General features: G+C 38.0%; 56 protein-coding genes (1 of these 56 running past the window's edge). 44 read left to right on the forward strand and 12 right to left on the reverse strand.

Features of this window, described 5'->3' with window-relative positions; genetic code table 11:
- The 7 genes from L656_RS0115525 to L656_RS0115555 form a co-directional block, all read left to right on the forward strand.
- Positions 1-785, forward strand: a 785-nt coding sequence (locus tag L656_RS0115525; protein ID WP_024599886.1) for a hypothetical protein, incomplete at its 5' end; no start/stop codon positions are given.
- Between the two features lie 222 nt (positions 786-1,007).
- Positions 1,008-1,964: an oxidoreductase family protein gene (locus L656_RS0115530; protein WP_024599887.1), complete on the forward strand. Its 957-nt coding sequence runs from the start codon at positions 1,008-1,010 to the stop codon at positions 1,962-1,964.
- Positions 1,965-2,110: 146 nt separating this feature from the next.
- Positions 2,111-2,740 carry a uracil phosphoribosyltransferase gene (upp, locus tag L656_RS0115535; RefSeq protein WP_002958676.1) on the forward strand — a complete coding sequence of 210 codons (630 nt, stop codon included), beginning with the start codon at positions 2,111-2,113 and terminating at the stop codon, positions 2,738-2,740.
- A gap of 9 nt (positions 2,741-2,749) precedes the next feature.
- Complete coding sequence (locus tag L656_RS0115540; protein WP_007580880.1) at positions 2,750-3,988, forward strand: uracil-xanthine permease family protein; 1,239 nt, start codon at positions 2,750-2,752, stop codon at positions 3,986-3,988.
- 144 nt (positions 3,989-4,132) lie between these two features.
- Positions 4,133-5,878, forward strand: a complete 1,746-nt coding sequence (locus L656_RS0115545) for an HAD-IIB family hydrolase (protein ID WP_024599888.1) — start codon at positions 4,133-4,135, stop codon at positions 5,876-5,878.
- Positions 5,871-7,091 carry a glycosyl transferase gene (locus L656_RS0115550; protein WP_002958673.1) on the forward strand — a complete coding sequence of 407 codons (1,221 nt, stop codon included), beginning with the start codon at positions 5,871-5,873 and terminating at the stop codon, positions 7,089-7,091. The genes L656_RS0115545 and L656_RS0115550 overlap by 8 nt, the downstream gene beginning before the upstream one ends.
- A 55-nt stretch (positions 7,092-7,146) precedes the next feature.
- Positions 7,147-8,925 (forward strand): sugar phosphorylase, encoded by a 1,779-nt coding sequence (locus L656_RS0115555; protein WP_024599889.1) that lies wholly within the window; start codon positions 7,147-7,149, stop codon positions 8,923-8,925.
- Between the two features lie 104 nt (positions 8,926-9,029).
- Here L656_RS0115555 and L656_RS0115560 read toward each other — a convergent pair whose 3' ends face one another.
- The gene (locus L656_RS0115560) at positions 9,030-11,870 is read right to left on the reverse strand and encodes a TonB-dependent receptor domain-containing protein (protein WP_024599890.1); all 2,841 of its coding nucleotides are present in this window, start codon (positions 11,868-11,870) and stop codon (positions 9,030-9,032) included.
- Positions 11,871-12,416: 546 nt separating this feature from the next.
- Positions 12,417-15,257: a TonB-dependent receptor plug domain-containing protein gene (locus L656_RS0115565; protein ID WP_024599891.1), complete on the reverse strand. Its 2,841-nt coding sequence runs from the start codon at positions 15,255-15,257 to the stop codon at positions 12,417-12,419.
- Positions 15,258-15,798: 541 nt separating this feature from the next.
- Between L656_RS0115565 and L656_RS0115570 the strand changes: the two genes are divergently transcribed.
- Both L656_RS0115570 and L656_RS0115580 read left to right on the forward strand, forming a co-directional pair.
- Positions 15,799-16,188 (forward strand): cytochrome b562, encoded by a 390-nt coding sequence (locus L656_RS0115570; RefSeq protein WP_024599892.1) that lies wholly within the window; start codon positions 15,799-15,801, stop codon positions 16,186-16,188.
- Positions 16,189-16,271: 83 nt separating this feature from the next.
- Positions 16,272-16,658 (forward strand): OsmC family protein, encoded by a 387-nt coding sequence (locus L656_RS0115580; RefSeq protein ID WP_024599893.1) that lies wholly within the window; start codon positions 16,272-16,274, stop codon positions 16,656-16,658.
- A 62-nt stretch (positions 16,659-16,720) separates the two neighbouring features.
- On the opposite strand, the gene ykgO is transcribed toward L656_RS0115580, so the two are convergent.
- Entirely contained in the window at positions 16,721-16,855 is a 135-nt protein-coding gene (gene ykgO / locus L656_RS0115585; protein ID WP_002958669.1) for a type B 50S ribosomal protein L36, read from the reverse strand.
- A complete protein-coding gene (locus L656_RS0115590; RefSeq protein ID WP_024599894.1) occupies positions 16,852-17,118 on the reverse strand; it encodes a type B 50S ribosomal protein L31 in 267 nt (88 codons plus the stop codon). The genes ykgO and L656_RS0115590 overlap by 4 nt, the downstream gene beginning before the upstream one ends.
- A gap of 241 nt (positions 17,119-17,359) precedes the next feature.
- Here L656_RS0115590 and L656_RS0115595 point away from each other — a divergent pair, with 241 nt between their 5' ends.
- Both L656_RS0115595 and L656_RS0115600 read left to right on the forward strand, forming a co-directional pair.
- Positions 17,360-17,629, forward strand: coding sequence for a hypothetical protein (locus L656_RS0115595; RefSeq protein WP_007580861.1), 270 nt, complete (start codon positions 17,360-17,362; stop codon positions 17,627-17,629).
- Positions 17,630-17,953: 324 nt separating this feature from the next.
- Positions 17,954-18,916, forward strand: a complete 963-nt coding sequence (locus L656_RS0115600; protein ID WP_024599895.1) for a sensor domain-containing diguanylate cyclase — start codon at positions 17,954-17,956, stop codon at positions 18,914-18,916.
- 73 nt (positions 18,917-18,989) lie between these two features.
- Here L656_RS0115600 and L656_RS0115605 read toward each other — a convergent pair whose 3' ends face one another.
- Both L656_RS0115605 and L656_RS0115610 read right to left on the reverse strand, forming a co-directional pair.
- Positions 18,990-20,030 carry a metal-dependent hydrolase gene (locus tag L656_RS0115605; RefSeq protein WP_024599896.1) on the reverse strand — a complete coding sequence of 347 codons (1,041 nt, stop codon included), beginning with the start codon at positions 20,028-20,030 and terminating at the stop codon, positions 18,990-18,992.
- Between the two features lie 107 nt (positions 20,031-20,137).
- A complete protein-coding gene (locus L656_RS0115610; protein ID WP_024599897.1) occupies positions 20,138-21,025 on the reverse strand; it encodes a LysR family transcriptional regulator in 888 nt (295 codons plus the stop codon).
- Positions 21,026-21,141: 116 nt separating this feature from the next.
- Between L656_RS0115610 and L656_RS0115615 the strand changes: the two genes are divergently transcribed.
- The 9 genes from L656_RS0115615 to L656_RS0115655 all read left to right on the forward strand — a co-directional run bounded on the left by L656_RS0115615 (position 21,142) and on the right by L656_RS0115655 (position 27,315).
- Positions 21,142-22,314 carry an MFS transporter gene (locus tag L656_RS0115615; RefSeq protein ID WP_024599898.1) on the forward strand — a complete coding sequence of 391 codons (1,173 nt, stop codon included), beginning with the start codon at positions 21,142-21,144 and terminating at the stop codon, positions 22,312-22,314.
- Positions 22,315-22,471: 157 nt separating this feature from the next.
- Positions 22,472-23,287, forward strand: a complete 816-nt coding sequence (gene dkgB / locus L656_RS0115620; RefSeq protein ID WP_024599899.1) for a 2,5-didehydrogluconate reductase DkgB — start codon at positions 22,472-22,474, stop codon at positions 23,285-23,287.
- A 79-nt stretch (positions 23,288-23,366) separates the two neighbouring features.
- Positions 23,367-23,654, forward strand: coding sequence for a putative quinol monooxygenase (locus L656_RS0115625; RefSeq protein WP_002958660.1), 288 nt, complete (start codon positions 23,367-23,369; stop codon positions 23,652-23,654).
- Between the two features lie 335 nt (positions 23,655-23,989).
- A complete protein-coding gene (locus L656_RS0115630) occupies positions 23,990-24,400 on the forward strand; it encodes a hypothetical protein (protein ID WP_024599900.1) in 411 nt (136 codons plus the stop codon).
- Between the two features lie 107 nt (positions 24,401-24,507).
- Positions 24,508-24,798, forward strand: a complete 291-nt coding sequence (locus L656_RS0115635; RefSeq protein WP_024599901.1) for a hypothetical protein — start codon at positions 24,508-24,510, stop codon at positions 24,796-24,798.
- Between the two features lie 98 nt (positions 24,799-24,896).
- A complete protein-coding gene (locus L656_RS0115640) occupies positions 24,897-25,118 on the forward strand; it encodes a hypothetical protein (RefSeq protein ID WP_029750890.1) in 222 nt (73 codons plus the stop codon).
- Positions 25,119-25,214: 96 nt separating this feature from the next.
- A complete protein-coding gene (locus tag L656_RS0115645) occupies positions 25,215-25,559 on the forward strand; it encodes a hypothetical protein (protein ID WP_024599903.1) in 345 nt (114 codons plus the stop codon).
- A 456-nt stretch (positions 25,560-26,015) separates the two neighbouring features.
- Positions 26,016-26,420, forward strand: coding sequence for a hypothetical protein (locus L656_RS0115650; RefSeq protein ID WP_002958658.1), 405 nt, complete (start codon positions 26,016-26,018; stop codon positions 26,418-26,420).
- Positions 26,421-26,550: 130 nt separating this feature from the next.
- The gene (locus tag L656_RS0115655) at positions 26,551-27,315 is read left to right on the forward strand and encodes a 2-keto-4-pentenoate hydratase (protein WP_024599904.1); all 765 of its coding nucleotides are present in this window, start codon (positions 26,551-26,553) and stop codon (positions 27,313-27,315) included.
- A 9-nt stretch (positions 27,316-27,324) separates the two neighbouring features.
- Here L656_RS0115655 and L656_RS0115660 read toward each other — a convergent pair whose 3' ends face one another.
- Positions 27,325-27,978: a DUF6058 family natural product biosynthesis protein gene (locus tag L656_RS0115660; protein ID WP_024599905.1), complete on the reverse strand. Its 654-nt coding sequence runs from the start codon at positions 27,976-27,978 to the stop codon at positions 27,325-27,327.
- A gap of 171 nt (positions 27,979-28,149) precedes the next feature.
- Here L656_RS0115660 and dapA point away from each other — a divergent pair, with 171 nt between their 5' ends.
- The 21 genes from dapA (at position 28,150) to L656_RS0115765 (ending at position 46,699) form a co-directional block, all read left to right on the forward strand.
- A complete protein-coding gene (gene dapA, locus L656_RS0115665; protein WP_024599906.1) occupies positions 28,150-29,067 on the forward strand; it encodes a 4-hydroxy-tetrahydrodipicolinate synthase in 918 nt (305 codons plus the stop codon).
- A 118-nt stretch (positions 29,068-29,185) separates the two neighbouring features.
- The gene (locus L656_RS0115670) at positions 29,186-29,899 is read left to right on the forward strand and encodes a beta-ketoacyl synthase chain length factor (protein ID WP_198923575.1); all 714 of its coding nucleotides are present in this window, start codon (positions 29,186-29,188) and stop codon (positions 29,897-29,899) included.
- Positions 29,892-30,674 (forward strand): lysophospholipid acyltransferase family protein, encoded by a 783-nt coding sequence (locus L656_RS0115675; RefSeq protein ID WP_024599908.1) that lies wholly within the window; start codon positions 29,892-29,894, stop codon positions 30,672-30,674. The genes L656_RS0115670 and L656_RS0115675 overlap by 8 nt, the downstream gene beginning before the upstream one ends.
- Entirely contained in the window at positions 30,671-30,928 is a 258-nt protein-coding gene (locus L656_RS0115680) for a phosphopantetheine-binding protein (protein ID WP_002958649.1), read from the forward strand. Before L656_RS0115675 ends, L656_RS0115680 begins: the two co-directional genes overlap by 4 nt.
- Before the next feature lie 21 nt (positions 30,929-30,949).
- On the forward strand, positions 30,950-31,195 hold the full coding sequence (locus L656_RS0115685; protein ID WP_002958648.1) for an acyl carrier protein: 246 nt from the start codon (positions 30,950-30,952) through the stop codon (positions 31,193-31,195).
- Positions 31,196-31,199: 4 nt separating this feature from the next.
- Positions 31,200-31,766 carry a COG4648 family protein gene (locus L656_RS0115690; protein WP_024599909.1) on the forward strand — a complete coding sequence of 189 codons (567 nt, stop codon included), beginning with the start codon at positions 31,200-31,202 and terminating at the stop codon, positions 31,764-31,766.
- On the forward strand, positions 31,759-33,123 hold the full coding sequence (locus L656_RS0115695; RefSeq protein ID WP_024599910.1) for an AMP-binding protein: 1,365 nt from the start codon (positions 31,759-31,761) through the stop codon (positions 33,121-33,123). Before L656_RS0115690 ends, L656_RS0115695 begins: the two co-directional genes overlap by 8 nt.
- On the forward strand, positions 33,107-33,472 hold the full coding sequence (locus L656_RS0115700; RefSeq protein ID WP_024599933.1) for an ApeI family dehydratase: 366 nt from the start codon (positions 33,107-33,109) through the stop codon (positions 33,470-33,472). Before L656_RS0115695 ends, L656_RS0115700 begins: the two co-directional genes overlap by 17 nt.
- Entirely contained in the window at positions 33,465-34,214 is a 750-nt protein-coding gene (locus L656_RS0115705) for a glycosyltransferase family 2 protein (protein WP_024599911.1), read from the forward strand. Before L656_RS0115700 ends, L656_RS0115705 begins: the two co-directional genes overlap by 8 nt.
- Complete coding sequence (locus tag L656_RS0115710) at positions 34,204-35,172, forward strand: LpxL/LpxP family acyltransferase (RefSeq protein ID WP_024599912.1); 969 nt, start codon at positions 34,204-34,206, stop codon at positions 35,170-35,172. The genes L656_RS0115705 and L656_RS0115710 overlap by 11 nt, the downstream gene beginning before the upstream one ends.
- Positions 35,165-36,709 carry an HAL/PAL/TAL family ammonia-lyase gene (locus tag L656_RS0115715; protein WP_024599913.1) on the forward strand — a complete coding sequence of 515 codons (1,545 nt, stop codon included), beginning with the start codon at positions 35,165-35,167 and terminating at the stop codon, positions 36,707-36,709. Before L656_RS0115710 ends, L656_RS0115715 begins: the two co-directional genes overlap by 8 nt.
- The gene (locus L656_RS0115720) at positions 36,702-37,130 is read left to right on the forward strand and encodes an acyl-CoA thioesterase (RefSeq protein ID WP_024599914.1); all 429 of its coding nucleotides are present in this window, start codon (positions 36,702-36,704) and stop codon (positions 37,128-37,130) included. Before L656_RS0115715 ends, L656_RS0115720 begins: the two co-directional genes overlap by 8 nt.
- Before the next feature lie 24 nt (positions 37,131-37,154).
- A complete protein-coding gene (locus L656_RS0115725; RefSeq protein WP_024599915.1) occupies positions 37,155-37,664 on the forward strand; it encodes an outer membrane lipoprotein carrier protein LolA in 510 nt (169 codons plus the stop codon).
- 46 nt (positions 37,665-37,710) lie between these two features.
- Entirely contained in the window at positions 37,711-39,951 is a 2,241-nt protein-coding gene (locus tag L656_RS0115730; protein WP_024599916.1) for an MMPL family transporter, read from the forward strand.
- A 1-nt stretch (position 39,952) separates the two neighbouring features.
- Entirely contained in the window at positions 39,953-41,191 is a 1,239-nt protein-coding gene (locus L656_RS0115735; protein ID WP_024599917.1) for an NAD(P)/FAD-dependent oxidoreductase, read from the forward strand.
- Positions 41,179-41,739: a DUF3261 domain-containing protein gene (locus L656_RS0115740; protein ID WP_024599918.1), complete on the forward strand. Its 561-nt coding sequence runs from the start codon at positions 41,179-41,181 to the stop codon at positions 41,737-41,739. The genes L656_RS0115735 and L656_RS0115740 overlap by 13 nt, the downstream gene beginning before the upstream one ends.
- Entirely contained in the window at positions 41,736-42,905 is a 1,170-nt protein-coding gene (locus L656_RS0115745) for a beta-ketoacyl-ACP synthase (protein ID WP_024599919.1), read from the forward strand. The genes L656_RS0115740 and L656_RS0115745 overlap by 4 nt, the downstream gene beginning before the upstream one ends.
- Complete coding sequence (locus L656_RS0115750) at positions 42,898-43,353, forward strand: ApeP family dehydratase (RefSeq protein WP_024599920.1); 456 nt, start codon at positions 42,898-42,900, stop codon at positions 43,351-43,353. Before L656_RS0115745 ends, L656_RS0115750 begins: the two co-directional genes overlap by 8 nt.
- A complete protein-coding gene (gene fabG, locus L656_RS0115755) occupies positions 43,350-44,075 on the forward strand; it encodes a 3-oxoacyl-ACP reductase FabG (RefSeq protein WP_007580797.1) in 726 nt (241 codons plus the stop codon). Before L656_RS0115750 ends, fabG begins: the two co-directional genes overlap by 4 nt.
- Positions 44,075-45,304: a beta-ketoacyl-ACP synthase gene (locus L656_RS0115760; RefSeq protein ID WP_024599921.1), complete on the forward strand. Its 1,230-nt coding sequence runs from the start codon at positions 44,075-44,077 to the stop codon at positions 45,302-45,304. The genes fabG and L656_RS0115760 overlap by 1 nt, the downstream gene beginning before the upstream one ends.
- A gap of 90 nt (positions 45,305-45,394) precedes the next feature.
- Complete coding sequence (locus L656_RS0115765; protein WP_002958629.1) at positions 45,395-46,699, forward strand: DEAD/DEAH box helicase; 1,305 nt, start codon at positions 45,395-45,397, stop codon at positions 46,697-46,699.
- Between the two features lie 31 nt (positions 46,700-46,730).
- Here L656_RS0115765 and L656_RS0115770 read toward each other — a convergent pair whose 3' ends face one another.
- Together L656_RS0115770 and L656_RS0115775 are read right to left on the reverse strand one after the other, a co-directional pair.
- A complete protein-coding gene (locus L656_RS0115770) occupies positions 46,731-48,230 on the reverse strand; it encodes an amidase family protein (RefSeq protein ID WP_024599922.1) in 1,500 nt (499 codons plus the stop codon).
- 95 nt (positions 48,231-48,325) lie between these two features.
- On the reverse strand, positions 48,326-49,933 hold the full coding sequence (locus tag L656_RS0115775) for an NAD(P)/FAD-dependent oxidoreductase (RefSeq protein ID WP_024599923.1): 1,608 nt from the start codon (positions 49,931-49,933) through the stop codon (positions 48,326-48,328).
- Between the two features lie 194 nt (positions 49,934-50,127).
- Here L656_RS0115775 and fdxA point away from each other — a divergent pair, with 194 nt between their 5' ends.
- The 3 genes from fdxA to L656_RS0115790 all read left to right on the forward strand — a co-directional run bounded on the left by fdxA (position 50,128) and on the right by L656_RS0115790 (position 55,161).
- Complete coding sequence (fdxA, locus tag L656_RS0115780; RefSeq protein WP_024599924.1) at positions 50,128-50,451, forward strand: ferredoxin FdxA; 324 nt, start codon at positions 50,128-50,130, stop codon at positions 50,449-50,451.
- 135 nt (positions 50,452-50,586) lie between these two features.
- Positions 50,587-52,830: a carbohydrate binding family 9 domain-containing protein gene (locus L656_RS0115785; protein WP_024599925.1), complete on the forward strand. Its 2,244-nt coding sequence runs from the start codon at positions 50,587-50,589 to the stop codon at positions 52,828-52,830.
- Between the two features lie 576 nt (positions 52,831-53,406).
- Positions 53,407-55,161, forward strand: a complete 1,755-nt coding sequence (locus L656_RS0115790) for a putative bifunctional diguanylate cyclase/phosphodiesterase (protein ID WP_414704784.1) — start codon at positions 53,407-53,409, stop codon at positions 55,159-55,161.
- A 70-nt stretch (positions 55,162-55,231) separates the two neighbouring features.
- Here the strand turns inward: L656_RS0115790 and L656_RS0115795 are convergent, their stop codons facing one another.
- The 3 genes from L656_RS0115795 to betA form a co-directional block, all read right to left on the reverse strand.
- Positions 55,232-55,936: a TorF family putative porin gene (locus L656_RS0115795; RefSeq protein WP_024599927.1), complete on the reverse strand. Its 705-nt coding sequence runs from the start codon at positions 55,934-55,936 to the stop codon at positions 55,232-55,234.
- A 9-nt stretch (positions 55,937-55,945) separates the two neighbouring features.
- Positions 55,946-57,163, reverse strand: a complete 1,218-nt coding sequence (locus L656_RS0115800; protein WP_024599928.1) for a BCCT family transporter — start codon at positions 57,161-57,163, stop codon at positions 55,946-55,948.
- A gap of 158 nt (positions 57,164-57,321) precedes the next feature.
- A protein-coding gene (gene betA / locus L656_RS0115805) for a choline dehydrogenase (protein WP_024599929.1) crosses the window boundary here: on the reverse strand, positions 57,322-57,671 show its 3' portion. It continues 1,318 nt past the right edge of the window; only the last 350 of its 1,668 coding nucleotides appear in the window; its start codon lies off the right edge, out of view — the gene reads right to left on this strand; it ends in the stop codon at positions 57,322-57,324.

Raw genomic sequence — 57,671 nt, forward strand, 5'->3', positions numbered from 1 at the left:
CTTATGCCGTCATGAGTAATCATACGCATTTAGTATTGTATGTTGATGATAAGAAAGCGAATAGGCTAAATGATAAAGCGCTTATTATTCGCTGGCATAAACTCTGTAAAGGCACATTGCTAACGCAAAAATATGTACAAGGTGAAAAGCTAAGTAAAGTTGAACTCATCTTTTTCAATCAAACGGTTAAACAATACCGCGAACGCCTAGCAAGTATCAGCTGGTTTATGCGATTACTAAATGAAGACATTGCCCGCAGAGCGAACAAAGAAGATAACTGCACAGGGAGGTTCTGGGAGGGCAGATTCAAATCGCAAGCATTACTAGATGAAGCAGCACTTGCAGCTTGTATGGCCTATGTCGATTTAAATCCCATTAGAGCTAAAATGGCTAACACACCAGAAGAATCAGACCGTACCAGTGTACAAAAGCGCTTAACATGCGCCGCAGAAGGTAAACAGCCTCAACAGTTATTACGTTTTGCAGGTATGCCACGTCAGATTATGCCAAAAGGACTCCCGTTTGAGCTTAAATCGTACCTCGAACTTGTTGAATTAACAGGACGTTGTATACGAGAAGACAAGCGAGGATATATTGAAAGTACATACTTGCCTCTTCTAGAAAGAGTGAATATATCTCCAGAAAACTGGTTAAAGCTTACAACCCAATTTACGCACGTATTTCATGGCGCAGTGGGTAGGCCAGCCTCACAAGAAGGTTATTGTGAAAACTTAAACCGAAAGCGGCGAGCGAATATCAGTAACTGCAAAAAGCTACTGGCATAAAGTTTCAACTAATCAGTAAAACTATTCATTAATAAATCATAACTGCATCATGCAGGCATTTTCATACGTGTAATTTAGATTAAAAGCGTAGTGGCATAGTGATTTTGGCCACTATTTACATACAAACTTATATAAAACCAAGTGGGGGTTTTTTATGCCTTAGTTTTATCAAAAACGTCCACTAATGTTAAACTACAAAAAACTTAATTACTTAATATAGCTATGGCATTTTACATTCAGTTATTACAACCTCATTTTAAGCACATTGAAATTGGCGATACGCTTACATCACTTTGGAGTGGATGTGGCAGTATTGTGCAGTGCCAGCTTGATGATAAAGCCTGTGTTATTAAAGCTATTAAAATACCCAGTTATATACACCATCCTAAAATTAAACAAAGCGAATTTGCACTTAAAAGAAAGCAGCACTCATATAGTGTTGAATACACATTTTATAAGCTTTATAGCCAGCATTTACCAGTACATGCGCAAAGTATTGAATGTATAGGTGCAGTTAATAAAGATGATGAATACGCGCTGGTGTTTAAAAACTTTATCAAACATGGGTTTACTCAAGCAGGGCCACAACATGTTAAAGCTATATTAAGGTGGCTTGCACACTTTCATGCGTTTAACTTAAGTAAACCCGCTGATGGGTTGTGGCAGCAAGGCAATTACTGGCATTTAAGCACGCGCCCAGATGAGTTTAATAAACTAAAAGATAACCTTGATAAAAAGTCCGATATTAAAAATGTTGCACATAAAATAGATGAGCAACTACAAAGTTGTGCGTACAAAACGCTGATTCATGGCGATGCAAAACTTGCTAACTTTGCAGCAAATGAGCGCGATCAAATACTCGGTTATGATTTTCAGTATATAGGTGCAGGTTGCGGGATAATTGATGTAATGTGTTTTATGACCAGTTGCTTGAGTGATGCACAATTACACGAGTGCGCTGATGAGTACCTTGTGTATTATTTTGACAATTTAAAGGCTGCTATTACAGCTTATCACCCTTGGGCACCAGCAAGTAAAATAGCTAACGATTGGCTCGCTTTATGGCCTGCTGCATGGGCTGACTTTTATCGATTTTTAGCTGGGTGGAGCCCCGAGCATAAAAAAATAAATAGTTATATGCAACAGCAAGTAAACAGCTGGTTAGCGGGTAACATTTAATAAACAGGTTTTGCTAATCTCTTGCATAAATATCAAGCAAAACAATACATTTTGGCACGATGTATGAAAATCTCTTTAAAACTACAGGTCAAATGACCTTTTTTAATATAAAATACTGCAAATTCTTGTATCAGTAGGTTTATATCATGGCAATTCACGTTATTTCTCACCCTCTTGTTCAACATAAACTAGGCCTAATGCGAGCGCATGGTATTAGTACTAAAAGCTTTCGTGAATTATGTTCTGAAGTTGGAACCTTATTAACTTACGAAGCAACTAAAAACCTACAGTTAGAAGATAACGAAATTACAGGCTGGGATGGCAATAAATTAAAAGTAGAGCACATTAAAGGTAAAAAAATTACCGTAGTGCCTATTTTGCGTGCTGGTCTTGGCATGATGGACGGTGTTATGCAGTTATTACCAGCCGCGAAAGTAAGTGTTGTTGGTCTTGAACGTAACGAAGAAACACTAGAGCCAGTACCATATTTTGAAAAGTTAGTAGGTAATATTGATGAGCGCTTAAGCTTAGTTATTGACCCTATGCTTGCAACGGGTGGCTCAATGATTGCCACAATCGATATGCTTAAAAAAGCAGGCTGTAAAGAAATCAAAGTAATTGTACTCGTTGCAGCACCAGAAGGTGTTGAAAAAACACTTACAGCTCATCCAGATGTAGAAATATTTACAGCCTCAGTAGATAGTCACTTAAACGAAAAGGGCTATATTATCCCTGGTTTAGGCGATGCGGGCGACAAAATATTCGGTACTGTTTAGGAGTCTTAAGTGCAAAATAATGACACCTTTTCAATAAAAACTATTTTAACGGGCGCGCAAATGCTGTTTGTAGCATTTGGTGCGCTGGTATTAGTGCCACTTTTAACTGGCCTTGATCCTAATGTTGCGCTTTTTACCGCAGGCATAGGTACTTTGCTGTTTCAGGTAGTGACTAAAGGCCAAGTGCCTATATTTTTAGCTTCATCGTTTGCTTTTATTGCACCTATTATTGCCGCTGTGCAAATGTGGGGCGTGCCGGCCACCATGGGCGGCTTAATGGTTGCGGGTTTTGCTTATATGCTTTTAAGCTTATTAGTAAAATTTAAAGGCGTTGCAACGCTTCATAAAATTTTACCGCCTGTGGTTGTAGGCCCAGTAATTATGGTTATTGGTTTAGCGCTTGCACCTGTTGCTGTAAATATGGCGATGGGTAAAAGTGGCGACGGCAGTATTCAAATTATTGATTACACCAGCGCTATTTATATTTCGTTGTTCTCGTTAGTGGTTACGCTTATTTTTGCAGTGTGGGGAAAAGGCGTATTTAAGCTTATACCTATATTAGCAGGGGTTGTAGCGGGTTATTGTTTATCGCTCGGTATGGGCGTTGTGCAATTTGACGCAGTGACTAACGCACAGTGGTTTGCTGTACCAAACTTCACATGGCCTGAGTTTAAATGGCAGGCTATTTTGTTTATGGTGCCTGTAGCAATAGCACCTGCAATTGAGCATATTGGCGATATGATGGCTATTAGCCAAGTAACCAATAAAGACTTTTTGAAAAAGCCTGGGCTTCACCGTACTTTGTTTGGTGATGGACTTGCTACTTCTGCAGCATCGTTATTTGGTGGCCCGCCTAACACTACTTACTCAGAAGTAACGGGAGCAGTTATGCTTACCAAAAACTTCAATCCTAAAGTAATGATGTGGACAGCTGTTATTGCCATTATTTTAGCGTTTGTAGCTAAAATGGGATCTGGTTTGCAAACTATTCCTGTGCCAGTAATGGGCGGCATTATGATTCTACTTTTTGGCTCTATTGCTGTAGTGGGTTTAAATACACTGGTTAAGTCGGGCGATGATTTAACCGCACCACGTAATTTAAGTATTGTTGCACTAATTTTGGTGTGCGGTATTGGTGGTATGCATATTGGTGGCAGCCAATTTAGTTTAGAGGGCGTAAGCCTTTGCGCTATTTTAGGAATAGTACTTAACTTAGTATTACCAAAAGCAGAGCCTGAAAAAGTTTAATTTTGCACATTAGCTAAATAGATTGCACCATAATAGCGCATTTTGAATGCGCTATTTTTTTAACCTATTAATAAATATATAAAAATAATAATGGTCTAGTATCTGCATTTAACTCCCAGACGCATTGTATGCAAAGGAGTAACTATGTCAGAGGCCAATATTGTGGATATCACCCCGTTTTTAGCAAAACACCAACTGCCTTTAAAGTATCAATATTTGAGTGAGCAATATTTTGTTCCACTTGCGCATGACATCCTCGAATCTAAAAAAACAAATACTCCTATTTTTGTTGCCATAAATGGATGCCAAGGCTCAGGAAAAACAACGCTCGCCGACTTTTTAGTTACGTGGTTTTCTAAAAACACACCGCTTAACAGTGTTGCATTGTCGATTGATGACTTTTATCTAGCAAAACAAGTACGTACTGAGCTTGCCAAAGATGTACATCCTCTTTTTACTACTCGCGGAGTACCGGGTACTCACGACGTAGCATTAATGAATAGCACAATAACTAACTTACTGGCAGGAGAGGTAAACGTACCGCTTCCACGGTTTAATAAACACGAAGACGACTGCGTACCAGCAAGTGATTGGCTAACAAATGAAAAGCCGGTTGATATTGTTATTTTAGAAGGGTGGTGCGTGGGCAGTGAGCCACAACCGCTGTTTTCATTGAGTGAGCCGCTTAACGAGTTAGAGCAACAGTTTGATAAAGAAGGCGTTTGGCGCCGCTGTGTAAATAGCTGTTTAGCAAACGAATACAAAGCCGTTTTTAACCTAATTGATTATACCGTTATGCTAAAAGCACCGAGTTTTAGTGATGTTTTTACATGGCGACAAGAGCAAGAGCAAAAGCTAATAACCAAAAAAGGTGAAGGCTCAGGCACCATGACTAACGAGCAATTGGTGTATTTTATTTCTCACTTTGAGCGCATTACGCGTGAGAACTTAAACACACTGAGCGCTAAAGCAAATGCGTTAATTGAACTTGATAGCAACCGCGATATTAGCGGTATGCACCTAACAAGTGACGACACCCTCCAGCCAATTATTTTTACAGATTTGGATGGCACATTACTCGATCACGCTGATTATAATACAAATAATATCAGTGAGTTATTACAGCAGCTGCAAAATGCGCATATTCCGGTGGTGTTTAATACCAGTAAAACTTTTTGCGAAGTCATTGAGCTTAAAAATGATTTAAATATTCAACAGCCTTTTATTGTAGAGAACGGCGCAGCAGTATTTATTCCAGAAGACTATTTTGAATTAAAGCCTATCGGTTGTAAAAAAGTAGGCGCTTACTGGTGTTATGCGATGGCAAAGCCATTATCGAGTTTATTACAGGATTTAAATACCTTAAATGCCGATTACAAAGCGCATTACAAATTGTTTAGCGACTTATCGAGTGAGCAAATATCAGAGCTTACCGGGCTAGACGATGCACAAGCAAGACGTGCACAAACACGCGATTATTCAGACCCTCTTTATTGGTATGGCAACGACGAATTACTCACCGCCTTTGTAAATGATGTAGAAGCACTCGGTTACGATATAAAAATTGGTGGGCGCTTCATTCATATTGCTAAAAATACCGATAAAAGCGCTGCACAGCAGTGGTTAGTTAAACAATTTACCCATCATTTTAGAAAGCCTCTCACGGTCATTGCACTTGGTGATAGCGATAACGATAAGCAAATGTTAGAGCATGCAAATATCGCCATTATTATCGCCAACCCGGCGAGTAAAAAGCCGGTTAAATTGTCGCACAACAAAGCACGATACTCTCAATCGCCAGCACCGCTGGGCTGGATTGAAGAAATAACATCGTTGCCGTGCATTAGCAGTATTTTAAGTATTTCTGAGGAGCAAAAGTCTCATGGCTGATTTTTATCAAAATGGCATTATTACTACATTACATAACATTGCCGACAGACCAATTGAAGATCTAGAAAAAGAGCTACTTACTTTTAGTAAGCAGCGCCCAATGGGATTAATACTTCCTTCGTTATTTAGTGAGCTTGAAGGCCCTGCGCTGCAAAATATAGTTAGTGAGTTGCGTGAAGTACCTTATTTATCGCAAATCACTATAGGCTTAGATAGAGCCGACGAAGCACAGTACCGCCATGCACTTGGCTTTTTTAAAGAGCTAAACCAAAACCACAAAGTGTTATGGAACGACGGCCCACGCTTACAAGCACTCGATAAAGAATTACAAGAGCTAGGGGTTGCACCTCGCGAGCTTGGTAAAGGCCGTAATGTTTGGTATTGCATGGGCTATAAATTAGCAACAGCAGAAGTAGAGTCTATCGCGCTGCATGATTGCGATATTTTAACCTACGACAGAAGCTTACTTGCGCGTTTAATTTACCCTGTTGCGCATCCGCGTTTTAACTATGAATTTTGTAAAGGATTTTACCCGCGTACTGCTAATGGCAAAATTAATGGGCGTGTATCGCGCTTATTAGTAACGCCGTTACTTCGCTCGTTTAAAACAATTTTAGGCAATACAGACTACCTTGAATATATGGATTCGTTTAGATACCCATTAGCAGGGGAGTTTTCGTTTAGACGCGATGTATTAAATGATATTCGCATTCCAAGTGACTGGGGCCTTGAAATTGGCGTGCTGAGCGAAATGTATCGTAACTACTCCCATAACCGCTTGTGCCAAGTAGATATTGCCGATAACTATGATCATAAGCACCAAGAGCTTTCACTTGATGACCAAAGCGCAGGCTTGTCTAAAATGTCGATTGATATTACCAAGGCATTATTTAGAAAGCTGGCTACACAAGGCGTTACTTTTACCAGCGAAACGATTCGTTCATTAAAAGCGACTTACTACCGTATCGGTCTAGATTTTATTGAAACCTATCACAACGATGCGTTAATGAACGGGCTAACGCTTGATGTACACCAAGAAGAAAAAGCAGTAGAAATGTTTGCGCAAAATATTATGGAAGCAGGGCAACACTTTTTAGAAAACCCAATGGAAGCGCCATTTGTGCCAAGTTGGAACCGTGTTGTATCAGCAATGCCAGACGTACTTGAGCGCTTAAAAGAAGCCGTAGAGCTAGATAACGAAGAATATAGTTAACCTGCGCGCAGGTTAACTAGCCTATAAGTCTAAACAATAAATATTAGGGGCGCATGTGATTTCAGTTAGCGAATTATTTTTACAACGAGTAGAGCAACATCTTCATATTATTTATGAGGGTGTTGAGCTGCCTTTATCGGTTACTGAGCTTGCTCAGCAACTTATTAAAATTATATTAGGTAGCAATGCACTGCGCGACCCTACACCCCATACAAATCGATGGGATGAACAAGATATAGTATTGATTGCCTATGGTGACTCAATTATTAAACACGATGATAGTGAATTTGCAGTATCAAGCCCAATAGAAGCGCCGCTTAAAACGCTACACCGGTTTATAAAAGAGCAATGTGATATGCAGCTTAATGCCCTACATATATTGCCATTTTACCCGTACAGTTCAGACGAAGGCTTTGCCGTAATGAACTACGTGCAAGTAAATGAGTCATTAGGTGATTGGAATGATATTCAAAACATCGCTAAAGACGTAAAGCTAATGGCAGATTTAGTTATTAACCATTGCTCAAGCAGAAGCGTATGGTTTGAGAACTTTTTAAACGATTTACACCCGGGTAAAGACTACTTTAAAACGGCGAGCTTAACGGATGATTTAAGCCAAGTTGTACGCCCGCGAACCTCATCGTTATTAAATACTGTAACAACGCCAAGCGGCGAAAAGCACGTGTGGTGTACGTTTAGTCACGATCAGGTCGATTTTGATTTTGGTAATCCCGATGTGCTTAAAGAGTTTGTGGGAATAATTCGTCATTATTTAGACAATGGCGTACGTCTGTTTAGACTCGATGCGGTTGCATTTTTGTGGAAACAGCTTAATACAAGCTGCATTAACTTACCGCAAACACATGAAGCCGTAAGGCTAATGCGAACACTTATTGAGCACGCAGAGCCTAGTGTAGTTATTATTACCGAAACTAATATTCCAAACCAAGAGAACTTATCGTACTTTGGTAACGCCAATGAAGCGCACAGTATTTATAACTTTGCCTTGCCGCCATTGTTGCTACATACATTATTAAGTGGTGATAGTGCAGCGCTCAAACATTGGATGATGAGTATGCCGCCTGCGCAAAATGGTACGGCATACTTTAACTTTATAGCCTCGCACGATGGAATAGGGCTCAGGCCAATTGAAGGTTTATTACAACCTAGCGAAGTGGCGTCATTAGTAAGTACCACTATGCAGTTTGGTGGTCGTGTATCTATGCGTACCAGTCACGATGGTACACATACACCGTACGAGCTAAATATTGCTTTATTTGATGCAATGCAAGGGACGCACAATGGCCCCGATAAGTTTGGCCTTGAACGGTTTATGTGTGCTCATGCAATTATGTTTGCACTTGAAGGTATCCCAGGGCTTTATATTCATAGTTTGTTGGGTACAACTAACGATTACGACCGATTTGAAAATTCACAGCATAATCGCGCTATAAACCGCCATCGTTGGCAAGAGTCAAAGCTATTAGCTGCAATTAGTGAAAAGTATAGTCATCATCATAAAGTGTTTAACGGCATAAAAAGCTTATTGGCAGTACGGAAAAAGCAGGGTGCTTTTCATCCTAACGCAACACAATTTACTTTGCATTTAGCGGGTGGGTTGTTTGGTTTTTGGAGACAAAGTATAGACCGTCGCCAAAGCATATTTTGTGTTTATAACATTAGTGATAAACCACAAACGCTCACATTGGCCGACTTAAACTTAATTAACACCCAAAAGTGGTTTGATTTAGTTGCCGATAAAACGATTGAAGAAAGCCAATTAACAATAGAGCTTGAGCCGTATCAAAGTGTATGGCTGAGTAATATTAAATAAGGCGCAATAATACCAATCCTAAAAATAGATCACTTAATTAAGCGGATTGATATAAAAAGGCTCGCACTGCGAGCCTTTAATTTAATTAATAACGTTGTTACTAATTATAAGCTGTAGCTTAAGTTAATGTAGCCAAAACGGCCAATGTTATCGTAACTTGCGCTACCCGCGCTTGTACCACGTGAACCGTACGGAAGTTTACGGTTAAATACGTTATCAACACCTACTTTAACGCCTAAACCGCTATCGAAGTTATAACCGACTGTCATATCGGTAATAAAGTATTTACCGTAAGACATTTGATTACTTGGGTTCGGGTTATTTTCAAGCTCAACATTTGTATATAAATCTACTTCACTTAAAAAGCGTGTTTCAACTGTTGAGAAAAAGTTATCCATAACATAACTTACAGATAAGTTAGTTTGCCACTTAGCTTCACCTGTAGTACCTGCGTATTCAATGTAATTACTAGGGTCGTCTTGGAACGGGTAATCTTTACGTTCAATTAAGTAAGTACCAATTAAGCGTGTTTTAAAGCTACCTTCAAGCGCGTCAAAATCGTAACCTAGTTCAAAATCTATTCCTGATGCTTTTTGGCCAGCAACATTTAATACAGAGTTTTGAATTAAAGTAATTTCACCACTAGCATTACGTGTAATTAAGTTACAGTACTGATTGTTTATACCTGTTGCGCTATCCACACAGCGATCAAGAATGTCTTGCGCGTTAATTGTGTCAATTGCATCTTCAAGTTCAATTTCCCAGTAATCAATAGTAAGTAGCGCGTTTTCTAAAAACTCTGGTTGGTAAACAATGCCTACAGTTGTACTTGTTGACTCTTCGCCTTTTACATCGCGGTTACCACTGCTTAAACCATCTAAAGAGGCTGAATCGTAATCTGAATTAAAGTCACTCGCTACGCCTAATGCGGCACAGTTTGCAGTACGTGTTGCAGCGTTTGATAAGTCACCTAAGTTTTCAGCGCGACACGGGTCGTCTACATTGTAGAAAGTTTGACTCGGGGCACCAAATACTTCACTAATGTTAGGTGCACGAAGTGCTGCAGACTGAGTTACACGTACACGTAGCTCATCATTTACAGTCCAATCAAGGCCAAGTTTCCAGCTAGTTGCTTCGCCAATCGTACTGTAATCAGCATGACGTACTGCAGTATCAAACACTAAATCTTGAATAAGCGGTAAATCAGTTAAAATTGGCATTGTCGCTTCAAAAAATACTTCGCGAACATTAAACGAACCTTTATCTTCGCCCAGCGCGTTAAAGAAAGTACCTTCTGCGTTATCTGGCTCTTTTGTTTCGCTTTCTTCTTTACGGTACTCAGCACCAAATGCAACACCAACATAGCCCGCTGGTAATTCAAAAATAGCGCCATTAGCAAGTGAACCAGAAACAACCGTTTGCTTAATAGTTGATGTGCCAACAGATACCGTATTAATGTAATCAATGGCTTGTTGAGATGGTGCGCCAAAACCCATAATATTTACAGGAACACAGCCGTCAGCTTGTGCTGCAGCGCTACGACATACTACGTTACCATTTGTATCTTCAACGGCATCAAGTGCATTAAAGTAATTTGCTACAATCATGTTAGCGCCATTTTCGCGCTCTAGATCAGTTTGGCCGTATACTATTGAGGTATCTAATTCCCAATCATCAAATACTGTGCCTTTTAAGCCAGTAACAAAGCGCGTTGTTTCACGGGTATTGTTTTCAATGCGGCGGCCTAGATCGGTCATCATGCGGTTAACCATGATCGAATCAACACCTTCCTCTTCCATACGTGTTTTAATGGCTGGGTCTAGGTAAGGGTTGTCGATTTTGATGCTGTTTTCATCGTCAAAGAAGAAAAACGCAGGTTGACCTATGCTTTCGCCTTGGCTGTTTACATATTTAGCATCAAAGTAAACGTTTAAGTCGTCGGTAACATCGTAGTTAACTTTAAAGTTTACGTTGTAACGCTCAAACTCAGGTTGAATTTCTTCAAATTGGCCTAAGTTAAAAGAGTCACAGTTAGCACACGACAAGCCATCTACGTTATTACCTATGTATAAATCACGGGCGCTGCTATCAAGGTTAAAGCTATTAGTAAACCCATCTTCAAGCGCATAAACACCGGCGTTATTAATAGCGTAATAACCAGCATTAGGTGTTAAGATTTTATCAGGGAAAGCTGCGCTATCTTTGTTTGCTTCTGTTTGGGCTTGATTACGTAAACTACTAAACGAAGTGCTAGTCCATGGGTGGTCAAGTGCGTTTAATGAATCTTGGGCCGAGTACTCAATAGCAAAAGCTGCATTACCACGATCGTTATCAAAGTTAGAGCCATATGAAAAAGTTGCTTTTTCGTTGTTGTAGCTGCTTAAATCGGCAAAACCACGTGTAACACTAAAGTCCATGCCTTCAATGTTGTCTTTTAATATAAAGTTTACAACACCTGTTACCGCATCAGCACCGTATACAGCCGATGCACCACCAGTAATGATTTCTACACGTTCAACCCATACACTTGGAATAGTGTTGGTATCTACAGATTGAGAACCTGCAGAGCTTGATACATGACGCTTACCATTTACAAGTACCAAAGTACGATCTGTACCCATGTTACGTAAATCAAGAATATTTAAACCCGCAGTACCAATAAAACGGCCTGAGTTAGCCATAGAATATGTATTGCCAAGTGCAGGTAAGTTATTTAGCGCTTCACCAATGTTTACTGCGCCAGTGTTCATTAGCTGCTCGCCACTGATAACTGTAACAGGTGCAGGCGCAATAGCACCTTCACGTAAAATACGTGAACCTGTTACTTCAACACGTTCAATTTTTGTTGCTTGCTCATCTTGTGCAAGCACAGAATTACTTGCTGTTGCAGCAGCAGTAATTAATGCACATTTAATGCTTGTAGAAAGTAAATTATGGCGTTTCATTTGATTCCCAGAGAATGTTTCATAGTAATTAAATACAATGTAGTTTTATCCAAATACAGTGTGTGTTTGGATAAATCCCTATAACTTTTTTATGAGGGCGGCGATTATTGCACGGTAAAACTAGTAATAGAAGGGAGGTATCTAGATGGATTTTAATAAGTTAATCCTGTATCAATTTTTATAAAGTACATTTTATTGCATTTTTAACACTAATGTTTTTTGATTATTTGCTACAAATTTGTAATTAAGAAGGGTTGTTATTTTTTATATATACTTCTCATTATCATTTGGTGTTTTTTGTTTTCATTAGCGTGTTAATAATGAACTTTTTAGGGGGGTTATCATTACTTTTTAGGTAAGTGCTATTTAGTTAAAAAACTTTAAAAGAACACTTATTAATCTTTAATGTTTTATTTGTGTGATTTTTTGTTTTTATAAAGTAATTTTAAATACGTATCTTTTGTTACTAATAAATCTAAAATGAGTAAATTTCATCTTTAAAAAGTAAAAAGGCCCAATTAAGGGCCTTTATATTAACAATTAAACTTACATGCTATATGAAAAAGTAATGTAGCCAAAACGTCCAATATTGTCGTAGCTAGCGCTTCCGCTTCCATCACCGCGCGTGCCATAAGGTAGTTCACGATTGAATAGGTTATCAACGCCCATTTTTAAGCCAACACCATTGTCAAAGTTATAACCAACTGTCATATCAGTAATTATGTATGTACCAAAAGTAGTTAAACTATTTGGGTTAGGGTTATCGCTTAAATCTTGATCTGTGTATAAGCTTACTTCTTCGATATAACGAGTGCTTAAAGATGTGTATAAGTTCTCGTAGCTGTACTCGATATTTAAGTTAGCTTGCCATTGCGCTTCACCTGTAACGCCTGCATATTCAATGTAGTCGCTTGGCTCATCTTGGAATGGAAACTCTTTACGCTCAATCAAATATGTACCAATAAAGCGGGTTTTAAAGCTACCTTCAAGTGCATCAAAGTCGTAACCTAACTCAAAGTCAACACCAGATGCTTCTTGACCTGACACATTAAGTACTGAGTTTTGAATTAACGAAATCTCACTGTTTGCATCACGTGTAATAAGGCTACAATATTGATTCGAAATACCTGAGCCGCTATCAACACAACGATCTAGGATATCTTGTGCGCTGATAGTTGAGATTGCATCTTCAAGCTCAATCTTCCAGTAATCGATAGTTAGTGTTGCGTTTTCAATAAACTCTGGTTGGTACACTAGACCAATAGTCGTACTTGTAGACTCTTCACCTTTTACATCACGGTTACCACTTTGTAAACCTTCAAGTGTTTGTGAATCATAGTCAGAATCAAAACCTTCTGGCACACCTAATGCAGCACAGTTGGCACGGCGTGTACTACTGTTTTGTAAATCATTTAAGTTATCAGCTTGACAAGGATCGTCGACACTGTAGAAAGTTTGGCTCGGTGCACCAAAAATCTCACCAATATTTGGCGCTCTTAGCGCTTCTGATTGTGTTAAACGAAAACGAAGTTCATCGTTTAGAGTCCAATCAAGCCCTAATTTCCAGCTAGTTGCATCGCCAATTGTGCTGTAATCAGCGTAACGTACAGCAGCATCTAAGACTAAGTCTTGAACAAATGGCATATCAGAAAGTAGTGGAATTGATACTTCTGTAAAAATTTCACTTACATCAAAGTCGCCTTTGTCTTCACCAAGTGCATTAAAGAATGTGCCTTCAGCATTATTTGGTTCTTTTGTTTCACTTTCTTCTTTACGGTACTCAACACCAAAAGCCACACCTACATAACCTGCAGGTAATTCAAATAATCCACCATTGGCCAAAGAAGCAGATACTACAGTTTGAGTGATTTCAGATGTACCTGTAGAAACTGTATTAATGTAGTCAATTGCTTCATCACTTGGCGCACCAAAGCCCATAATATTTACAGGAACACAGCCTTCTGCTTGAGCTGCTTCACTTCTACACACAATGTTACCATTGCCATCATCTACCGCATCAAGTGCGTTAGAGTAATTTTCAAGAATCATATTAGCGCCATTAACGCGCTCTAATTCTGTTTTACCACGTACAATGGATGCATCTAAATCCCAATCATTAAATACCGTACCTTTAAGGCCAGCTACAAATCGAGTAGTTTCGCGCGTATTGTTTTCAATGCGGCGACCTAAATCAGTCATCATACGAAGTACATTTATTGATTCAACACCAGCTTCTTCCATAAGCGTCTTAACGCTAGAATCCAAGAATGCGTTGTCTATTTGTATTGTATTACGAGGGTCGCCAAAGAAAAACGCAGGTTGCCCAATGCTTTCGCCTTCGCTGTTAACATATTTAGCTTCAAAATATGCATTAATATCTTCAGTTACATCATAGTTAACTTTAAAGTTTACGTTGTAACGCTCAAATTTTGGTTGTATCTCGTCAAACTGGGCTAGGTTAAACGAATCACAATCTGCACATAGAAGACCGTCAACATTATCACCGGTATAAATATCACGTTGAGAGCCATCAGCATTAAATGTATTTACATAACCACTACCTAAGTTAAATACACCTGCGTTATTAATTGCGTAGTAACCAGCATTTGATGTATAAATTTTATCTGGGAAATTTGGGTCGTCTTTATTAGAATCGTTTTGGGCTTGGTTACGTAGACTTGAGTATGAACCGTCAGTCCAAGGGTGATTTAACGCATTTAAAGAGTCTTGAGCTGAGTATTCAACTGCAAATGCAGCATTACCACGGCCATCATCAAAGTTCTTACCATATGAAAAGGTTGCCTTTTCATTGTTGTAATCACTTAAATCTGAAACGCCTTTAGTTACAGTAAAGTCTAAACCTTCAATATTATCTTTTAAAATAAAGTTAACAACACCTGTTACAGCATCAGCACCATAAACAGCAGAAGCACCACCGGTTACAATTTCTACACGTTCAACCCATACACTTGGAATAGTATTAGTATCTACAGATTGAGAGCCCGCTGAGCTAGATACATGGCGTTTACCATTTACAAGTACAAGCGTACGGTCAGTACCCATGTTACGCAAATCAAGAATATTTAAACCTGCAGTACCGATAAAGCGGCCCGAGTTTGCTAAAGAGTAGGTATTACCTAATGCAGGCAGTTTATTTAGAGCTTCACCAATATTTACTGCACCGGTATTAAGTAATTGCTCGCCTGTAATTACAGTTACAGGTGCTGGAGCAATTGCACCTACTCGGCTGATTTTTGAACCAGTTACTTCAACTCGTTCTATTTTGGTATCCTTAGCATCTGCTGCAATAGCAGTATGTGACAAACCAATTGCACTTAAACAAAGAGCTGTTTTTATGCCGCGTGAGAGTTGGTTATAAGATTTCATGTTATCCCCTAGATAAATTATTTATTTTTTTAGTACTTAAGCGCAATATAAAGTTCATTTTAGCAATTATTTATATACAAAATTTACATTACGTACCCAGATTTAACACTTGCAGGGTTTTAGGCAATTAATTTTCGTTGAACCCACAAAAAAAGAGGGTGGGCTGCTTGTTAAAATATAATTAAAACAATGGTTTAAAGTGTTTCTATTAACTTTTGTTTTGTGTAATTAGCAATGTTATTTTATTGCTTTGTTTTTTAGTTGTTTATATTCAATGGTATATATACTTGTCGGTTTTAATTGCATTTTCATTATTGTGATTTGTGAAATAGAATTCTTTTCTGTTAACTTGTGAAGTCTGTTTGTCACCTAAGTGTTGTCAGGTAATTTATCTTTATATATTCAAAGATTAAGTTCTGTATTTCACTACTATTGAATAGTGTAAAGGGGCTTTACACTTAGTTCGCAAGACTTTGAGTAGCAAGTTACTTTTTCTATTTTAATTGATACAATTATCACTCTTTTATTTATAGGGTCTTGTATGAAGAGTTTCTTTTTAATTATGGCGTTACTATTTAGCTCATTGGTTATAGCTGAGGAATCTGTCGATCTTGAAGTAAATATGAAAAATACAGGCCTTGCATATAAACAAGCGGTGCAGGCAACTCAACTTAGTGAATTTAATACTGCGATTGATGAATTTATAAAGCTGGTTAAAGTGAGTAAAACAGGTAAGTTTTACAAAAAACCAGAACAGTCATTGCAGGGCCTTGATAAAGTGATTGCTCAAGCTGAACTTGCAAAAAAAGCAGCAAACGAGCAGGGACTAAGTGCGGCAAAAGAACCACTGAAAAATATAGATAATTTGCGTAAAAAATATCATGAGTTACACGAGCCTCCAGGGTTCTTTGAATTACTGTTCGGTTCATAAACCTAAACTATATGTATCTTTAGTAGCTACTTTTAAGCTAATTTCGTTAAAGGTATCTGCAGCAATAAATATAAGGAAACACAATGGAAATTTCAGTTTCAATGTTAGAAGGCCAAAAGCAAAGCGCTAAATTTGGCGACCTAGAAGTAATAAGCGATCAAAGTATAAACGCAGGTGGCAATGCAGAGCATCCAGAACCGTTTGATTATTTTTTAGTAAGTATGGTTTTATGTGCAGGTTTTTATGCGCGTAAGTTTTGCGAGCAGCGTGATATTTCAACGCAAGGTATGACGCTTACTCAAAATAACGAAAATGTAGATGACAACGGTAAAAAGCTATTTTCAATTGAGATTAACTTACCAGAAGGCTTCCCTGATAAATATAAAAAGGCGCTTATTGCAGCCGTTAATACCTGTACGGTAAAAAAAGTAATTCAGGCAGTGCCGGAGTTTTCAGTAGTGGTAAAATAGTCCCCCTAAATTAGGTAGCTTAAGCAAGCTACCTAATTATAAGTTGAGCATCCCCGTTTAACTTATTTCTTTTTCATTCCTTGTACTGCTTTAAAGCGTGGGTTGTTTTTACAAATTACGAATACGCGACCTTTGCGTTTTACAATTTGACACCCCGGACGTTGCTTAGCACTTTTAAGAGAGCTTAATACTTTCATAACTTTTCCTTTTTAACAGTCGATAAACTTTTAAAACGACGATTAAACTGCGCAACGCGGCCATCTGTAGCGGTTGTTTTTTGCTTGCCTGTATAAAATGGGTGCGAGTCACTTGATACATCAATAGGTACGTATGGATATGTATTACCGTCTATTTCTATTGTGCGGCTCGTTTTTATGGTTGAGCCAATAATAAAGTAAGAATCGGCAGCGGTATCGTGAAAAGCAACCACGTGGTAATCAGGATGAATATTTGGTTTCATAATACGCCTCAATAAATGATATGTGATAATGTATCATTCGAATTTAACGTATTTATTTTCCCAATGCAAATTATTTAAATGTTCCTCAAAAAGGCCGTAATTGCTGGCTATTTGCGCAAACAAATCAAAAAATAAGCACTTGAATCAAAAATGCTGGCTATTGGCGTTTAGGCTGTTATAACTATATTTAAGAGTTAAAACGTTAACAAATACGGTTATAAAGTTATTACAGAGGTTATGTATGAGTGACGCAACACAACAACAAGAACAAATTGATCAAGGGGTGATGGAAACCCTAAGAGAGCGCGACCACAGTACCTTGGCGCAACAAGTAAATCCTTTAACCTGCAACCACAATGATATTGTAGAGTTACTAGCAAGGTATATGGCACTAAGCGAGCAAGAAGATGATGAGCTGTTTGATGATTGGTTTGATAACCTAACTAAAGAGCAACATACTGTTTTAAAAGTATTTGAAGTTTACCGTGGACAATATGAGCACCAAAATTAAAGTGTTTATTTTTGTAAGTATGCCAAATCCAGTGGTTATTTAAATAAAACTAAATAGCCACTACTACTTTTTCATTAAAGAGTAGCTATGTTGTATCAACTACTAATCCCACCTGTTTAAATCATAATTTTTTGCGGATTGAATCTTATCTTTATTTAGGCACGACTTACTGATATTTATAAATATTTATTGCTATTTTTAGGTAATGTTCTAATTTGAATAGACAGACTGTTTATAGTTTAGATAAGTTTATTGGATTATATAGTCGAAAATATTCGCTCCAGTTTCGTAATTTATAAAACATTTAAAATTAATAGAGCTTTAATGATTAAACCTGAGATTCCAAATAACGAAGCTGAGCGATTACACGCGCTTAGAGCATTAAAAATTCTAGATACGTCGCATGAAGAGCGATTTGATCGTGTTACTCGTATTGCCAAGCGTATGTTTAATGTTTCTATTTCATTGGTTACTTTGATTGACGAAGACCGCCAGTGGTTTAAATCAAGGCAGGGGCTTGATGCGCCTGAGCTTCCTCGCGAAACCTCATTTTGTGGCCACACCATAAATCAAGACGAGTTATTAATAATCCCAGATACAGCTCAAGACGAAAGGTTTTTTGATAACCCCTTTGTTACAGGCGATCCTAAAGTACGCTTTTATGCAGGCTTTCCTTTAAAATTAAGGGAAGGAGTCATTATAGGCACTTTGTGCCTTGCCGATAATAAACCTAGACAACTAAATGATGAAGAAAAACAATTGCTAAGAGATTTAGGCACGTTAGTCGAGCGAGAAATTCAATCAATTCAACTAGCCACAATTGATGAGTTAACAAGAATCTCTAATCGACGTGGCTTTTTAAACCTTGCCGAACATACGCTAAATGTATGTAGGCGAAACAAAGTATCAATGTCGTTTATATTGTTTGATCTCAATAAGTTTAAACAAATTAATGATATTTATGGACACCACGAAGGCGATTTTGTATTAAATAAATTTGCACAAATCATGCTTAGTTCATTTCGTGATTGTGAAGTAATAGGTCGACTTGGCGGAGATGAATTTGTAGCGATGTTAAGCGACTCAGACGAAACAAAAGCAGAGTTTGTTTTACAAAGGTTTGCGCAAGCAATAGAGCATGCTAATAATACCTTAAACAAGCCATACAAAATTGATTACAGTGTAGGAGTAACACACTTTAAACACGATACAGGTAAATCGGTTGAGGATATGATTCAAGATGCTGATGTTGCAATGTATCAGCAAAAAAAGCAGCAATCACTTTAGTAAGCTATTTAGTTTAATTGCTGCTGAACTTCACTTAACTTCCTCATGCTAGTACAAATCTTATAATATGCCGTTATTCACTATTGCAGTCATTTTTTGCAGCGGGTAATGCTAAAGACACATTTGGTTGCCAAATCCTGTTCCATATTTTATGAAGATTGTTTAAGTTTGGTCTTTGACTTATTTTTTTAAAGTTACCAATGCTCACTTCTGAATCATTTTTTTGACCCACTACAAAATTAAACACATAGTTGCACTCCATACCCATACGTAAATCAGAAAGAACAATATTGCTTTGCTGTTGGCGCACCGAATAAAACCCTTTAGTAAACCACTGCAAACGTTTTATAGCCCATTCATCGCTAATATTATTTAACAGTGAAGGCGTTGTTTGATAAGCCGTTAATGTAACATCGCTGGGCGCGTCAAATACTGATGCATAACCTTCGTAGTATTGTCCGTCAGACATTACAACAATACGCCACAGCAAAGTGGTTAGCGGCGCGGGCGTACTAACATAGGCATTTACTGATATTTGCCTGTTGTTGAGTGCAGTATTTACTTTGTCATCAATATTTACTTTTAAAATTAAAGCGCAGAATAAATACAGGCTACTTAAAACTAAGGCGGCTGCATTTATACGATAAGCCGTTGTTGCTTTTATTTTGGGTATTAGTGTACATATTACGCCAATTAATAAAGGAAGCGTGTAAGCGGGGTCAATAATAAACACACTAGAAACCGCAAAGGGGTACTCAGTAAAAGGCCAGAGTAGTTGTGTACCGTATACAGTTAGGCTGTCTAATAGGGCATGTGTAGATAAGCTTAAAAATACTAGCCAAAACCAGCGCACTTTATAAGTTTGCATTCCCGCGTGTACTTTTAATATTAGCCATACAATGAGCGGGCTAATTAATAAATGTATTAATAACGAATGGCTAAAGCCACGGTGGTAAGTAAATGCTTCTACAGAGCCGCCATAAGGCAAAAATACATCTAAATCAGGGAGAGTGCCTAAAATTGCTCCCCATAAAACGGCTTTTCGACCTATTTTATTGCCTAAAACCGCATAACCTACAGCACTGCCTAATGCTACCTGCGTTAAAGAATCCATTTTAATTAATACCTTTAATTACTACTTTTGTTATTTATACTTTTTGATTATTAAAAAGCGTCAAAAAATCATTTGAAATATTTAATAAGCATATTAATACACAGAATTTATAAACTAAGCCTAGGCTTTATAAAATCTAAAAACGCCGTAATGCGAGACGATACCGCACTGTTTTTATAATACACGGCTTGTATAATTTCTCGGTTATTAGGTGAGCTAATTGCAGTGGGTAACACTTCAACTAATTTACCTGTTTTTAGGTCATTGCCAATCATAAAGTGAGAAAGTAGCGCAATGCCTTGGTTTGCAATGCACAGCTGGCGCACTGTTTCACCGCTGCTTGCGCTAAGCGAAAACGTAAATAAAGCGGGTTTTACTAGCGGCCAGGTGTTTAATTTAGGGGAGTCACTAAAACCAATTAACTTATGATTTTGTAAGTCATCAATTTGCGCAATTGCTTTATTATTATTTATATATTTTGGGCTGGCTACAATACGCAACTGGCTGCTGCCAAGTCTACGAGCATGTAAGTTTGAGTCTTTTAAATCACCAATGCGTATGGCTAAATCGGTTTTATGTTCAAGTAAATCAATAATGCTGTCGTGCGAGGTTATATCAAGCGTTATATGTGGGTATTGCTTAGCAAATTCACCAATTAAAGGCGTAAGTTGGTGCAATACAAAAGGGCTTGCCGCATCTATTCTCAGCTTGCCACTTGGCGCTTGTTTTAAAAGCTTTATGGCTTCTTCACCAGTATAAAGCGTATTTAACCCTTCGCGCGCATATTTTATAAAAGTATGGCCTTCTTCGGTAAGCTCTAATCGGCGTGTTGTTCTGTTTAGCAAAGTACATTGCAGTGTATTTTCTAGGCGTGATACCGCTCGCGACACTTTAGCCACCTGTTGATCGAGCAAATTAGCCGCTCCCGAAAAGCTTCCGCAATCTACTACCGTTATAAACGTTTCTAAATCTTCAGTTTTTGAATGAACAGCCATAAGTATACCAACACCATCTTTGCATTATTAACAAAAGTATTTTGTCACTAATGCTATTTTTTGCAAACGATATTTTAGCCAAACTACATTCTTCAAATATTAATGAGGATATAACTATGCCATTGGCTTTGTGGGCGCTTACCTTAAGCGCATTTGCAATAGGAACAACTGAGTTTGTAATAGTGGGATTAGTACCCACCATTGTAAACGACTTAGGCGTAAGCCTACCTTCAGCGGGTTTGCTTGTAAGTTTATATGCGGTTGGCGTTGCTATTGGTGCACCGGTGCTAACAGCTTTAACGGGTCGTTGGAATCGTAAAGTGGTATTAATAAGCTTAATGGGCTTGTTTGTTTTGGGTAACTTACTTGCTTGGCAAGCGCCAAGCTACGAAACATTAACACTTGCGCGCATTTTAACGGGGCTTGCCCATGGTGTGTTTTTCTCAATCGGATCGATGATTGCCACAAGCTTAGTAAGCAAAGATAAAGAAGCCAGTGCAATAGCCATTATGTTTACCGGGCTTACTGTAGCACTAGTAACTGGTGTGCCATTAGGTACATGGATTGGCCAACACTTTGGTTGGCGTGCAACGTTTTTAGTTGTGTCGGTATTAGGTTTAATTGCATTAATCGGCAGCTCTATTTTAGTGCCAAAAAACTTAAAACAATCAATACCTGCAACGTTTAAAGAGCAACTACAAGTAATCGTAAAACCGCGTTTATTACTCGTATATCTAATGACGATATTGGGCTATGGCGGCACGTTTACAGCGTTTACTTATTTAGCACCTATTTTAGAGCAACAAACAGGTTTTGCGCCTTCGGCTATTGCCTTAATAATGCTTGTTTACGGTGTATCGGTAGCAATAGGTAATATTTGGGGTGGAAAGTTGGCCGACAAACGCGGCCCAATTAGCGCACTGAGTATTATATTCAGCGCTTTGAGTATAATTTTACTGATATTTACCTTTACGATGGAATCAAAAATTGCCGCTGTACTTACTATTTTAGTCTGGGGCGCATTTGCTTTTGGCAATGTGCCAGGCTTGCAACTTTATGTAGTAAAGCAAGCACAAAAGCACACGCCCAATGCAGTAGATGTTGCATCAGGCTTAAACATAGCCGCATTTAATATTGGTATTGCACTTGGATCAATTATTGGTGGTAGCGTAGTAGAAAATATGACCCTACAAGATACAGCATGGATAGGCGCCGTTATCTCTGTTTTAGCACTTGGTGTTACACGTTACAGCGGTATGCTTGATAAAAGTGAAATTCAGCAAGCGTAAACTATCCTCTGCTAAGGTTGAAACTAAAATTAATGACCTCATACCTGTTATGAGGTCATTAATTTTTAAGTGACAGTTGTAATAAGAAGTAAAAGGTGTATTTCGTAAAGCTTTAAAAGAGCTTGTTTTTAACCGATTATTTTATAAGGATAGAGCCATGACACAACGTGTAATTGAAATGCCGGATTTAGGTATGGGAACATTCCGTTTAGAGGGCGACACTGCCTATAACTCAGTAAAAATGGCGCTCGAAGTTGGGTTTCGCCATATTGATACCGCACAAATTTATGGCAACGAAGAGCAAGTAGGCCAAGCCATAAAAGATAGTAATATTCCGCGCAGTGAAATATTCTTAACTACCAAAGTGTGGAATAACAAATTAAATAAAAGTGACTTTATCCCAAGCGTTAAAAAGTCACTTGAAAAGCTACAAGTTGATTCGGTCGACTTACTGTTAATTCATTGGCCATCGCCTGCTAACGACGAGCCAATGAGTGAATACCTTACTGAATTACTAAAAGCTAAGCAGCTTGGTTTAACTAAACACATTGGTGTATCAAACTTCACCATTGCAAATTTAAACTTGGCTCAGCAAACGCTCGACTCGCGTGAAATATTTACCAATCAGGTTGAGGTTCACCCGTACTTAACTAATACTAAATTGCGTGCATTCTGTGCTCAGCACGATATACACGTAACGGCGTATATGCCATTTGTAGTAGGTAAAGTACTTAAAGATCAAACCATTATCGACATTGCTAAAAAGCACGATGCAAGTCCAGCACAAGTTGTTCTAGCATGGGTAAACGCTAATGGCATGACGACAATTCCATCATCAACTAAGCGTAAAAACTTAGAAAATAACTTTAACGATCACGTTAAATTAGATGATGAAGACATAGCCCGTATTGATGGTCTAGATTGCGGCGACCGCCAAGCAACACCAGAATTTGCGCCGCAGTGGGATCAGTAAACTTACCTCAAACGCAAAGTTAAACTAAATATTCTAAGGTGTAGATTATCTACACCTTAACTTTTAAAAAGGAATACACATGTTAACGGTTATAGCTGCACTGTCGTGCAAGAATATTGATGCAGATGTCATGCTTACAGCACTTGAAAACTTACAAAAGTCATCGCGCCAAGAAGTAGGGTGCTTACGTTATGAATTATCGGTAAAAAGTGATGATGAACATACAGACTATGTAGTTAGCGAACAATGGGCGTCTGATGAGCACTTTGAAGCGCATAAAAACGAGCCACACTTTAAAGCGTTTGGTACGCAAGTTACTGGGCTTTTGACCAATAGTAGTATTGATGTATATAAATCAATAGGTTAAATTCTTTTTATAGTGCCTATTATTGTATGTATTAAAATACTTAGCTAAATTACATATTATAAAGTAAATACCCAAATAGGTGCTGTTAACTTACATCACCTTTTATTCTTACACTCCAACCTACTTAAATACTCAACTTCCCCAATATCAATGAAACCTATCAGGACTCTTTTTTGTTAATGTGTAGGCGACGAAATCAAAAGAGGTTTAAATCTTTATTAAAAGTCGTTTTGGTATAACAACCCACCCAAATAAAGAACACATTTAATTTGTTGTTTACATTGAAGTTCTCTGGTGTAAATATAGAAAGATGTAATTTAAGGCATTAAGCATATATGTTCGACTTGAATAGTTTGAAAGGAAAAGTTCTTATAGCTGTTTCATCAAGTCATATTCACGAAAAAGTTCACCAGGCATGGCAAGATAAGAGTAATGAAGGTTTTTTGATTTGCTATGAAATAACCTTAGAATTTGAAGATGGCAAAACTTATTTAATTAAACCGTGTGAAGTTGACGCTATTGGTTATTACCCAAGTTTAGGATTGAGTATAGAACCTGTAGAAAGAATTGAATTATTGTACCCTTTTAATATTTCAAAACTGCCGAGCCGAATATGCGACATTGTTGAAAGTGATCATTTAGGCGAAGACGTAGTAAATCAATTTACACTAACTTTTAATGATGGAAAAAATTTTGTTATCAGACATGTTTACCCACCTATGACGATGGGAATTAGAGTAGGGTAAATCTTAGGTAGTAATTTAACTATAAGCCTGGTAGTTGTTAATAGGCTCCTTACTTCTGCATATTTTAACTAACCACTTTCTATTATGAGACGTAAGTTATACGTGACATGTTTGATGAATTCAGATATATCTTGTCAAAAATTGAAGTTAAAGAACACGTTGAATGGGGAGCATCAATTGAATTAATTGATTACGATCACAAGGATTATATTGAAGACGTATTGTGTGAAAAGTTCGGTCTTGAATATGAATTCAGTTCTAATAAAGATATTACGGGAGGATATGTTCTATACTTCTGTAAAAGTGCAACTTTTGATCAAGTCAAAAATGCAGTTGCAAAGATAAATAACTACCATGAATTACAAAGCAGAGAATTCAAGGTAGCACCGTATAAGTAATTAAGGCGAGAAGGGAGGTTAGCCGCTGGCAATTTTCGTTCTTCAGTACTCACCTATTTTAGAGCTGAGTTAATTAAACCAATAATAGAGACATGGGTATGGAAATTAATAAATCTAATCAATCTATTCTTATTTTTGTAATTCCTTTATTAACTGCGTATTTCGGATCAAAAGTTATATTTCACTTACTTGCTTTTGAGTATCTTGTGTTTACAGATACTTTTGACGTTATAAAGCTACTCATTGATATTAGTGTATTTGGAGTGTTGTTCTATATTAGTTCACTGGGCGTTGGTTATGTCATCAGAGCTAAAACTTAAGTTTTTTAATCATTAGCTGGTGAATTGCTAGCTGAAAAATCACAGCCAATAAAGCCTTAATAGCTTTGAGCTGTATCAATTTATATGGAAATAATAATGAAAAAATTAATCGCAATTATAGCGTTGTTAGGCTTTGTTTCATTTGCACAAGCAAATGATAGTTTTGTAGTGAACGCCAAATTTTATGATAATAAAAACCTAATTGGCTCACCTGTTTTAGAAGTCAATTCAAATGAAGAGGCATCAGTTTCAGTTGATAATTCGTATAGTTTTGCTCTTACAGTAACGCCAATTGATGATTCTACTGTTAGTCTAGCAACTGACCTGAAGCTAGGTGGAAAACACATGGCTCCCTCTTTAGTTGTGGAGCTAGGCAAAGAAGCAAGTATCAACATTGATGGTAAAGAGATGTCAGTTTTAGTGAGCAAATCAAGCAGTTAATAATACCAACCTGCATAAATCTTTGATCAATTTAACGAATTAAATTGCACTATAACGTCGTTAAAAATTTTTCATTTAGAACAACTAGATATAAAAATTTTTGCCTAGTTCTAGCGTAATTTTCTTAACGTTAAATAGACCCCACATATAAGCAGATTGGTATAAGTTAAAAATTAGGAATGTAATTAATGAGAAACTCAAGAAATGAGATAGTAAAATACGGAGTATCCTTCGGTACGGCCTTAGCGATTGCTATTTCATGGAGTGCTAATGAGTCTGTGTTATGGGCTATTTTGCACGGTTTTTTATCTTGGTTTTATGTTATTTGGCATGTAATTACGCGATAAGTGTTTTCGCGGGTGCACAGATTGATTATGTAGGCTGCGGTCAATGTTAATAGTCGAGCAATTACCATTTAAAACAATTAAGCTAAAAATATAAAAGGAATAATTAATAATGAAAGGCGCTGGTGGAAGCTCTGGTGGTATAGGGCATTTTTTTATTGGTTTAATTATGATGTGCGGTGGCTTTTATATGCTGCTAAACGCAATTTCGGTGACCTCTAATTTTGGACTAAGTTCTCGCATTTATAGTGTTAATGCTTTAGGTGGCTTTGGCGTTACAGGCGGCATGGTTATGATCCCATTTATTTTTGGTGTGGGTCTGATTTTTTACAATTCTAAAAATATTTTAGGCTGGGTGCTATCTCTAGGTTCGTTAACCGCACTCATATTTGGCGTTATATCGAGTGTTCGATTTAGTATGCGAACTATGACATCGTTTGATTTGATTGTTATTATAATTTTAGCGTTTGGCGGCTTAGGGCTATTTTTACGATCGCTTAAATCTATTGATACTTAAATAATTACCGCGCTTTGTTTTAAATATAATTTCAATTATTGGCATTTAACATTATGTTCTAATGCCTAAATTAATAATGTAATCCTTCCTATTTACTGCTTAACCAGTAACGTATTTTAAAGAGATTTATGTGAACAACTCAATACAGCTAAAACTAATTGCTACTCACTTATTAGCACAAAGAGAAGAAAATCCAGCGTGTTCAAACTTTCCTAAAGAGTTAGTACTAGACACGACTGACGATGCAGTAGAAGTACAAAAGTTGATGATTTATTTAAATGACCAAACTGTATATGGCTGGAAGTGTATGCTGCCTTTAGATGATGGCTCAATTATATTAGCGCCTCTTTTACATGCACCTATAAAACAAGCTGAAAATTGCCCACTGTATACAACAAATAACAAAGCGCTGATAGAACCAGAAATTGCATTTATTTTACAAAGCGATTTACCAAGTAATAAAACCTATACAAATGAAGACGTGGATACGGCATTTGCCAGCGCTCATTTAGCACTTGAGCTTATTCAAAAAAGGTTTGATGAAGACACTCCAAGCACTCACATTGAAAAGCTGGCTGATGGTTTATCTAACCAAGGTGTGTATTTAGGCCCACAAATAGATAAGACCAAAGCGTATAACGCAAATACTGTAAATATTAACGTTAAGCAAACTGAGCTGGAGTTAAACTTGGCAGGTGTGCATCCTGCAGAACTTGCGCAGCTTCCACTTTATTGGGCAGTTAATTACTTATCAGCAAAGGGAATTAATTTAAAAACTGGGCAAGTGTTTATAACAGGCTCATATTGTGGTGTTGTTGAGCTTAATACAGATCAGTTAACCACGGTTAGTTACGAAGACTTAGGGTCTGTTAGCACTACGTTTTTATCAAAGTAAATTTAAACGCTATTTAATAGATAAATCGTATTTTAAAATAAGCGCATCTATGTATCGGGTGCGCAAAGTGTGTTGTTTTTCATGATCGGCGCCATGCCCTAACGCTTTGTTTAAAAGCTTCATGGCGGGGTGTAGTTGTGCTCTTTCTTCTTGGTTTAAACTCGCTTTACTGCGCAGTTCTGTAATGTCGTCAACTAATAGTCTGCCAATATCTACCGAGACTATTTCGTCTATTAAACCATTCTGAGTAAGTACACCGTACTTACTGCATAAAAACTGTTGCCAAACTTGCTGTAAGTGCTCGTCTATTTCACAGCCAAATAGCTCTTCGCTAAACGTAAATCCTTGCTGAGCGAGCTTAGTTAGGCTTGCAGTATATTGCTGTGCAAAATAATTAAAAGCGTGGCTTGATGATTCTATTTTTTGTTTTAAAAGACCCTGCCCCCAATTAACACAGCCGCGCGGGTAATAGTCGTCATACTCTTCGCATTCATACAAGCCTGAATATGAGCTGCAGCTAAGTTGGCTTTTAATACAGTAACTTGGTTTTGGGAAAACACTTCGCTCTTGCCAAGCTAAAAGTGTATCTGCATCTATATTTAATGCTTGGCACAGTTCATCGGTGTTATAAAAATGAGTTGCTAAGTAGTCAGATAAACGCATAAAGCCTCTGGTATCGTTAAAAATAAAATACTGTTTATATATACAGTTATTCATTTTGTATTACCAAACCTAATAATACAAGAGATTTTATAATTAAATGTAGGCTTACACCTCCAAAAGTACCCGCAATTATGTTACAAATAGCGCAAGTTTTATAAATAATGATTTTTTATGCGCACCCTAGAGAAAATTAAACAAGCAAGCCTTATTACAGCTATTAAAACGCCATACTTAGCAAACGGTGAAATAGATCTCGCAAAGTACGATGAACTCGTAGAAATACAAATTGCAGCGGGCGTTGATGGCATTGTAGTCGGTGGCACAACAGGCGAAGGCCAGTTAATGAACTGGGAAGAGCATTTAATGCTTATAGCGCACAGTGCAAACAAGTATGGCGACAAACTGGTTATTGTTGGTAATACCGGTAGTAACAACACCCGTGAAGCTATTAAAGCAACTAAGTATGGCTTTGCCAGCGGTATGGATGCAGCACTACAAATTAACCCGTACTACGGGCGTACGTCAATTGCGGGTGTTAAAGAGCACTTTAAGCGTGTGTTAGATATTGGACCTGCCTTTATTTACAACGTAGCAGGGCGCACAGGTCAAGACCTAACACCTGATATTATTGAGCCACTGGCACAGCACGAGCATTTTATTGGTGTTAAAGAGTGTGGCGGCAATGAACGCATAGCCCATTATGAGCAGCAAGGTATTGCATGTTGGTCGGGTAACGATGACGAAAGCCATGATGCGCGCCACACACATAAAGCGCACGGTGTTATTTCGGTTACATCTAACCTTATTCCTGGTTTGTTCCGTCAGTTAATGGATACTAAAAATGATGAGTTAAATACCTCATTACAACCATTAATGAACTGGTTGTTCTGCGAGCCAAATCCGATTGCTATTAATACCGCCATGATGATGACAGGTGCAGTAAACCCCGTATTTAGATTACCGTACTTACCGCTTAGTGATGAGCAGCAAGCTCAAGGCGAAGTGTTAATTAATGAGTTAAATAATAACGATGTTGTTGGCGGTACAGCGAAGTGTTTAAAGCAGAATGATATAGCTCTACTTTCATAGTAATATGAGCAGGCACTGAACAACTCGTTAGTTCAGTGCTTTTTGTTAATGATTATTTACTTCTATTGCTAAAATCGGTAAAATTCCCTCCCTTATATCTTATAAAATATGCAGAGCTGTGAAATTTGTTGTTGAAGAACTCGCTATATGGATAAAGCCCGAACAGCGACAAATAAAAGAGAGTAATTGGTTTGATTCCTCTGTATTAAATCTTAGTTGGGTGCCTGCTATGCAGCGACGCCGAATGACTTCCTTTATCAAAATGGCCCTCTTTAGTGCTCATCAAGTAAGTACTCAAGGTAACTACGTTAATTTACCGAGTGTTTTCTCTTCTCGCCACGGCGATTTTCACAAAACGTCCAACTTACTTGTTGATGTAGTTAATGATCAGCCACTGTCGCCCACTGGTTTTGGGTTAAGTGTGCATAATGCCGCATCGGGACTTTTTGGGATAATACAGGGTAATATAAGTGCTACGAATGCTATTGCTGCAGGAGCCGAAAGCTTTATTTATGCACTAGTAGATGGCTTTGTTAGACTTGCTGATAACGATCAGCAACACATGTTAATAGTTCATACGGATGAGACTCTCCCCGATATTTACGCTCAGTATGCCGATGAACAGCAAATAGCACACTCTATTGGTTTAATAATAAGAGCGCCGCAAAAAGGCGAACCGCATTTTAGTTTAAACAAAGTATTTAACTCGGGCGTGGGGGAAAGCGACTTACCAATGAGTATTCAATGCGCTAAAGCTTTGCATGAGCGCAGCAATACATTACTTGTTCATAACACGCTTGAGCACGATTGGCAGCTTACATACCATGCTTAAAAATGCACAAAGGTTATGTGGATTGGTTTGGCGGATTATTGCTACTGCATTTTGCTTCTCAGTTTTTGGGATTGGTGGTTTAGTATTAGCTTTTATTATTTTTCCTGCTCAGCGCGTATTTCAAAGTGACTCAGTTAAGCAAAAAATCAAGGCTCGAAAAACAGTACATTACAGCTTTAAGTTATTTGTTGGTTTAATGCATTTAACGGGCGTTATTCGATTTCATGTTGAAGATAAAGCAAAAATTGAAGGCTTAAAAGGGCAGCTACTATTGGCAAACCATCCTTCTTTGATTGATGTTGTTGTTTTAATTTCGGTAGTAAAAAATGCTGATTGCGTAGTAAAGGCGCATTTATTTAAAAATCCTTTTATGCGCGGCGTTATTAAAAGCACCGGCTACATAAGTAATGACGATCCACAGGAGCTATTACGAGAGTGTGAGCGCAGTTTGCAAAAAGGTAATAACTTAATTGTATTTCCTGAAGGTACACGGACAGAGCCTCACAAAACATTAAAGTTTAAACGGGGCGCTGCAAATATTGCAATTAGATGTCATGCGCCCATTACTACTTTTTTAATTAAAATGAAACCAAACACTTTAACCAAAGGTACACCTTGGTATAAGGTCGCGCCATATCAGGCGCATTTTACAATGAGGCTCGCAAGCCAGCAGTTTAATTGTGCAACGTACGACAACGATATGCCAGCGATGCAATCACGCCAATTGACTAAAGATTTACAACATTACTTTACACAAGAGCTAAAAAATATATGAGCGAATTAAAAGAACAAATAAAACAACTGATTATCTCAAGCCTTGATCTTGAAGACATGACCACTGCTGACATTCAAGATGATGACGCTTTATTTGTAGATGGCCTAGGGCTAGACAGCATAGATGCATTAGAGCTTGGCCTTGCGATAAAAAAACAATTTGATGTGAAAATAGATGCAAACTCTGAGCAAACTAAAGCGCACTTTGCCTCAGTTAATTCTTTAGCAAAATTTATTGAACAAGCACGTTCTTAATATATAAAAGTAGGAAGAAAGATGAAAACCGCTGCTGAAATTTATGATGTATTACACGGCATTTTAGAGAACGAATTTGAAATAGACCCAGAAGATATTAGCTTAGAGGCTAACCTGTACCAAGATCTTGATTTAGACAGTATTGATGCAGTTGACTTAGTTGTGAAATTAAGAGAAATCACAGGTAAAAAAATTGAGCCAGATGCCTTTAAGCTCGTGCGCACAGTGCAAGACATAGTTACCGAAATAGAAAAGTTAGTTAACTAATACTATGTTAAAAGCAGTTTTAACAACGTTAATTATGATTTGTTTGGCTTGCTACCCTCTTATTGTGTACGTAGGCCTTACGCGTTTTAATAGTCAGTTAATTACAGTATTACTGCTATTTATACTCGGGGTTAGACTTTGGTTAAGCAGAGCCTTGTTTGATAAAATGCCGTGGTTAAAGCCCGCTACATTTTTAGCAGCCATTACTATTGTGATTTCCAAGGTAATGGATAGCGACTTAGGGCTGCGCTTGTACCCCGTAATCATTAATTTAGTTATGTTAATTGTGTTTGCGTATTCTTTGTATAAAGGGCCTTCTATTATTGAAACCTTTGCGCGTATCACTGAGCCCTCACTTGATGAAAACGGTGTAATTTATACAAAAAAAGTAACGCTAGTGTGGTGTGTTTTTTTTGTATTTAACGGTGGTATTGCCCTATACACCAGTATTTTTAGTAGCCTAGAAACATGGGCTTTTTATAATGGTTTTATTGCTTACTTAGCTATGGGCACATTGTTTGCCATAGAATGGCTAGTCAGACAAAAAGTAAAAAGGAACGCCGGTGTTTAATGCTTTTCAAAGTAATGCGATAAGAACGTGCTTTAATCATACTGATAATGATATTTCGGAGCGTCAGTTTGTTAGTGATATAAACGAAGTTTTAGCTAAACTATCAACGTTAAACGCTAAATCATCAGTTGTTTTATACACCACAGACACTTACAAATTTGCCGTGTACTTGTTTGCTTTGGCACTACACGGAAACACAGTGATTCTGCCGCCTAATGGGCAACCTGCAACGTTAAACTCCTTGCTTAAACAAACACCTTTTTTTATTGGTGAGTCTGAATTAGTAGCCGATTTAGAGGCTGATTTTTTAGATATTGGCACCCTAGTCAATCAACCTCACTTTGTATCTATTGAAACAATTAAATGGCCTCAAGAAGGCACAATTGTTTTTTACACGTCGGGCTCGTCGGGTAAAGCCAAGCCAATTGTAAAAACGTGGCAGCTAATAAATAAAGAATTAAGTACATTAATTAATAGCTATGCACTGATTGATAATCCTATTTTTATAGCGAGTGTTTCGCACCAGCATATATACGGCTTATTGTTTAGATTACTGTGGCCATTGCGCGCAGGAAAGGTTGTTAATACAGAACTACTGCACTACCCAGAACATGTAGCTAAAAAGCTCAAGTTATTTAAAAAAGTAGTCTTTGTTTCAAGCCCTGCGCAGTTAAAGCGGTTATGTATTGATAATGTTTTAGTGGATGATAAGTCTCATTTACAATGGGTTTTTTCATCAGGTGGGCCGTTACTAAACGAAGATGCTGTATCGTTGTTTACGCAATTAAATAAACCAGTCACACAAGTTTTTGGTAGTACCGAAACTGGTGGTATTGCATATCGACAAGTTACTTCACTTGAAAAGGTTAGCCTTTGGCAGCCATTCTCGGGTATTAAAGTACGGGCTTTGGACGATCAGCGTTTAATTTTAAACTCGCCGCTTGTTCGCGATAAAAATTACCCTTTAGATGATAGAGGGGAAGTGCTTAAAAATGGTCAATTTAGATTACTAGGCCGATTCGATCGAATTATAAAGTTAGAAGAAAAACGATTAAGTTTAGATGAGCTAGAACAACATTTGTATACTAGTGAGTGGATAAGTGAAGCTAAAGTAATCGCCTTGCCTGGTGAGCGATTAATTGTAGGCGCCATTGTTGTACTTACACCTAAAGGGCAGGTGTTTTTTAATAGTGACGGTAAGTTAGCCACAAATAACTTATTAAAGGCGCATGCATTAGCGCGCTTTGAGCGAATTTGTATCCCTAAAAAGTGGCGTTTTGTAGATCAATTACCATACAACTCACAGGCAAAGTTAAATTTAAAAGCATTGGAGAGTCTTTTTGCAAAAGTTGATTAAAACACAGCCTGATTTACTGTCTTGTGAAAAAGCAGTACAAAAGTATAAATTAAGCTTACTAGTTCCTCATGATTTAGATTATTTCAAAGGACACTTTACAGATGGCCCAATACTCGCAGGTGTTGTGCAATTAGACTGGGCTGTGGCTGCAATTTGTAAATATTATAATGTTGAGCAACCTGTTAAAAATGTTGAAGTCTTAAAGTTCCAGGTAGTGATTACCCCAGGTATAACAATCGAATTATTGCTTGAGCAAAAAGCAGAGAATAAATACACCTTTTCGTATAATTCAAACAAAGGGCAGCATGCATCTGGCCGTGTTGTTTTTGATAGCCCTATAAATGAATAACTTTTGTATTGTTATCCCTAATTATAATCATATTACGGTTATTGATGATGTACTGAGCCAATTATCGCCATTTAATCTTCCTATTATTATGGTTGATGACGCAAGCAACGCCGAAGCTAAAAATGTGTTTAGTAACCTCAATGCAAAATACGCGCAGTTGAGTGTAGTTACCCACGACGATAACCAAGGCAAAGGCGGCGCGGTACAAACAGGTTTAAAGCATGCACATAAGCTAGGTTTTTCGCATGCGATACAAGTTGATGCAGATGGGCAACATGACTTATCTGACATTAAAAAACTAATAGCACTTTCAAACACTCAGCCTAAAGCGCTGATTAGCTGCTGCCCAATATATGACGATTCAGTGCCTAAGCACCGTTATTTAGCACGTTACTTAACTCATGTATGGGTATGGATTGAGACGTTAAGTTTTACAATTGTAGATTCGATGTGTGGCTTTAGAGTGTATCCGCTTGAGCAAAGTACAAAGCTAATTGATGAGGTATCGCTTGGCAAACGTATGGATTTTGACCCCGAAATTTTAGTGCGTTTATATTGGCGCAACGTGCCTTTTGTATTTTTACCTAGCCAAGTAATTTACCCCGAAAATGGGCTTTCTCATTTTCAGCCATTACATGATAACGTGCGTATTTCGTGGTTGCACACTCGCTTATTTTTTGGAATGTTGATTCGCTCTCCGGTGTTAATTTGGCATAAATTAAAGAGGCGTTATGGCAGCTAAGCACTGGTCTAAAATGCAAGAACGCGGTAATTTTTTAGGTATTCAAATATTGTTATTTGCTCATAAATTACTGGGTAGAAAAGGGCTGTGGATTGTTTTGTTTCCTGTCGTTTTTTATCTTTTTTTAACAGGAAAAGTAGCGCGTGTAGCTTCTAAAGCGTTTTTAAAGCAAGTTAATGTTTACCAAGGCAGGAAGCAACCTGTTACGTTTAAAATGCAATTAACACACTTTTGTAGTTTTGCAGATAGCGCATTAGATAAAATTGATGCTTGGCTTGGGCGAATAACCCAACGTGATATTAAATACACTAATGAGCATTTATTTGCTGAGTTAGATGAGCAAAACCAAGGGGCTATTTTTATAGGTTCTCACTTGGGTAATTTAGAGGTGTGCAGAGCACTTAGCCAACACCGCAGTAGCAAAAAAATAAATGTACTGGTGTTTACCCATCATGCTGTTGAATTTAATAAAATGCTTAAAAAGATTAACCCAAATGTGTCGGTTAATTTAATACAAGTGACTGATATGGGGCCTGACTTAGCTATTTTACTAAAAGAAAAAGTAGAACAAGGAGAAATAATCGTTATTGTTGGCGACAGAACAAGCACAACAACGGCTTCTCGGTCGGTACAGGTACCATTTTTAGGCAAAAAAGCCCCATTTTCACAGGGGCCTTTTATATTAGCCGCGCTGCTTGATTGCCCTGTTTACTTTTTGTTTTGTTTAAAAGATAAAAAAAGCAAAAAGTATCAAGTGATATTTGAACATTACAGCCAATCATTAAAAATGCCTCGACGAGAGCGACAGCAGGCGCTAACACTTATTATTACTGACTATGCACAGCGTTTGAGTTATTACGCAGCTTTATATCCTTATCAGTGGTTTAATTTTTACGATTTTTGGAAAAGTGATCAGCAGGTAGTGCGCGATCAATCAATGGAGAGCAAGTGTGACTGAACAAAATATACAGCTTTTTGGCAATCAGCGATTATCAATTGAAGATATTGTTCGAGTTGCCTTTAATGAAACACAAGTGCAATTAAATAGCTGTGAAACTTTTAGCGGTAAAATTAATAGCGCTTTGCGTTTTTTAGACACACTTTTAAAAGAAGATGGCGTAATTTACGGCGTTACAACTGGTTACGGTGATTCTGTAACGGTGGCTGTACCCCTTGATTTAGTTGATGAACTACCTCTGCATTTAACTCGTTTTCATGGCTGTGGACTTGGGGATGTATTTAATAAAGTGCAAGGGCGTGCAATTTTAGCTACCCGTTTAACATCACTTTCACAGGGCTACTCTGGTATTAGCTGGGAAATGCTGCACCTACTTAAAGATTACTTAAATAACGATATAGTGCCTGTGATCCCACAAGAAGGGTCAGTAGGTGCCAGTGGCGATTTAACACCGTTATCTTACGTTGCAGGTGCGATGGTAGGCGAGCGTGACGTGTTTTACAAAGACCAAGTACGTAACAGTGCTGAAGTTATGAAAGAGGTTGGCTTAGAGCCACTAACACTAAGGCCAAAAGAAGGTCTTGCGGTTATGAATGGCACAGCGGTAATGACTGCATTAGCGTGTTTAGCGTTTGATAGGGCTAATTACTTAGCTAAACTGGCAAGCCGTATTACTGCATTATCAAGCTTAGCGCTTAAAGGAAATAGCCATCATTTTGATGAGATATTATTTTCAGTTAAGCCACATCCTGGGCAGCAACAAATTGCTCGTTGGATAAGAGAAGATTTAAACCATCACGATCACCCTCGTAATGCAGACAGACTTCAAGATAGGTATTCAATCCGTTGTGCACCCCATGTTATTGGTGTGCTGCAAGACAGTCTGCCGTTTTTTAGGCACATGATAGAAAACGAGCTTAACTCAGCAAACGATAACCCAATAATTGACGGCCAAGGTGAGCATGTATTGCACGGCGGGCATTTTTACGGAGGCCACATTGCAATGGCAATGGATAGCATGAAAACAGCCGTTGCAAATCTTGCTGATTTAGCCGACAGACAAATCGCGTCTTTGGTTGATACTAAGTACAACAATGGGCTACCTTCAAACTTGTCTGATAGTGCACCAGAGCGCCGTTATATTAATCATGGCTTTAAGGCTGTTCAAATTGGCTGTAGTGCTTACACTGCTGAAGCATTAAAGCTAACCATGCCGGCCAGTGTTTTTTCTCGCTCTACAGAGTGCCATAATCAAGATAAAGTGAGTATGGGGACTATTGCGTCTCGCGATTGTTTACGTATTTTACAACTAACAGAACAAGTGTTAGGAAGTACGTTATTAGCCAGTATTCAAGGTGTTAGATTACGTATTAAGCAAGGCGATCTTGAGTTTTCAACTTTAACGCAAGATATGCAAAACATGTATATCGATATAACTGATTACTTTGAAAACCTCACTGAAGATAGACCAATGGAAGCCGTGCTAAGGCAAACAATAGGGTATATTCAAACTAAACGTTGGGCGTTGTATGAATAGTAAAGGTGCATTATTAACGCATGTGGTAGAAATCGAAATTCCATTTCATGACTGTGACCCAATGAATGTTGTATGGCATGGTAACTACCCACGTTACTTAGAAGTAGCGCGTTGCGAGTTACTGCGTTTATTTGATTATGATTACCCACAAATGCATGAATCGGGCTACGCGTGGCCTATAGTTGATATGCAAATAAAGTATGTTGCCTCAGCGGTATTTACTCAAAAAATTCAAGTAGCGGCTTATTTAAAAGAATACGAGAATAGACTACGGATTGATTACGTAATCACTGACTCGCTAACTAACAAGCGCCTTACTAAAGCCTCAACCACACAAGTTGCAATTGAGGTTAGCTCTAAAGAAATGCAATTTGAATCGCCCGCTATTTTATTTAATAAATTAAAACCGGTTTTGAATTAAATTTTGATTTTATAGGCGATTTAGATGAATTTATTAAAATGTTTTACATTGAGTGTAGCCATTAGCTTTTTACTGTTTTGCTCTGTAGTAAATGCAGCACCAATTAAAGGTGAGTTTAAGCAATATAAGCAATTTAATGGATTTGCTAAACCTTTTATTTCGTCGGGTGTTTTTTCGTTGATTGATGAAAAGCTCATTTGGCAAGTGAAAATGCCTGTTGAGAGCATGCTCATAATAGAAAACGGCAAAGTGCTTGCACAAAATGCTAATGGTGAGTTAATACCACAACCCGGTAGTGAGCAATTTGTAGGATTACTGAGTGACTTACTCAGCGTAAATATGAGTGCGCTGGAAACTCGTTTTGATATTGCTAAAATGCAAGGTAGCTGCACACAGTTAACACCAAAAGAAGCGATGTTACAGCAATTATTTAGTGATTTTATTTTATGTGAAGCTGCTAAGCAAGTGAGCAGTATTGTACTAAATGAGCACTCAGGAAATAAAACAAAAATTGAGTTTACTTATCCCAAATAAAATTATGTTTTTAAATAATGCAGTGGTTAATTAAGGGAATAGTGCAATGACAAAACGAATTACCGTTATTGTTGGGTGGTTTAGCAGTTTAATTTTACTTTTTGCTGCTGCTTTTTGGTTGTCTAAACCAACGTTTAGCGCCGATATGTTTAGCTTATTGCCAAAGTCGCACTCCCAAATTGCACATGCGGAAGATGTCTTTTTTCAGCAAAATGCTAACCGTATTATGTTCTCATTTGCAGGAAATAATAAAAATAAAGCATTTGATGATTTCCAAAAATGGCTTGACGTTAATGAAATTAAAAGCACATTTAACTTTCCGTCCGTTAACGATTTAGCGCAAACATTCTCACCTTTCAAACATGCGTTATTAAGTGATACTTACAAGCAAATATTAAGCGAAAAAACAACGTTTGAACATTATTACCTTGAGCAATTAAATCAGTTAGGCAACCCATTTGTAAGTGCTACCTTAAGCAAAGATACAAGTTTGAGCTTAGCGGCATTTATAGAAGATAACTTAAGACAAAGCCAATTGTTTACGCTTGAACAAGGTCGTTTAACTCGACGTTTAAAAGGCATTGAATACCGTGTTATTTTGGCAAATTTAGCGCCTGAATATTTAGGGGTTAATAAATCAATTGATTTAGCAGATACAATAATTAAACAGATCAATATCCTTAATAAAACCTACCCTGATTTAAGCATTACTTACTCTGGTGTGCTATTTCATACGGCTGAAAATGCTAAACAAGCTAAATACGAGATGAGCCTGTTTGGTGGCATTAGCTTATTAGCCCTTATTGTTATGGTATTTTGGGTATTTAGGCGTTTAAACAGTATTTTATTGGCAAGCTTTACCGTACTAAGTGCACTTATTGGCGGCGCTATCGCTATGGTGTTGCTGTTTAATACTATTCATTTATTAACGCTTGTTTTTGCAGTTACCTTGATTGGTATTGCCATTGATTATGCATTTCATGGTATGACAGACTTAGCCAAAAAAGAGCATGAAAAAGGCTACAGCAGAGGGACACAATCTGCGCTTTTACTATCTCTTATTACTACTACGCTGGGTTATCTCTGCTTACTAGGTGCGCCACTAACGTTATTATCTCAAGTCTGTGTGTTTGTTATTGCGGGTTTGGTGAGTGCTTGGCTATTTACAGTTTTAGTTTTGCCATTGTGGCAATCTACACTCACGTTATCGCCTTCGAGTTTATTGATGAGTCAAAAGCTCATTCAGGTTTTTTTACACTGCAATAGTTTAAAAAAGCCAATACTAATTACGTTATTAGCCCTTATAAGTGCGTTATTTTTAATAAAACCTATTAGCTTTAATGATGATGTAAAGCTATTAAACGCGAGCCCCGAGCATCTAATGCTAAACGAAAAAAAGCATTTGTTATTACTTGGGCAATGGGATAGCCAAATTGTTTTTATGTTTGCAGATAGCGACGAAGCGCTTTTACAAAAACAAGAACAATTTTTAAACCGCTTAACGCAACTAAACCCTAATTTTAAACATAATAGCATTAGCCATTGGTTGCCTAGTTTACAAAAACAGAGGCACAACCAAGTCTTGTTTGAACAGGCTAAAAATAAAGGAACTTTGAATATTGCTGAGCGCGTTACAGGGCAAGCGTTAGCAAGTACAAAAGCACCGTTATTAACTTATGAAACACTCGCCACGAGTACATTTAAACCATTATTGCTTTCTCAAATGGTTGTTGAGTCAGAACAATCGATAACGTGGGTGTCTATTTCGGGTATTTCATCTGATCAACTAATTAATGAGGTTGAAAAAAACAATGGAATTTACCTTTATAATAAACCTAAGCAAATTAGTGCTTTATTAAGTGATTACCGTGAATATTTACTATTAAGCCTAGTGCTTGCGGGTTTTATTAGTTGGCTGCTTTTTAGTTGGCGATTTACGATTAAGATAGCGCTGCTGCAGGTGACCATTTTATCTGTTGTGGTGTTGAGCATGCTTTGGGTATGTAATGCGATTCAAGGTAGCTTGTCGTTATTTAATTTACTCGGTGCGTTACTTGTTATTGCCTTAGCAATTGATTACCTCGTTTTTTATCAAATAAATAAGTTAGAGCCCAAAAATGTGTTGGCGATTAGCTTATCGGCTGCGTCATCAATGTGGGTATTTGGCATGTTGAGTGCATCTGATACACCCGCTATTTTTAGCTTTGGACTGAGTGTAATGGTAGGGATTTTAGCTATTTACTTTTTATCACCGCTGAGTGTTTTAAAGCCTCAAAAGGAACAATAATTTGAATAACCTTGAGCAGTACGATGTTGTTGTTATTGGCGCTGGGCCTTCGGGTGCATTGGCTAGTAGTCTTTTAGTTCAAAAAGGATGGCGGGTACTGGTACTTGAACAGCAGGCGTTTCCACGTTTTTCAATTGGTGAAAGCTTACTGCCGCAATGTATGGCGTACTTAGAAGACGCGGGCTTAATCGATACACTACATGACAATGCAGCGGCTTTAGGTTTTCAGTTTAAAGATGGCGCTGCTTTTCATCGGGCAGGGCAAAATACAACTATAAATTTCACTGAAAAATTTACTAAAGGCCCAGGCACTACGTATCAAGTGAAAAGAGCCGACTTTGACAAATTATTAGCAGACAAAGCACAAGGACAAGGCGTAGAAATCAGATATAAGCACACGGTGGTTGACTACTGTGATGAGCCAAATGGTGCATCATTAGTGGTACACAATGAGCAGCAGCAAGCTTATCGCGTTAATGCCCGATTTGTATTGGACGCAAGTGGCTTTGGGCGTGTATTACCAAAATTGTTAGATTTAGAGCTTCCTTCTAACTTTCCTGTTCGAAGCGCTTATTTTAGTCACTTTAAAGACAATATTAGTGATACAAGCTTCGATCGAAATAAAATTTTGATTACCGTACACCCTCAATATTCAGACGTGTGGTATTGGCTTATTCCCTTTAGTGATGGTACTGCGAGTATTGGGGTTGTGGCGCAGTCAGAGCGTTTTAATGATGATGAATCTAGCGATTTACTAAATCAATTTATAGAGCAAGACCCTTATTTAAAAACACTGTTAGCACAGCGTGAGTTATTAACTCCAGCAAAAAATATAAAAGGCTACTCGGCAAATGTGAGTAAGTTATATGGTAAGCACTTTGCTTTATTGGGTAATGCGGGGGAATTTTTAGACCCGGTATTTTCATCAGGTGTAACAATTGCACTCAAATCTGCAAATTTAGTTGCCCCACTTGTTGATCGCTATTTAAAAAACGAAGTCGTCGATTTTGACGCTCACTACGCACAGCCATTACAAGCTGGAGTCGATTGTTTTAGAACATTTGTAACAGGGTGGTACGATACGCGTTTTCAGGATGTGATATTTTACTCTGAACAAAATACTCAGGTGCGAGAAATGATTAGTGCTATTTTAGCGGGCTACGCATGGGATACAAATAACCCATTTGTTGCACAAAGTGAACGCCGTTTAAATGTGTTGGCTCAGTTATGTCAAAATTAATTAAGTATGCGGTGTGTAGTGTATTTATATTTGCTGTATTGAGCGCATGTACGAGTTTTACAGCATCTAAAAATAGAGTGTATCTATCACCTAATATTCAATTAAATATTAATAGCGTGCCAGCACAAATGTTTGATAAGTCTTGGCAGCATGTTTTGTATATTACGAATCAGCAAAACACACACACTGTATTTGCCCAATTAGCTATAAATGACAAAGGTGCAATTAAGTTATTGTTAATGACAGTGCAAGGCTTTCCAATTATGGAGCTTGAAAAACCTTTAAATGGCCCAGTAAAAACACGAAATATGCTGGCGGTAGAAGGGATAGACCCTCATTATATTTTAGCGGATATTGCATTAGTACATTGGCCAGTAGCATTTTTACAAAAGCAGTTAGAGGGTGCTTTAATAAAGCAGGTTGGCTCTAATCGGGAAGTATTTAACGATGAGGGTACATTTATCACCATTGACTATAGTGATGATTCGACAACGTTGAACAATATTTTACATCAGTATCAAATAACATTTAAAAAGGTAGCACAGTGACATATTGGCTGAATGATTTAGGCATTGTGAGTGCGATGGGCATAGGCCAAGATGCAACTACAACAAGCTTAAATAAATATAACCCTGCAACTCCTTTATTAACTTTAAATAAAAGTTTAAGTGCTGAGCAAACTCCGCTGTATGTCGGGCAAGTTCAGTCTATTGCTTTATCAAATAATAAACGTATCAATACATTTATTGATCTAGCTTTAGAGCAGATTAAGCCAACCTTAGATAAACTTTCGCATATTGATAAGTCGCGTATCGCAATTGTAATGGGTACTAGTACATCAGGTATTCATGATGGCGAAAGAGCACGTAAAAGCTATGAAAGTACAAAACTCTGGCCTGATGACTTTAGTTACAGTGATCAAGAGTTGGCAACACCCGCTCATTACATTGCACATAAAATAGGGGCTCTAGGGCCTTGTTACAGTATTTCTACTGCGTGCACGTCGAGTAGCAAAGCGTTAATTAGCGCTCGAGCTTTGCTAAATGCTGATTTAGCCGATGTGGTAATTTGTGGTGGAGCGGATAGTTTGTGCCAATTAACAATTAATGGCTTTGACTCGCTCGCTTCTTTAAGCTCGGGTTTATGCCAGCCTTTTTCTAGCACCAGAGACGGCATTAATATTGGTGAAGGGGCCGCTTTATTTGTAATGACTAAAAATAAGCCAATAACAAATAACGGCGTTACGTTACTAGGCAGTGGCGAAAGCTCAGATGCGCATCATATGTCAGCCCCCGATCCTAATGGGATGGGCGCCCAAGCCTCAATGGAAAAAGCACTAAAAAGCGCAAAATTATCCTGTGGTGATATTGATTATATTAACGCTCACGGTACGGCTACTGTAAAAAATGACGAAATGGAAGCACTTGCAATTAATCGCGTGTTTGGCAACAATACCCCGCTTAGCTCAAGTAAGCATTTAACAGGGCATACTCTTGGTGCTGCAGGCGCCATTGAAGCCGGTATATGTTGGTTATTATTAAAAGACAGCGGCCAACATATGCTGCCATATAACGTGATTAAAGAAGGCAGTGATTTGGCTGATATAAAAATAATAAAACAAGCGTTTAAGCCCGCTCTTAAATACTGCTTATCTAATTCATTTGCGTTTGGCGGTAATAATGCCAGCTTAATATTGGGAGTTAACGTTGACTAATTACCCTATAGAGCAAGTAGTCCCGCATGATGCGCCTATGATTTTAATAGATAGCCTTTTAACACACAGCGAAGATGAAGCTCAATGCGGCGTTACTATCTCTGAGCAAAGCCCTTTTTTTAGTCCTGCAATTAACGGCGTACCTAGCTATATTGGTGTTGAGTACATGGCGCAGTCTATTGCTGCTTACGCTGGTGCGTTAGCGAATGATGAAAATAAACCTGTAAAAATTGGTTTTTTAATTGGCACGCGAAAATATCAAACTTATCAACCGTGTTTTAAAAACGGCAGTAAGCTGACTATTGAAGTGAAAAAGCTATATCAAGAAGAGTCAGGTTTAAGTGTATTTGAATGCCAAATACTCGTGTGTGAAACTCTACTTTGCCAAGCAAAAATTAATGTATTTCAGCCTGAAAACCCGTTGGAATTTATAAGAGAAAATCAATGACAAAAAGAATTTTAGTTACGGGTTCAAGCCGTGGTATTGGTAAAGCTATTGCGTTAAAACTTGCTGAGCAAGGGTTTGATATTGCCGTACATTGCAGAGCGGGTGTTGAGCAAGCTCAAGCAACATGCGATGAAATTAATGCATTAGGTAGAGCCACCAGTTTATTACAATTTGATGTATGTGACAGAGAGCAGGCCAAAGCACAAATAATAGAAGATATAGCTCAGCATGGCGCTTATTATGGCGTGGTGTGTAATGCAGGTATTACTAACGATATGGCATTTCCTGCTATGCAAGGGGAAGACTGGGATTGTGTAATACGTACAGGCCTTGATGGGTTTTATAATGTAGTACACCCAACTGTAATGCCTATGGTACAAAGCCGTAAAGGTGGGCGAATAATTACAATGTCATCGGTGTCAGGTATTGCAGGTAACCGAGGGCAAGTAAATTATAGTGCAGCAAAAGCCGGTATTATTGGGGCCACTAAAGCACTTGCATTAGAATTGGCAAAACGCAAAATCACAGTTAATTGTGTGGCACCTGGTTTAATAGAAACCGCGATGACTGATGAATTACCTATTGATGAAATGATGAAAATGATACCCCTTAAACGCATGGGGAGCGTTAAAGAAGTTGCGGGAACAGTCGCTTTTTTAATGTCTGATGATGCAGCTTACATAACACGCCAAGTAATTTCGGTTAATGGTGGCATGGTTTGATTAAACGCGTTGTTGTAACAGGCATGTCGGTGGTCACTGCATTGGGCGATGATTGGACTGAATTCAAAAAAGCCTTAATTAAAGGCGAAAATGCTGTTGTTACTATGCCAGAGTGGGATATAGCTGACGACCTCAATACTCGTTTAGCCGCGCCAGTTAAACACTTTGAGCGACCAAGTCATTACAAACGAAAACAAATCCGTTCAATGGGGCGAGTGTCACTTATGTCAACTCGTGCTACTGAATGCGCACTTGAACAAGCCAAATTACTCGAGCACGACAGTCTAACAGATGGCTCTACGGGTATAGCGTATGGCTCATCTACTGGCTCTACTGAGCCATTACTCGCCTTTGCAAATATGATGGAAACGGGGTCGATGTCAGGTGTAACAGCCACGAGTTACATTAAAATGATGGCGCATACTGCCCCTGTAAATGTTGGTGTGTTTTTTGGTTTAAAAGGGCGTGTTATAACAACAAGCTCTGCTTGTACATCGGGATCTCAAGGAATAGGCTTCGCCTATGAAGCGATTAAGTTTGGCCGACAAAAAATAATGGTGGCTGGTGGAGCAGAGGAATTATGCATCACAGAGGCTGCAGTATTTGATACGCTTTATGCAACATCTACAAAAAATGAAACACCAAAACAAACACCAAGACCTTTTGATAAAAATCGCGATGGCTTAGTGATAGGCGAAGGCGCGGGTACACTTATTTTAGAAGAATACGAACATGCAAAAGCGCGCGGAGCAACAATATTAGCTGAGGTGGTTGGTTTTGGTTGTAATTCTGATGGACAGCATGTTACTCAACCAACATCAAAAACAATGCAACTAGCGATAGAAATGGCACTGCAAGATGCCAATTTAGAACCAGGAAAAATTGGTTACGTTAATGCGCATGGTACATCAACAGATAAAGGTGATATTGCCGAGTCTCACGCAACGTTTAAAGCATTGGGCAGCAAACCTATTAGCTCGTTAAAAAGTTATTTGGGGCATACATTAGGTGCTTGTGGTGCAATAGAAGCATGGGCAAGCATTAATATGATGGCTGATAACTGGTTTGCACCAACAATTAATTTAGATAACGTTGATGACGAATGTGCTCAGCTTGATTACATAAGGCATCAAGGGCGTGAGATTAATACCGATTACGTGATGAGTAATAACTTTGCGTTTGGTGGTATTAACACCTCTTTAATATTTAAACGCTATAAAGTAGATTAAACACGTTAAAAGATAAGTTATGACTAACTGTTAGCTCGTTTTTACTGTATAATTTGCGACCCTTGATAATGTGGCCGTAGGTTATACAGCATGAATTTTAAATCTTTTAGTTTCGCTCCTGAAATCATCCAGGCGTTGGACGAACTTAACTATCACACCCTTACGCCCATTCAGCGCGCAGCAATTCCTGCTGTTCGTAAAGGTAAAGACGTTTTAGCCAGTGCACAAACTGGTACCGGCAAAACTGCCGCGTTTGCTTTACCTATCATCCAAAAATTGGTTGAGTCTGAACTCAGCACAACTAATGCACCTCATGCATTAGTACTTGCTCCAACGCGTGAACTTGCAGAACAAATTGCAAATAATTTTAGAGATTTTGCAAAGCATACATCACTTAAAGTCGTTAGCTTATTTGGTGGTGTTAGCACTGCCGGCCAAGCAAATGCTTTAAAAGAAGGTGTAGATATTGTTGTTGCAACGCCAGGTCGTTTATTTGATCATATTCGTTTAGGTAACTTAAGCCTTGCAAGTGTTAAGCACCTTGTTCTTGATGAAGCTGACCGTATGCTTGATATGGGCTTTATTGAAGATATGCAAAACGTTATTAAAAGCTGTGCAGAAGAGCGCCAGATTTTACTTTTCTCTGCTACATTCCCTGCAGCAATTAAACAATTTGCATCTAAAGTATTGAAACAAGCTGAAATAGTGCGTGTTGATCAAACTAACAGTACAGCAAGCACCGTTGAGCATGTTGTTTACCCAGTTGAAGAACGTCGTAAGCAAGAGCTACTTTCTGAATTGATTGGTAAGAAAAACTGGCAACAAGTGCTTGTCTTCGTAAACATGAAAGAAACAGCTGATGAGCTTGTTAAAGAGCTTAATCTTGATGGTATCCCGGCAGGCGTTTGCCACGGTGATAAATCTCAAGGTAACCGTCGTCGTGCTTTACGTGAATTTAAAGAAGGCAAGGTACGCGTATTAGTGGCTACAGAAGTCGCTGCTCGTGGTATTGATATTGATGGCTTACCTCGTGTAATTAATATTGATTTACCATGGCTTGCAGAAGATTACGTTCACCGTATTGGCCGTACAGGTCGTGCTGGTCGCCAAGGTCAAGCAATCTCATTTGTTAGCCGTGAAGAAGAAAACACTTTGTTTGAAATTGAAACGCTAATCGGCCAAAAAATCAAACGTGTATATTTAGAAGGTTATGAAGTAAGTAACCGTGAAGTACTAATTGATAAAATTGGTAAAAAACCAGCGCATTTACGCCGTACACGTTCTAACAAGTTATCAGGACAAGCAACCGGTGAAGCGAGAGCAGTAAATCGCTCACGTATTTCAAGCGTTCGTAAAAGCTTAAAAGGCGAAAAACTGTCACTTAAAAAGTCATAGTTACGCCGTTTAGTTTAAAAAAAACCTGAGTTTACTCAGGTTTTTTTGTGCCTGGTGATAACACCTCGTCAATAATATTTGCGTATAAATAAGCCGCTTGCTCGTCCTCTTTATTTGCTATTATGGACAAACCAACCGGTAAACCACTTACTTTTCCGACCGGTAGGGTTATGTGCGTTGTGCCAGCAATAGCAGATAACGAACTACTACTGCCATTAAAATTATCACCATTAACTAAGTCAGTTTTCCAGGCGGGGGATACTGTAGGCGCTATAACAATATCAAGCTTGTTGTTTTTGTATACATTAACAATGGCTGTCGTTGCTAAAGTGCGATAGCGTTCTTTAGTCTCCTGGTATTTTTGTTTGTTAGTTAAATCAATAGCCTGTGATTGAACTAGGATGTCTTGCTCAAAGTGGGGCATTTCTGTTTTTTTATTTTGAATATTAAAATTAATAAGTGCTTTTAGGCTTTTAACAGCCACTTGTGTTGGAGTGTTTGCGAGGTAATGATTAATTTCGGCTTTAAAGTCGTAGAGTAAAATATAGTATTCATCAGCAAATAGCGTATCTAAGTTATCAGTAATATCTACATTAATAACAGTGTGCCCAGCCTGTTTTAATGCTTGTAACTGCTTGGCATAAAGGCGCTGCGTTTCAACTGTAAATTTGTCGCTAGGCAGTGCACCAATAATAAGTGATGATTTTGATTTTAGATTACCTGTTTTTAATTCAAACCCTGTAGTTGTCGCATCAAGGGAGTCTTCACCTTGCAAAACAGATAAAACCAGCAGCGAATCTTTAAGTGAATGCGCCATCGGCCCTACTGAATCTTGGCTACTTGAAAGAGGCACAACGCCTGAGCGTGATACTTGGCCCATACTCGGTTTTATTGCATAAACTCCATTTACTGAGGCAGGGCACGTAATTGAACCGTCTGTTTCAGTCCCTAATGCTATAGGCGCAAAGTTAAGTGCTACCGCAACAGCAGAGCCTGCACTAGAACCACATGGGTTACGTGTTACATCGTGCGCATTATGTGTTTGTCCGCCTACAGCACTCCAGCCCGAAGATGAATAGGATGAACGAAAATTTGCCCACTCACTTAAATTAGCTTTACCTAAAATTATAGCGCCCGCATTTCGTAGTTGTTTAACAACAAAAGCATCATTATTAGTAACGTTATTTTTAAGTGCTAAAGAGCCAGCCGTTGTGGGAAGGGTGCCTCTAGTTTCTATATTATCTTTAAGAAGTACAGGTATTCCATGTAATGGTCCAGCCCAAGTTCCTTTAGTGGCAAGTTCATCTAACGTTTTAGCTTGAGCAAGTGCTGTAGGCTCTAAGCTAATAACCGCATTATATTGTGGATTAAGTTTATTAATTCGGTCTATATAATTTTGGGTGAGTTGCTGTGCATTAATAGAATTATTTTTATATGCACTGTGAATTTCACCGATGGTTTTTAGTTCTTGTGCTTTAGTGTTAAAAATTGCTAATACACTAAGCAGCGAAAAGGTAAATGTTTTGATCATTGTTGAGGTGCTTGGATTGTTATTATTTTCTATACATTTAGCACAAAAAAGCCTCACAAAGTGAGGCTTTTCGATAAACAGCTTAAAAAAGAGGTTTAAGCGTTTTCTAGCATAGACAGCGCAACCGCCTCAGCTGCTTTAATACCATCAATACCCGCTGATAAAATACCGCCAGCGTAACCTGCACCTTCACCAGCAGGGTAAAGCCCTTTAGTATTAATGCTTTGGAACGTTTTATCGCGTTTAATACTGATTGGCGACGAAGTACGTGTTTCAACACCAGTTAGTAAACCGTCATTAGTAGAAAAACCACGGATTTGTTTATTAAAAGCAGGTATAGCTTCGCGAAGAGCATCAATAGCAAATTGCGGTAGTACCTTACTTAAATCAGTTAACTTAATACCGGGGGTGTAAGATGGTTGTACTTCACCTAACTCTGCAGATGATCTACCTTTTAAGAAGTCACCAATTAATTGTGCTGGTGCATCGTAGTTGCTACCACCAAGCTCATACGCTTGCTCTTCAAGTTTACGTTGTAAGTCTATACCAGCAAGCGGATTACCAGGAAAATCCTGCTCTGGAGAAATACCTACAACAATAGCGCTGTTAGCATTGCGCTCACTTCGCGAATATTGGCTCATGCCATTGGTTACTACACGTCCTTCTTCAGACGTTGCCGCTACAACAGTACCGCCTGGGCACATACAAAAGCTGTAAACTGTGCGACCATTATCACAATGGTGAACAAGTTTATAATCGGCAGAGCCTAAAATAGGGTTACCGGCATTTGTACCAAAACGGCATTCATCGATCATTGATTGTTTATGTTCGATTCTAAAACCGACTGAGAATGGCTTTGCTTCAACGTAAATGCCTTTTTTGTGGATCATGTCAAACGTGTCACGAGCACTGTGACCTACAGCTAATACAACATGGCGAGTATTTAACTGCTCACCATTTGAAAGCGTTAAGCCTGTTACTTGCCCATCATCTAAATGAATGTCGTCAACACGTGTACTAAAGCGAATTTCACCACCGAGTTCGATTATACGAGCACGCATTTTTTCAATCATGGTGACAAGTTTAAATGTACCAATATGTGGCTTACTTACGTATAAAATTTCATCTGGTGCGCCAGCTTCTACAAATTCAGTAATGACTTTACGACCATAATGTTTTGGATCTTTTACTTGGCTGTATAATTTACCATCTGAAAAAGTACCTGCGCCACCTTCACCAAACTGTACGTTTGATTCTGTATTAAGTGTACGTTTACGCCAAAATCCAAACGTGTCTTTTGTACGTTCACGTACTTCTTTACCGCGCTCTAATATAATGGGATTAAAACCCATTTGAGCAAGTAATAAGCCTGCAAATAAACCACAAGGGCCAAAACCAATAACGACAGGGCGCTCTGTTATATTTTCGCTGGCTTGGGCTACAAATTTATAGTTTGTGTCTGGCGCTACTTTTACATGTTGGTCTTTTTCAAATGCTGAGAGTAGCTTGGCTTCGTTATCAACTTCTATATCGAGTGTATAAATAAGTAAAATAGCTGATTTTTTACGTGCGTCATAACCACGTTTGAACACATTAAAACTGTGCAATTGTTCTGGTTGGATTTTTAGTTTATTTACAATTGCTTGACCAATTGCATCTTCGTCATGATCAAGTGGCAGCTTTATTTCGGTTAAACGTATCATTTATATCTCTTTTAGGTGTCATAGCGGGGTATTATTACCGCTCACAATAAGGGAATGCAGGGCACAATGGGTGTGCAAACATAAGGCGCGTATTTTACGTTAAAATAGGGTGATATGGCACTTATTTATTGTATTTTTGGGGTGGATGGGTATGATCCACAACTGTTGTTTAAAATCTTAGGTATTAAAATAGTATGGCGTTTGTAGTCACCGAAAATTGTATAAAATGCAAGTACACCGATTGCGTGTCAGTGTGCCCAGCAGATGCATTTTTTGAAGGCCCTAATTTTTTAGCTATTAGCCCGATTGATTGTATCGATTGCGGTTTATGTGTCCCTGAATGTTCAGCTGATGCAATATACCAAGAAGATGAGCTACCAGAATCTCAAAAAGAGTTCACAGAATTAAATGCTGAACTCGCATTGGTCTGGCCGCGCATTACAGAGGTTAAACCTGCACCAGAGGACGCTGATGTATGGAATGGTATAGACAATAAGCTTAAACTACTCGAAACTTGATGGGTAACATTAGTTACTCCTTTATCATTAAATAGTTAATTTTTCATTTCAAAGTATTAACAAATGTACCTGGATAAATTACAATCCCCAGCTTAAGTTACTCCCTATGAGTAATTACAGTCTAAATGGATGTTTATGCAGTACTTTATAACTATAATAAAAAAGTTTACCTTCCTATTTTTAAGTTTCGTTTTATTACTCTCAAGCCTTGATGTAGCGGCTAGTAAACAGCAAGTACCCTTATCTCGTATTGATTCAAATATCACTATTGATGGTGTTATGGATGAAGCGCACTGGAAAAACGCGACACGTATACCTCTACTCTACCAAGATGAGCCTAACGAAAAAGGCACACCTCCTGTAAAAACTGATGCTTTTATTTACGAAGATGGCACAAACTTATATGTTGCCTTTATTGCAGAGGATCCAAACCCTGAGCAAATTCGTGCATCACTTCGTGACCGCGATACGCTGTGGGAAGACGACGTAGTTATTCTTGTTATTGATACATTTAATGATGAACGCAGTGGTTATGAATTTCATGTGAATCCCCTTGGTGCACAAGGCGATATAAGAATGACCGACACCGATGGGTGGAGTTCAGATATCTCATGGAATGCTATTTGGGATAGCGCAGGGCAAATTAACGAGAAAGGTTACGTTGTTGAAATGCGTATTCCTTTTAAGGCACTGCGCTTTCCTGAAAATGAAAAAGAGCTAACGTGGGGTTTTTCAGTCATGAGAAACTATCAACGTGATGTTTTATATCAGCTATCAAATATGGGGTTTGATAGAAATATAAAATGTAGCCTTTGTCAGTTTGATAAGTTAGTGGGTTTTAGCGATATTGAATCGAGTAAAAATATTCAATTAACACCTACATTGACCGCACTTCGTAACGATAATAAATCTGAATTACCGGGCAACTGGGATAATGGCGATATTGATACCGAAGTGGGCTTAGATTTGCGTTGGGGTTTAACCAAGGACGCTGTTTTAAATGCGACGATCAATCCAGATTTTTCGCAAGTAGAAACAGACTCTTTAGAGCTTGATGTAAATACAACATTTTCTATTTATTACGCCGAAAAACGACCTTTCTTTTTAGATGGTGCTTCTTACTTTAAAAGCAGTTTATTTGAGCTCTTATACACGCGTACAATTGCAGAGCCTACCTTAGGTGCAAAGCTGACGGGTAAAACGGGTGATCATAGTTATGCTTTGATGCTCGCTGACGACGACAATAGTAATATTTTACTGCCTACGAATCAGGGCTCAGGCTTTGCAAGCCTAAACAAAAAAACGAATGCGGCCGCTGGGCGTTATCAATATGACTTAGGTCAGCAAGGCACTATTGGCATTTCAAGCACGCACAGAGAAAGTGATGACTATCACAACACTGTATTATCAGTGGACGGTAGCTACTGGTTTAATCAATCGGACACTCTTTTGTATCAAGTATCATCTGCTGATACACGTAACTCTGAATTTTTAATTCAAAATTATAACCTATCTGAAACTCAGTCAGATGAAGCATATGCCCTAGAACTTACGCGCGATAAACGTGATTACAAATTGTTTGCATCGTATGAAAATATTGGGCAGGACTATCGCACTGATTTAGGTTATCAAGCTAAAGTAGATTATGAAAAAGTAGGCTTTGGTGGTGGACAAACATGGTACAGAGATGAGTCTGATTTACTTACCTCATGGTCATACGAAGCTGACTGGGATAAAACGTGGGCGCAAAACGGCGACTTACTTGAAGAAGAATACGAAGGCTTTTTAAGCTTCAAAGGCCAAAAGCAATCTATTTTTGAAATTGGTTTAGTGCACCGTTATGAAAACTATAACGATAATTTTTATAATCAAAATATTGGTTTTATTTACACCGGTTTTAAACCCACTAAAGATTTAAAGCTTTCGTTATATATTGAATACGCTAGCCGCATTGATTATGCAAATGAGCAACTAGGCGATGCGTTTGACACTCAAACCCAAGTGGTGTGGGACATTAACGACCATTGGCAACTCGATGTAAAACATAACTACAGCCAATTAGATAATCCGCAAGGGGATCGTGTATTTACTGCTAACCTAGTCGATTTTAGACTTCATTATAAATTTAGTATGCGTTCAATTCTTAAATTAATTTTACAATTTGAAGACATTGATAGAGACGAAAACGCCTATTTTTACCAAGTTAGCCAAATCAATAAAGACTACGGTAGTCAGCTTGTTTACTCATATAAAATTAATGCACAAACGTTGTTTTATTTGGGTTACTCAGATAGAGGTTACCAAGACGATTCTCTTAAAAATATTGAGCGAGATCAACGTACATTTTTTACAAAAGTTAGCTATGCATGGCAGCTTTAAATATTAAAATAATAATTGTATCTGCGATAATTGTTACATTCCTAGGTTTTTTAACAAGGCATGATGTTGAAGAATAATTTTAGGAAATGTTGTATTAAAGCATCGGGAATGTCAGAAAGGATTATCAAAGACAGATACTAAAGGCTGCAATGGTGTGGCCTAGATTGACGCTGAAGAAAAATTATAGAGCTTATTGACGGTATGTATTAAATTTTAAACAATTGAAACCTTTTTGTTTATTTTTGTTAATCCCACCTATACTATATTAAATTGAGTGAGTTAATCCGTTATTGTTACAGTTTTTTGTTATTCTAATGGCTTAGGATTATATCAATGCTTGCTTAGTACTAAATGCAGGCGATATAATTCGTTTTTTGGTGATGGGTTTAATGGGAGAAGCAAAATAGATGGATTTTTTTTATGAGTAAACTTAAACCGCTCGGTTTTATTTTTCTAATTATAATTCTATTTTGTTTTTGTATAAACATAGAGTTAACGAATCAGATCAACCGTATAAATTTATTTAATACCAGTATTGATATACGAAGTTTCGAAATAACTAATACCACTCTTGAAATGGCTCCTTGGTATAACCCCATTTTGAATGGCCATTATATTATTGAGCAGCCTACTGCCGATTTTTTACTTATTAAAACCACTGAGACCCAGTTTGTAGCAGCTGATTCAAATAAGCTAATTGTAATGACGCTTGCATCACCTATTAACTTTTTACTCTTATGTATTTTAGTATTCGGATCTGGTTTGTATTTACGTAGGGAGCGCAGAAAGCGCCACTATAAAAATCAGATAGCAGAGCTTAACCTTCAAGCCAATAGCTTATTAACTGCATTTAACTTGCAAGTAAAACCAGCTGAGAACCCTTTGGGTGTAAGCAGCTTAGGTCAGTCTATAAATAGTTTAAATACGCATGTTGCTAATTATGTAAAACAAACACAAACCAGTATATGCCAAGACAAACTGACGCTGTTAATTGACCGCCATGCTTATATTGAACATATCGACAGACAAATTAATCATGCTAACCAAGAAGATCTCAAATGTGCACTCCTGTTTATCGACCTTGATGGCTTTAAACAAGTAAACGACTCATTTGGTCATAGTTTTGGTGATGAAATATTAGTTCAAGTTGCTACTCGCCTTGCCAATGTTCTACGCCACCATAAATTAAGTAACATAAATAGTGCTAACCAATTAGAGCAAAACTTATCGAGGTTGGGAGGAGATGAATTTTCCATTTTTATAGAGTTACTTGATGATAGCGACAGAGTTGTTGAAATTGCTAAACACGTGCTTAGTGAGCTTGAAAAAGACTTTGTGCTAGGTAATAAAATAGTAAAAATTAGTGCCAGCATTGGTATTGCGTCTTATCCAGAAAGTGCATCAACGCCGCAGGCTCTTTTGCAATTAGCTGACGTGGCTATGTATAGGGCTAAAAGCGATGGTAAGGGGATATTTAAAGTTTACTCACCAGAAATGGGTAACAAAATGCGCCGTTACCATTATTTACTTGAAGAGCTGCGTTTAGCGGTCGCATGTAAAGATTTTTACTTATCTTTTCAACCGATTGTACATGTTGAAGATTGTATGATTGATTATTTTGAGGCGCTTACCCGATGGGATCACCCAGTTGAGGGTATGATCCCCCCTTCAGAATTTATTCCAATAGCAGAGGAATCTAATTTAATATTAGAGCTTGGCGATTGGATTATGCTTGAATCGTGTAGACAGATGGCTGCATGGCACAATGCAGGTATGCGCAAAGTGAAAATATCAGTTAATGTTTCGGGCATTCAATTAAAGCACCGTGATATTTATGATTGGGTAATGAAGAAGCTTAAAAAAACCGGCTTACCAGCTACGTCTCTGATGCTTGAAATTACTGAATCTACATTCATTAAAGCCAGCCCTAAAATAATTAAAGACTTAAGTAGATTAAGAGAAGAGGGCATTACCATTGCAATTGATGATTTTGGTACAGGTTTTAGCTCGTTAAGTACATTAGCTGATTTACCAATAGATGTTATTAAAATTGATCGCTCGTTTATATCTCAAGCTAATAAGAGCCAAAAATATAACGACATATTAAATACAATTAGTGATCTAGGGAAAAAGTTAGGTCTTAAAATTGTGGCTGAAGGCGTTGAAGAAATAGGGCAGTTTGAACTTGTTAAAAAAATGGGTGTGAGTTCTGTTCAGGGTTATTTAGTAAGCCGACCTGAGTCATCAGCTAATGTAGGTAATAAAGTATTACGCAATAACACCAGTAACCTTTCAGCATCGGGTACAAGTGCTTGGGATATTGTTAGTTAGTTAGTTAGTTTATAAATAAAAATGCCACTCTAAATAGAGTGGCATTTTTGTTTAATCAGTAATAATTGTATTAAAGATCAAATGTGCGAGAAACAGCAAGTACGATACGCTCATCAGCATAATCGTAATCTAAGCTTGTGTTTTCAGCAGCCACTTCAATACCAAAACCTTCGTAGCTTGTTTGGTATGCCAAGCGATAGTGGTGGTATGATTTATCACCCTTAGCGCCATCCCACTGAAACTTATCGCCATCAAGTGAATTTGAAATATCAAAACTTGCACGTAGTGCGTGGTTTGGAGCTAGTTCATAAGTGTGAGCAACCATTGAAATTACATGACCGGCGCCTGTTCCAAAGTAATCCCAGCTGTACCAAAAGTTAAGCTCAGTTTGTCCGTACTCACTTGCGTAACCAAATTTTGTGTAAGCTTCAGCGTAGTTTCCATCGCTGTTATTACCTTGGTACGTGTAATAAGCTATACCGTAGTCAACGCTAAATTGCTCATCAAGTTGCACATACTTACCTACATAGGCATCAAGTTCAAAATCAGTGTCGTCACCAAAATCTACATTTGAAGCCCATACACCTGCGTAAACACCGCTGTCAAAGGCATAGTCCAAGCTACCTTGAATTGCAGGATCGCTATCTGTTTGTGTTACACCATTAAAAGTGTAGTCAGACGCTGCAGTGATTGTTGTTGACCAATCAGCTGCTGCAGTTGTTGATAAAAGCGCAAATGGTAGTGCTACTGCAAGTTGTTTTAGTTTGTTATTCATTATTTATCCCTAGTGTACTGTGTCAATTTTTGTGTAATCAATTTCGTTTGCTTTTGGTGAGCTATCTATATTCGTTACTGTTTTAAATTTACTGTAACCAATAAAAGCAGCACAGATAAAGAACAAGCCAATAACTAATGCACCTACCCACTGAATTTGTAAAAATTCCAATTTAAACAATAGTGTAAGTAGTGATAAAGCAACAATGTTTCCGACTATGTATTTCATTTTTCCAAAACGCTTTACGGTAAAGTTTAGGTTATCTGTATATAAACGCACTAACGAATCGAGTGAGTTAATTACAAATACAATACCTACAAATACCATAGCAAAGTTTTTAATACCTTGAGTTGGAATGCCCGCTTCGTGGTAGTGATAAAGTACACTAAACCAAATTGCGATAGGAATAGAAGGGAAAATCAACATTGCAGCCAATACTTGGTATGTTTTAAGTCCACCAACAAAGCGTGATGTAAATTGACCAATCATTATGCTCCATGCGAACCACCAAAATAAGTAAAATTCATGGTAATCATTAAGTGGTAAAACAAATTCATTAATATTAGCAAAGTAAGTACCAATAGAGCCTAAGTTATCTGTAAATGCTGACATTTGACTATCACCGATCACAAATGCGCCAGCCCACATAAAGGCGATTAATACTAAAAATAACCACGTAGTAGAAATACTTAAAATACGTACATATTTAATATCAGTACTTGAGTACACAGCAAAACAGATAGCTGCAAACACAATTAAATAAAACTCAGAAACTATACTTGTTCCATCACCTAATTCGGGTAAATACCATGGTAGGTTTGTAAGCAATAAATAAGCGGTAAATGCACATGTACCAATAATTACAACGTTATTGATAAATTTAACCCAAGGAATTTCGAAAAATTTCACTTTAGGTTCTATTACACAGAAATAAAAGCACGTAAGAAAGTAAAACCCCCAGATCAAAAATCCCCAGTAGCCAAACTCAATAGCCAGTGGATTTGCAAACGCGTATTCTGGGCTTGCTTTTATGTCTGCATAACCTGCAAACTCAGTTAAAGGAAACATGATAAGGCCAACATCAAGGCCAGAAGTAAATAGTATTGCTATAAACGTAAAGGTTCGAACTGGTGTTACACCTACTACGCGAACATTACCCCATTTAATTAAAATAGTGATAATGGCAAGTAAGGTAAAAATGATCCCTGCATTAAGCCAAATAGTCATTGTTACCCTCCAGTAATGAATAAAAATAATTCATAAGCACTCCGTATTTTATTGTTTTATTCTCGCATTAACACAACGTAACCTATTTACATCGTGTGCCACTGCAAGGCACGCATTGGTTTAGCCCGACGAGACTAAACCTGAGCATGTGGCTAAAGTTAGATCTCCGTACTACGTTGTGTTTCTTGCCAGTTTTTTGTTATGGCAACATTCACATCCGATTTCTGTAATGGGTCTTTACCTAAAATTATGTCAGCTGCTTTTTCGGCAACCATAATAGTAGGCGCATTCAAGTTTCCGTTAGGAACCGTTGGGAATATAGATGAGTCAACAACACGTAATCCTTCAATACCATGTACTTGCGTATTTGAGTTAACAACGGCCATATCATCTTCACCCATTTTGCATGAGCAAGAAGGGTGGTAGGCACTTTCTACGGCTTGGCGTACAAAGGCATCTATTTCTTCATCTGTTTGAATATGTTTACCTGGTTGAATTTCTTCATCGC

The organism is Pseudoalteromonas sp. TAE56, assembly GCF_000497955.1.
In the GTDB taxonomy this organism is placed as follows: Bacteria; Pseudomonadota; Gammaproteobacteria; order Enterobacterales; family Alteromonadaceae; genus Pseudoalteromonas.

What these genes read in the sequence shown, in the direction of transcription:
- L656_RS0115530 (WP_024599887.1), top strand. Translation starts at nt 1,008, where the DNA reads ATGGCATTTTACATTCAGTTATTACAACCTCATTTTAAGCACATTGAA.
- upp (WP_002958676.1), top strand. Translation starts at nt 2,111, where the DNA reads ATGGCAATTCACGTTATTTCTCACCCTCTTGTTCAACATAAACTAGGC.
- L656_RS0115545 (WP_024599888.1), top strand. Translation starts at nt 4,133, where the DNA reads ATGTCAGAGGCCAATATTGTGGATATCACCCCGTTTTTAGCAAAACAC.
- L656_RS0115550 (WP_002958673.1), top strand. Translation starts at nt 5,871, where the DNA reads ATGGCTGATTTTTATCAAAATGGCATTATTACTACATTACATAACATT.
- L656_RS0115560 (WP_024599890.1), bottom strand. Translation starts at nt 11,870, where the DNA reads ATGAAACGCCATAATTTACTTTCTACAAGCATTAAATGTGCATTAATT.
- L656_RS0115565 (WP_024599891.1), bottom strand. Translation starts at nt 15,257, where the DNA reads ATGAAATCTTATAACCAACTCTCACGCGGCATAAAAACAGCTCTTTGT.
- L656_RS0115570 (WP_024599892.1), top strand. Translation starts at nt 15,799, where the DNA reads ATGAAGAGTTTCTTTTTAATTATGGCGTTACTATTTAGCTCATTGGTT.
- L656_RS0115580 (WP_024599893.1), top strand. Translation starts at nt 16,272, where the DNA reads ATGGAAATTTCAGTTTCAATGTTAGAAGGCCAAAAGCAAAGCGCTAAA.
- ykgO (WP_002958669.1), bottom strand. Translation starts at nt 16,855, where the DNA reads ATGAAAGTATTAAGCTCTCTTAAAAGTGCTAAGCAACGTCCGGGGTGT.
- L656_RS0115590 (WP_024599894.1), bottom strand. Translation starts at nt 17,118, where the DNA reads ATGAAACCAAATATTCATCCTGATTACCACGTGGTTGCTTTTCACGAT.
- L656_RS0115595 (WP_007580861.1), top strand. Translation starts at nt 17,360, where the DNA reads ATGAGTGACGCAACACAACAACAAGAACAAATTGATCAAGGGGTGATG.
- L656_RS0115600 (WP_024599895.1), top strand. Translation starts at nt 17,954, where the DNA reads ATGATTAAACCTGAGATTCCAAATAACGAAGCTGAGCGATTACACGCG.
- L656_RS0115605 (WP_024599896.1), bottom strand. Translation starts at nt 20,030, where the DNA reads ATGGATTCTTTAACGCAGGTAGCATTAGGCAGTGCTGTAGGTTATGCG.
- L656_RS0115610 (WP_024599897.1), bottom strand. Translation starts at nt 21,025, where the DNA reads ATGGCTGTTCATTCAAAAACTGAAGATTTAGAAACGTTTATAACGGTA.
- L656_RS0115615 (WP_024599898.1), top strand. Translation starts at nt 21,142, where the DNA reads ATGCCATTGGCTTTGTGGGCGCTTACCTTAAGCGCATTTGCAATAGGA.
- dkgB (WP_024599899.1), top strand. Translation starts at nt 22,472, where the DNA reads ATGACACAACGTGTAATTGAAATGCCGGATTTAGGTATGGGAACATTC.
- L656_RS0115625 (WP_002958660.1), top strand. Translation starts at nt 23,367, where the DNA reads ATGTTAACGGTTATAGCTGCACTGTCGTGCAAGAATATTGATGCAGAT.
- L656_RS0115630 (WP_024599900.1), top strand. Translation starts at nt 23,990, where the DNA reads ATGTTCGACTTGAATAGTTTGAAAGGAAAAGTTCTTATAGCTGTTTCA.
- L656_RS0115635 (WP_024599901.1), top strand. Translation starts at nt 24,508, where the DNA reads ATGTTTGATGAATTCAGATATATCTTGTCAAAAATTGAAGTTAAAGAA.
- L656_RS0115640 (WP_029750890.1), top strand. Translation starts at nt 24,897, where the DNA reads ATGGAAATTAATAAATCTAATCAATCTATTCTTATTTTTGTAATTCCT.
- L656_RS0115645 (WP_024599903.1), top strand. Translation starts at nt 25,215, where the DNA reads ATGAAAAAATTAATCGCAATTATAGCGTTGTTAGGCTTTGTTTCATTT.
- L656_RS0115650 (WP_002958658.1), top strand. Translation starts at nt 26,016, where the DNA reads ATGAAAGGCGCTGGTGGAAGCTCTGGTGGTATAGGGCATTTTTTTATT.
- L656_RS0115660 (WP_024599905.1), bottom strand. Translation starts at nt 27,978, where the DNA reads ATGCGTTTATCTGACTACTTAGCAACTCATTTTTATAACACCGATGAA.
- dapA (WP_024599906.1), top strand. Translation starts at nt 28,150, where the DNA reads ATGCGCACCCTAGAGAAAATTAAACAAGCAAGCCTTATTACAGCTATT.
- L656_RS0115675 (WP_024599908.1), top strand. Translation starts at nt 29,892, where the DNA reads ATGCTTAAAAATGCACAAAGGTTATGTGGATTGGTTTGGCGGATTATT.
- L656_RS0115680 (WP_002958649.1), top strand. Translation starts at nt 30,671, where the DNA reads ATGAGCGAATTAAAAGAACAAATAAAACAACTGATTATCTCAAGCCTT.
- L656_RS0115685 (WP_002958648.1), top strand. Translation starts at nt 30,950, where the DNA reads ATGAAAACCGCTGCTGAAATTTATGATGTATTACACGGCATTTTAGAG.
- L656_RS0115690 (WP_024599909.1), top strand. Translation starts at nt 31,200, where the DNA reads ATGTTAAAAGCAGTTTTAACAACGTTAATTATGATTTGTTTGGCTTGC.
- L656_RS0115705 (WP_024599911.1), top strand. Translation starts at nt 33,465, where the DNA reads ATGAATAACTTTTGTATTGTTATCCCTAATTATAATCATATTACGGTT.
- L656_RS0115710 (WP_024599912.1), top strand. Translation starts at nt 34,204, where the DNA reads ATGGCAGCTAAGCACTGGTCTAAAATGCAAGAACGCGGTAATTTTTTA.
- L656_RS0115720 (WP_024599914.1), top strand. Translation starts at nt 36,702, where the DNA reads ATGAATAGTAAAGGTGCATTATTAACGCATGTGGTAGAAATCGAAATT.
- L656_RS0115725 (WP_024599915.1), top strand. Translation starts at nt 37,155, where the DNA reads ATGAATTTATTAAAATGTTTTACATTGAGTGTAGCCATTAGCTTTTTA.
- L656_RS0115730 (WP_024599916.1), top strand. Translation starts at nt 37,711, where the DNA reads ATGACAAAACGAATTACCGTTATTGTTGGGTGGTTTAGCAGTTTAATT.
- L656_RS0115740 (WP_024599918.1), top strand. Translation starts at nt 41,179, where the DNA reads ATGTCAAAATTAATTAAGTATGCGGTGTGTAGTGTATTTATATTTGCT.
- fabG (WP_007580797.1), top strand. Translation starts at nt 43,350, where the DNA reads ATGACAAAAAGAATTTTAGTTACGGGTTCAAGCCGTGGTATTGGTAAA.
- L656_RS0115765 (WP_002958629.1), top strand. Translation starts at nt 45,395, where the DNA reads ATGAATTTTAAATCTTTTAGTTTCGCTCCTGAAATCATCCAGGCGTTG.
- L656_RS0115770 (WP_024599922.1), bottom strand. Translation starts at nt 48,230, where the DNA reads ATGATCAAAACATTTACCTTTTCGCTGCTTAGTGTATTAGCAATTTTT.
- L656_RS0115775 (WP_024599923.1), bottom strand. Translation starts at nt 49,933, where the DNA reads ATGATACGTTTAACCGAAATAAAGCTGCCACTTGATCATGACGAAGAT.
- fdxA (WP_024599924.1), top strand. Translation starts at nt 50,128, where the DNA reads ATGGCGTTTGTAGTCACCGAAAATTGTATAAAATGCAAGTACACCGAT.
- L656_RS0115785 (WP_024599925.1), top strand. Translation starts at nt 50,587, where the DNA reads ATGCAGTACTTTATAACTATAATAAAAAAGTTTACCTTCCTATTTTTA.
- L656_RS0115790 (WP_414704784.1), top strand. Translation starts at nt 53,407, where the DNA reads ATGGCTCCTTGGTATAACCCCATTTTGAATGGCCATTATATTATTGAG.
- L656_RS0115795 (WP_024599927.1), bottom strand. Translation starts at nt 55,936, where the DNA reads ATGAATAACAAACTAAAACAACTTGCAGTAGCACTACCATTTGCGCTT.
- L656_RS0115800 (WP_024599928.1), bottom strand. Translation starts at nt 57,163, where the DNA reads ATGACTATTTGGCTTAATGCAGGGATCATTTTTACCTTACTTGCCATT.